The following is a 57,671-nucleotide window of genomic DNA, read 5'->3' on the forward strand; positions in this document are numbered from 1 at the left end:
AAACCCAGCGTTAAAGGGGGTCTTCACCTTTGTCATTCAAGAAGGTGATAAAGTAGTTTCTGAATGGATGATGTTCTCCTTTTTAGCGACAGATTTTGCAGGAGAAAACAAACTAGAGAGCGAAGAAGGCATCATTGGTTGGCATACATTTGATAAGATTGATGATTTAGCAATGGCGCCAGGAGATTATCACATTATTGATTATTTAATTAAAGGAAATGGCATAATCTACGGTACATTTGTATATACCCCAGATTTTGAGTTGCTTTCATATCGATTAGATCCGAGTTAAACCGTCAAGGAGTGGATACGATGACAGAAAAAAATGATATAAAAATGGTAATTATTACAGGGATGTCTGGAGCTGGAAAAACAGTAGCTTTGCAAAGTTTTGAAGATTTAGGGTATTTTTGTGTAGATAATTTACCGCCGATGTTATTGCCAAAGTTTATTGAGCTTATGGCAGATTCAAAAGGGAAAATGAATAAAGTAGCACTTGGCGTTGATTTACGTGGTCGAGAGTTTTTCGAACATTTATGGGGAGCACTTGATGATTTATCAGAACGTACATGGATTATTCCTCATATTTTATTTTTAGATGCGAAAGATAGCACGCTTGTAACTCGTTATAAAGAAACGAGACGTTCGCATCCACTTGCGCCAACTGGTTTGCCGTTAAAGGGAATCGAAGCGGAGCGTGGTTTATTAACAGATATGAAGGCGCGAGCGAATATTGTGCTTGATACATCGGATTTAAAACCGAAAGAATTACGTGAAAAAATTGTTCATCTGTTTTCAACTGAAACTGAGCAAGCATTTCGTGTAAATGTTATGTCATTTGGATTTAAGTACGGAATTCCAATTGATGCAGATTTAGTATTTGATGTTCGATTTTTACCGAATCCATATTACATTCCACATATGAAGCCATTAACAGGACTAGATGAAGAAGTTTCATCGTATGTACTGAAATTTAATGAGACACATAAGTTTTTAGAGAAATTGACAGATCTCATTACTTTCATGCTGCCTCATTATAAAAGAGAAGGCAAGAGTCAACTTGTAATTGCAATTGGATGTACAGGTGGACAACATCGTTCTGTTACGCTTACAGAATACCTTGGGAAACATTTGAAACCAGAGTATAGCGTTCATGTATCTCATCGTGATGTGGAGAAGAGAAAGGGCCATTAAGGGATGAAAAAAGAGAGAAAACCTAAAATTGTCATCATGGGAGGAGGAACTGGACTCTCTGTTTTATTAAGAGGATTAAAGCAATATCCTGTTGATATTACAGCAGTTGTTACAATCGCTGATGATGGTGGCAGTTCAGGTAGATTACGTGATGAGCTAGAAATTCCGCCCCCAGGTGACATTCGTAACGTACTTGTTGCGTTATCAGATGTAGAACCACTGGTGGAAGCTTTATTTCAGCATCGTTTCACAACAGGAGACGGACTGAAAGGTCATGCGTTAGGAAATTTACTATTGGCAGGCATGACTTCGATTACAGGAGACTTTTACCATGCGATTACGGAAACGAGTAAAGTATTAAATGTCAGAGGACGTGTATTGCCAGCAGCAAATCAAAGTGCGGTACTTCATGCGGAACTAGAAGATGGAGAAATTGTAACAGGTGAATCAAAGATTCCTTATTACGGAAAGAAGATTAACCGTGTCTTTTTAACTCCAGAAGATGTAGAGCCATTGCATGAAACGTTGGCTGAGATTAAACGAGCTGATTTACTTGTTTTCGGTCCGGGAAGTTTGTATACGAGTATATTGCCGAATTTAGTTGTTAACAAAATTGGGGACGCTGTTCTTGCTGCAAAAGCGAAGAAGGTATATGTATGTAATGTTATGACGCAAGCGGGTGAAACGATGGGATATACGGCGTTTGACCATGTGCAGGCGTTGCACGATCATTTAGGGCAACCATTTATCGATACCACAATTGTAAATAACCGTGAGATTCCTTGTGAATTACGTAAGTTATATGAGGAAGAAAAGTCGGCACCAGTTGTAGTGGATGAGGACCGTTTGGCTGAAAATAATATTAATGTAATTCAAGATCAATTAGCGAAGTACGATGATCGTGTAGTAAGGCATGATACATTGAAGTTAGCTTCTATTTTATATTCACTGTTATAAATGTGCGTTGCCTCGTTTGAGGTAACGCTCCTTCATTCATATAGGACAAGATTTTTGTTCCACAATAATAGTATAAGGAGGTGTTGACTGTGTCATTTGCATCAGAAACAAAGAAAGAGTTGACGAATCTTGAAATGAAGGAATGCTGTGAAAAAGCAGAATTATCAGCGTTGCTTCGAATGAACGGATCACTTTCTTTTTCAAACCGTCGCCTATCTATCGATATTCAAACAGAAAATGCAGCAATTGCAAGAAGGATTTATACGCTTTTGAAAAAAGGATATGACGTTACGGTAGAATTACTTGTTCGTAAAAAAATGCGATTGAAGAAAAATAATGTATATATTGTGCGGCTTGTTGAGAAGTCTCGTGAAATATTAGCGGATCTTCATATTGTTCGAGACGACTTTTCATTTATTCGAAATATATCACAAGAATTAATTGAGAAAAAATGTTGTAAACGATCGTATTTACGCGGTGCATTTTTAGCAGGTGGTTCAGTAAATAACCCAGAAACATCATCTTATCATTTAGAGATCTTTTCGTTATATAAGGAACATAATGATGCTATATGTGAACTGATGAACGGATTTGATTTAAATAGTAAGACGTTGGAAAGAAGAAAAGGGTACATTACGTATTTGAAAGAAGCAGAGAAAATTACGGAGTTTTTAAATATTATAGGTGCTCATAATGCACTTTTAAGATTTGAAGACATTCGAATTGTGCGCGATATGCGTAACTCAGTAAATCGTTTAGTGAACTGCGAAACAGCCAATTTAAATAAAACAATTGGTGCAGCACTAAGGCAGATTGAAAATATCCGCTATATTGATGAGACGATTGGTCTTGATATTTTGCCGGATAAACTACGAGAAATTGCACAACTAAGAAGAGATTATCAAGATGTAACATTGAAAGAGTTAGGCGAGATGGTATCCGGGGGGAAAATTAGTAAATCGGGTATTAATCATCGTTTGCGTAAAATCGATGAAATTGCAGAGAAATTACGCGCGGGGGAAACGGTAGCAAAAAAATAAGAGGTTAAAGGGGAAATGGAGCTGTGGTTCAAAAACAAGTTAAGGTTGCATTAAAAAACGGTTTACAAGCACGTCCGGCTGCGTTGTTTGTACAAGAGGCAAATCGCTTTCATGCGGATATTTTCATTGAGAAAGATGGAAAGACAGTGAATGCAAAGAGCATAATGGGGATTATGAGCTTAGCAATCGGAACTGGCAGCATGATAACAATTACAACAGAAGGTTCAGATGCAGAAGAGGCTTTAAAAGCATTAGCTGCATATGTACAATAAAACTGCTATCGCATATGTGCGATAGCTTTTTTGTTTAGTTATTTGTGGGCAACCTGGTTAGTGGGGGAACAATCGGTGGGGTATGTAGCTGATTTGTTCTCGTCGGAAATTGTCGACAAATCGATATGTTGTGTCGAACTGTTGATATATTAAAAAAAATCGTTGATATAATTTGAGTTGTGTTTGATATATTCGGAAAATCGTTGATATATTCGATTAGATACTGATTGGGGTATGTGAGCGGGGGTACATAATCATAAAAAAAGCGCCCTGTTACAGGGCGCTTCCGCTTTTAAGTATTAACGATTTGTAAAGATCTTATCGATTAAGCCGTATTCTAGAGCTCTTTCTGCTGTCATGAAGTTGTCGCGGTCTGTGTCGCGTTGTAGAACTTCAAGTGGTTGACCTGTACGATCAGCTAGAATTTGGTTTAATTTTTCACGTAAGAATAGAATACGTTTTGCAGCGATTTCAATTTCAGTCGCTTGTCCTTGTGCACCGCCAAGTGGTTGGTGAATCATTACTTCACTGTTTGGAAGTGCGAAACGTTTTCCTTTTTCACCTGCTGCTAGTAAGAATGCACCCATAGATGCAGCCATACCGATACAGATTGTTGATACTTGTGGTTTAATAAACTGCATTGTATCGTAAATTGCCATACCCGCTGTGATAGAACCACCAGGGCTGTTGATGTAGATATGAATATCTTTTTCTGGATCTTGAGATTCCAAGAATAAAAGCTGGGAAACGATTGAGTTTGCTACGTTGTCATCAATTGCACTACCAAGCATAATGATGCGGTCTTTTAATAGTCGAGAGTAAATATCGTAAGCGCGTTCTCCACGATTTGTTTGTTCAATTACTGTAGGAATTAAATTCATCTGTTATTTCCTCCTTCTAAAGCTTTCTTAGTCTTATAATACAATTATGGTCAATAAAGGTCAAACGAAACCACTTTAAATCAAAAAAATATGTAGTTGTACCATGAAATATTCGCTATGTTTTTGAAATTCCCTGCTTATGTATCTTCAACATCATAACCGAATTACATAAATTTAAACGTTATAAAAACTGTAGAAAAAAAGAAAAGAACGCCTTTTTACTGAAGCGTTCTTTCGATATTTATTCTTTTAAAAGATAGGTTACTTTATTTAAAATCTTTTCGATGTGTTTCGCGTTTTTACTATACATTTCGCTTGCTGATTTCGACTTTGTTTCTAAAGAAAATAGCTCAAGATCAGCATGACACTTTTTTAAAGATGCCAATAGTAAAGGTTTGTTTTGAGGAGAAGGCATTTGGAGTTTATCGTTGTAAATGTCGATAGTAAGTTGTCCGTATGAGTCAACTTGACCAAGAAAGACATTTTCGATGACAACGCCAAGCTTTTCTAATTCTGCATGTAACCAAGCACGGTTATGTCCACTAGAGGAAAGAGGTTCATCTAGTACATTTCCATCCATAATAACAGTTTGTGGTTCTTTTTCATTTGGTACTTTTAAACCGATGTCTTTTGCTGTGAGTGGTTGACGATCTTTCTTCAGTAATACATTTAACTCTCCGCTCGGTTCTAATACTGCAAATTCAACATCAGCTACGCTGAACGCATCTTTTCCTCGGAGTAGTTCAAGTAATTCGTCACTTGTATATTTTTCTTTCTTTAAGTTATCTTCGAGTATTTTTCCATCTTTTATTAATACGGTAGATTTCCCTTCAAAGAAGTCCCGAGCTGTTTTGTTCTTTAAGGAGAGGATTCCTGTGAAAAAAGGTACCACAGCGAAAATAAGTATCGCAAAGACGCCGTGGAAAAATTTTGAATCGAGCCCTGTAGATACTTGGGCAGCAATATCACCAATTGTCATTCCAGCTATGTATTCGAAAAAAGAGAGCTGGGAAATTTGTCTTTTCCCTAGCCATTTTGTAATAGCAAATAGCATGATTAGTATGAATACAGAGCGGAGAATGACGAGTGTCCATTCGGGTAGGTGAGACATAGTCAATTTCCTCCAGTTTACTTAAAACCCTTTATATTGAGGTTCTTCACGTTCTAATAGTGAAACTCTATCTTTTAGATCAGTGATGACACTGTCCATTTCTAACATGCATTCATGAAATACGCGTTTTGATTCTTCATCTGCTGAATTTAAAGAAAGGGAGCTTAAACTTGCTTGAGCGCCCCTTAAACTAGCAAGACAAGTTTTTACGCTAGCGATAACAGTCATATAAACACCTCTTATCCTTTCGGTTTAAATAGTAATGCTCCGATGAATCCGAAAATAATAGCTGCTGATACACCAGCGCTCGTTACTTTAAACATACCGGTAATAACGCCGACAATGCCATGCTTAGCAGCTTCTTCCATCGCGCCGTGAACGAGGGCGTTTCCGAAACTTGTAATCGGTACAGTTGCCCCAGCCCCAGCGAAATCAATTAATGGTTCATACAGATTGAATCCATCTAATATAGCCCCGGCAACAACGAGTGTTGCCATCGTATGGGCAGGAGTAAGTTTACCTACATCAAACATAAGTTGACCAATTACACATATAAGTCCACCGATGACAAAAGCCCAGAAAAAGATCATTGTGTTGCACCTCCAAATTCAATCGAAACGGCGTGAGCGATACATGGAATCGTTTCTTCTTGTTGGAATGTAAGAGGAGATAGTAAAGCACCTGTTGCAACGACAAGTATTTTATTAAATTCTCCTCTTTTCATTCGATTTAATAAATGTCCGTACACGACTGTTGCTGAACAGCCTGGGCCACTTCCGCCGGCTATTACAGGTTGACCTTCTCTGTAAATGAGTAGTCCGCAATCTTGAAATTGCTCATTTGTTACTTTTGTCCCATGTTTATGTAGTAAGTCATAAGCAATTTCGCGTCCAACATGTCCGAGGTCGCCTGTTACGATTAAATCGTAGTGAGATGCATCGAGATTTCTTTCTCTTAAATGAGCTTCAATTGTATCGACAGCAGCGGGAGCCATCGCACCTCCCATGTTAAATGGATCAGTTAATCCCATATCAACAACTCGCCCGATTGTTGCAGATGTTACCCTTGGGCCGTCTCCAGTATCGCTCAAAATTGCGGCTCCTGCTCCGGTAACTGTCCACTGGGCGGTAGGAGGTTTTTGGCCCCCATATTCAGTTGGATAGCGGAATTGTTTTTCTACGGCAGTATTATGGCTTGAAGCGCCAGTTAATAAATATTTCGCGCCTTTCGCATTTACGATACTTGCGCCAAGTGCTAAGCCTTCCATAGAAGTAGAGCAGGCACCGAATAAACCAAGATAAGGCGTGCCAAGTGTGCGGCATGCAAAGCTAGTAGGTGTAATTTGGTTAATTAAATCTCCAGCGAGAACGAATTGAATATTATCTTTCCGAAGTCTCGCTTTTTCTGTAGCACGGCTACAAGCTTCTTCAAATAAAATTTTATGTGCTTTTTCATAGGAATCTTGTCCGAGCCATAAATCTTCATGAAGGGTATCGAAGTCTTCAGGGATTTTTCCCTTTGCCTCAAATGGGCCACCGACTACACCTGTTGAGATGATAACTGGTTTGTTTTCGAATACCCATGTTCGGTGTCCTTGTAACATTTATAGCCCTCCCCATTGAAAGAGAATCGTTTTAATAAGAGCGATGACAAAAGCTGAAAATACGCCAAATAAGATAACCGATCCTGCTAGTTTAAACATGTTACCACCAACACCGAGAACGAATCCTTCTGTACGGTGTTCAATACATGCGGCAATAACAGAGTTACCAAATCCAGTAACGGGAACTGCGGTGCCAGCACCAGCAAATTGCCCAATGCGATCGTAGACGCCAAATCCCGTCAGTAGCATAGAGATAAAAATAAGAGTTGCAACTGTAGGATTCCCGGCAGAGCGTTCAGTGAAATCAAAATAAGTAATATAAAAGGTAGAAATTAGTTGCCCTATTAGACAAATTAATCCCCCGACGAAAAAAGCTTTTATACAATTTTTTAAGACGGGGCGCTTTGGTTCGCGTTCTTGCGCGAATTTTTTATATTCCTGTTGCACAGGTGTTAAATTTTTATCTTTACTAGACATTTGAATCCTTCCTTCTCTTTTAGAAAGCTTAAATATTAGATCCCATTTCTGATTGGATGAGTTTCAATTGATCTTTAATGCCATCCTTGCTTACTTCCTTTTTCTTAATCTTGTTTTCAAGATCTTTTATAAGCATAAAAATCTTTTTGTCTGTACTTACACGAATATCGAAAGTAGGGTTTTCATCACTTAGCTTCTTTTTTAATTTACTTCGTAGAGGCTTTAAACCAAATCTTTCGTGATGTTCAGGTTTGACGGCTATGTAAAGATCTAAATTCGTATTAACTGCGGTAGCTTCTATAATTCCCTCCATAGCGAGAGCCTTTTTCTTAGCTTCTTGCGATATAGATTGATTAAAGGATTCTGTACTCATTTTTGTTAACTTAGGACCCTTGTCTTCTTCCGTTCGTTTAGCTTCTTCTTTTTTTACCTTTTTATCTAATGGGCTATTATCACATCCGGTAAGTGAACCGAATAGGAGCATAAATAACGCGGTTATGATTCCGATTTTTCGCATTATAATCATTCCATTTCTATTGCAGTATGTAATGTGATAGAAAAAGGATGACTGCAGATCATCCTTTTTCTATTTCGCTATATAAGCGATTTGTTATTGCTGTGTGTATTGTGGTTCTTCTTGTTGGACTTCTTCAACGCGCGGGTTTAAAGAATCGATAATTGTTTGTGTTTGCTGCGCAGCTGTTTGGAAAAGTTGCTTTGCTTGTTGGTTATCCGTATCAAGAGCGAATCCCTCTAAGCTAGCTTGTGCACTTTTTAATCCAGAAACAGTTTGCTTTAGTTTTGTAATTACAGTCATTGAATGAAGCCCCCTTTGGAATATCAATTCAAAGATTATAATTTGTGAGTTGGGGTGAATTTATGATTGGAAAATTTAGGGGAGAGCGATTTGTTTATATACTCTTAGCTAAGGTGCATAAAGGATTAAGGGGATATTTTTATTGATTTAGATGGATTTTATTGCTATTATTATGAGAAGAAAATGAAGTGTTTTTATAATCATGCGCCCATAGCTCAGTCGGATAGAGCGGTGGTTTCCGGTACCACGTCTGCCGGGGGTTCGAATCCCTCTGGGCGCGTAAAAAGGTCTGAACTTACAAATGTAAGTTCAGACCTTTTTTTATTATGTCTTGTTATATCTAGTAATAAGATTTACTATTAGTATGTGGTAATAATTTTTGTTCGTTATTATTTTCTTTCAATATTATTCGTTTTTCGGTTGTAAGATGTAAATCTGATTAATACATATAAATTAATAATATTTTGGAATGGGTGTCTGTGATAGCATTCTCCTTTTACCAAACTTATTGTACAATAGAAACAAGGGGGAGATTAGTTTGAAGGCAAGTCTTTTACAAGAACAAAGCTTACGTTTGGCAATGACACAAGAGTTAAGGCAAGCGATTACAATGCTCCAGTATAATGTACAAGAGTTATCGGAGTTTTTGTATGAGCAATCGTTAGAGAATCCCCTTATTGAGTTAGGTGGTTTTGAGAGGGAGAAGAAAAAGAGCTCTAACACAAGTAAAAGTACCAGCAAACAAGTCGAGAATCAAATGGAAATCTACAGTGTGGATTCTACAACGATTCAGCAACATTTATTAAATCAAATACAGTATTATAAAATAGATGAGGAAGAGCGAAAAGCGGCTTCTTTCATTATTATGAACATGGATGGAAATGGCTATTTACAAGAAACGAATGAAGAGTTAGCAGAGCTTCTTTCCGCACCAATGGATGTAGTAGACCGTTCTGTGGAGCTTGTCCAATCACTCGAGCCAGCAGGGGTAGGGGCACGTGATATTCAGGAATGTCTAACTTTGCAATTGAAGCGCTTACAAAGACGGAATGGTTTAGCTGAGGAAGTTATAGAGGAGCAATTTGCTTATTTCGTGAAGAAAGATTGGCGAAAGCTCGTTCAAGTGTTGAAGTGTAGTAATGAGGAATTACAGGGTGCGGTAAATTGTATAACGTCATTACAACCAAAACCAGGTCTTGCATTTTCTTCCGATAAACCACTTTATATCGTGCCTGATATGGCTGTGAAAAAAGATGGGGATCATCTCGTTTTACAGATGAATGAGAGAAATATGCCGAGAATTGAAATTCACTCTGAGTATAGTGCGCTTCTAAATAATAGTGAAAGTGAAGTTGCTTCTTACGTATCCGAGAAGTATCAGCATGTACAATGGATTATGCGCAGTTTGAAACAAAGAAAACAAACACTCTTACAAGTAATGGGCATTATAATGGAAAAACAACGTGATTTCTTCTGGAAAGGTCCAGAATATTTAAAACCACTTGCTTTAAAAGAGGTAGCAGAAGAGCTAAGTGTGCATGAGTCTACAATTAGTCGTGCAACGCGTAATAAATATGTGCAAACGCCGCACGGTTTATTTGAAATGAAAGCATTCTTTAGTACAGCTGTTTCGACGACGGAGGATGAAGCTATTTCGACGAAGCGGGTGAAACAATTTATTCAAACACTTGTGGAAGCGGAGAATAAGAAAAAGCCACTTTCGGATCAAAAGATTTCAAAATTATTAGAAGAAGAGCATGAAATCGTTATTTCTCGAAGAACAGTTGCGAAATATAGAGAACAAATGCATATTCCAGCTTCGTCTCTAAGAAAAACAATTGGATAGGTGAAAAAGATGAAAGTTGTACTATATACAAAAAAAGATTGTGGTCTTTGTGAAAAGGCGAAACAAGTTTTAAAAGAAGTACAATGTGAATATTCTTTTCAAATTGAGGAAATAGATATATATGAAGATAATGACCTTTTAGAAAAATATCACTTAATGATTCCGGTTGTAGAAATAGGCGGAAAACAGGTGGAATATGGGAACATTCACAAAGGTTTCATAATAAACTATATAAACAATGCAGTTAAGAGTTGAATAAGTTTCTATCTCCTGTTACAATAATACACGTAGCAGGGATTATTTTTTTAACCTATGTGGGACACAAAATGTCACTACGGGACATAAAATGACCACAAAGAAAATTGAACCAATGTAGTGAGGAGAAAAGATATGCGCTCATGGATTCAGAACACAAAAAAATTATTACCTGATCTGCTACCTGTTATGCAAACGAGAATGCAAGTACTTCAGTACATTAGGCTTATGCAGCCGATTGGAAGAAGAAACTTATCAGCAAGTCTCGGTATGACAGAACGAGTATTGCGAAGTGAAGTTCAAGTTTTGAAAGAACAAAACTTAGTTCACGTCGCTTCTTCTGGAATGACTTTGACAGAAGAAGGAACAACTTTAGTTCTTGCTTTGGAAGACTTTATGAAAGAAATTTCCGGGTTAAAGGTTTTAGAGAAACAACTTAAGGAAACATTAGACTTGGATGAAGTTTTCGTTGTCCCTGGTGATAGTGATGAATCACCTTGGGTCAAACTGGAGATGGGCCGTGCTTGTGTGACTTGTATAAAAGACCGTTTGACAGCGAATAATATCGTTGCTGTGGCTGGAGGAACTACGCTAGCTGCTGTTGCGGACATGATGCAGCTTGATTGCAAAGATTTACATATGCTATTTGTCCCAGCTCGTGGTGGAATTGGAGAAGGTGTTGAATTAGAAGCCAATACCATTTGTGCCAAGATGGCGCAAAATACGATGAGTAATTATCGCTTATTGTATGTTCCGGACCATGTTAGTAGCGAAGCATATGCGTCTATTGTGACAGAGCCTTCCGTGAAAGAAGTTCTTGAGTTGATTCGATCTTCCAATATCGTCATTCATGGAATAGGTGATGCGTTAACAATGGCACGTCGCAGAAATACTTCAGAAGCAGATTGGTTAAAGATTCAGGCAGGCGAAGCAGTTGGCGAAGCTTTCGGTTACTACTTTAATGAACAAGGCAATGTTGTTCATAAAGTAAGAACAGTTGGTATGCAACTAGAAGATTTACAAAATGTATCTCACGTTGTTGCAGTCGCTGGAGGTTCTTCAAAGGCAAAGGCAATACAGGCTGTAATTAAGCAAGGGCACACTTCAATTCTAATTACAGATGAAGGTGCAGCAAAACAATTAACAAAGGGTATTACCCTTTAATATAATCCCCCAAGGAGGAAATTCAAATGACTAAAATTGGTATTAATGGATTTGGACGTATCGGACGTAACGTATTCCGCGCAGCTCTTAACAACTCTGAGGTAGAAGTAGTAGCAATCAACGACTTAACAGATGCTAAAACATTAGCTCACCTTTTAAAATATGACACAGTTCACGGAACTTTAAATGCAGAAGTATCTGCTAACGAAAACAGCATCGTTGTTAACGGTAAAGAAATTAAAGTTATCGCTGAGCGTGACCCAGCTCAATTACCATGGAGCGACTACGGAGTAGAAGTAGTAGTAGAATCTACTGGCCGTTTCACTAAAAAATCAGACGCTGAAAAACATTTAGGTGGATCAGTTAAGAAAGTTATCATCTCAGCTCCAGCTTCTGACGAAGATATCACTGTAGTTATGGGTGTTAACCACGAACAATACGATGCAGCTAACCACAACGTAGTATCTAACGCTTCTTGTACTACAAACTGTCTAGCTCCATTCGCTAAAGTATTAAACGAAAAATTCGGCGTAAAACGCGGAATGATGACAACAATTCACTCTTACACTAACGACCAACAAATCTTAGACTTACCACACAAAGATTTACGTCGTGCTCGTGCAGCAGCTGAAAACATGATTCCAACATCTACTGGTGCTGCTAAAGCTGTAGCATTAGTATTACCAGAACTTAAAGGAAAATTAAACGGTGGCGCTGTACGTGTTCCAACTGCTAACGTTTCTCTTGTTGACTTAGTTGTTGAACTTGACAAAGAAGTAACAGTTGAAGATGTAAACGCAGCATTCAAAGCAGCAGCTGAAGGCGAATTAAAAGGTATCCTTGGATACAGTGAAGAGCCATTAGTATCTATCGACTATAACGGATGCACAGCTTCTTCTACAATCGATGCATTATCTACAATGGTAATGGAAGGTAACATGGTTAAAGTACTTTCTTGGTACGATAACGAAACTGGTTACTCTAACCGCGTAGTAGACTTAGCAGCATACATGACTTCTAAAGGTCTTTAATTCTTAATAATATAAGTAATCAATGACAAAACGAGGGAGAGGGTTTGTTCCCTCTCTCTCTTCTTTAATTTTAGAAGCAAATGTGTTAAGCTTTTGAATGGGTTTTGTCAATCCTAACTAGTAGTCGGAGGGAAATCCAATGAACAAAAAATCAATTCGTGATGTAGATTTAAAAGGTAAGCGTGTATTTTGCCGCGTTGATTTCAACGTACCTATGAAAGAAGGCAAAATTACAGATGAAACTCGTATCCGTGCAGCTCTTCCTACAATTCAATATTTAGTAGAGCAAGGTGCGAAAGTTATTTTAGCAAGCCACTTAGGTCGTCCAAAAGGTCAAGCAGTAGAAGAATTACGTCTTACTCCAGTAGCAGCACGTTTAGGCGAGCTTCTTGGTAAAGATGTTAAGAAAGCGGACGAAGCATTCGGACCAGTTGCACAAGAAATGGTTGCAGCAATGAACGAAGGCGACGTATTAGTTCTTGAAAACGTACGTTTCTATGCGGGCGAAGAAAAGAACGATGCAGAACTTGCGAAAGAATTTGCAGCTCTTGCTGACATCTTCGTAAACGATGCATTCGGTACAGCTCACCGTGCTCACGCTTCTACAGCAGGAATCGCAGACTACCTACCAGCAGTATCTGGTTTACTAATGGAAAAAGAGTTAGATGTATTAGGTAAAGCACTTTCTAACCCAGAACGTCCATTCACAGCTATCATCGGTGGTGCGAAAGTAAAAGATAAAATCGGTGTAATTCGTCATCTATTGGACAAAGTAGATAACTTAATCATCGGTGGCGGACTTGCTTACACATTCGTTAAAGCTTTAGGTCATGAAATTGGTCAATCTCTATGTGAAGACGACAAGATTGAACTAGCTAAAGAATTTATGCAACTTGCAAAAGAAAAAGGCGTAAACTTCTATATGCCAGTTGATGTTGTAATCACTGAGGAATTCTCTGAAACTGCAACGACTCAAATCGTTGGTATCGACTCTATTCCTTCTACATGGGAAGGCGTGGACATCGGTCCTAAAACACGTGAAATTTATGCAGATGTAATTAAAAACTCTAAGCTTGTTGTATGGAATGGACCAATGGGTGTATTCGAAATGACTCCATTCGCAGAAGGTACAAAAGCAGTAGGACAAGCATTAGCAGATGCAGAAGATACATACTCTGTTATCGGCGGTGGTGACTCTGCAGCAGCTGTTGAAAAATTCGGTATGGCTGATAAAATGAGCCACATTTCTACTGGCGGCGGTGCGTCATTAGAATTCATGGAAGGTAAAGAACTTCCAGGTGTAGTTTGTCTTAACGACAAATAAGTAGCAGCCAAAGAAAAAGGACGGTGCAAAGCATGCGTAAACCAATTATCGCAGGTAACTGGAAAATGAATAAAACTCTATCTGAAGCAGTTAGCTTCGTAGAGGAAGTTAAAGGTCAAATCCCAGCAGCTTCAGCTGTTGATGCAGTAGTTTGCTCTCCAGCTCTATTCTTAGAGCGTCTTGTAGCAGCAACTGAAGGAACTGACTTACAAGTAGGTGCACAAAACATGCACTTCGAAAAAAATGGTGCATTCACTGGCGAAATTAGCCCAGTAGCACTTAGCGACTTAAAAGTAGGCTACGTAGTACTTGGCCACTCTGAGCGTCGTGAAATGTTTGCTGAAACAGATGAGTCAGTAAACAAAAAGACTCTTGCAGCATTTGAACATGGTTTAACACCAATCGTATGTTGTGGTGAGACTTTAGAAGAGCGCGAAAGCGGAAAAACATTTGATCTAGTAGCAGGTCAAGTGACAAAAGCACTTGCAGGTTTAACAGAAGAGCAAGTTAAAGCAACTGTTATCGCTTATGAGCCAATCTGGGCTATCGGTACAGGTAAATCTTCTTCTTCTGCAGATGCAAACGAAGTATGTGCGCATATCCGTAAAGTTGTTGCAGAAGCTGTTTCTCCAGAAGCTGCAGAAGCTGTTCGTATTCAATACGGCGGTAGCGTAAAACCAGAAAACATTAAAGAGTATATGGCACAATCTGACATCGACGGCGCTTTAGTTGGCGGTGCTAGCTTAGAGCCTGCTTCGTTCTTAGGTCTTCTGGGGGCGGTAAAATGAGAAAGCCGACAGCTTTAATCATTCTTGATGGTTTCGGACTACGCGAAGAAACTTACGGGAATGCTGTAGCACAAGCTAAGAAACCTAATTTTGATGGTTACTGGAACAAATTCCCTCACACAACGCTTACAGCTTGTGGTGAGGCAGTAGGTCTTCCAGAAGGTCAAATGGGTAACTCTGAGGTTGGTCACTTAAACATCGGTGCTGGCCGCGTAGTATATCAAAGCTTAACACGCGTAAACGTTGCAATTCGTGAAGGTGAGTTCGACAAGAACGAAACGTTCCAAAATGCAATTAAAAGCGTAAAAGAAAAAGGTACTGCTCTTCATTTATTCGGTTTACTTTCTGACGGTGGTGTGCACAGTCACATGAACCATATGTTTGCTCTTCTTCGCTTAGCAGCAAAAGCAGGCGTGGAGAAAGTTTATATCCATGCATTCTTAGATGGCCGCGATGTTGGACCACAAACAGCAAAAGGTTATATCGATGCAACAAATGAAGTAATTAAAGAAACAGGAGTAGGACAATTCGCGACTATCTCTGGTCGTTATTACTCCATGGACCGTGACAAGCGTTGGGATCGCGTAGAAAAATGTTACCGTGCTATGGTGAATGGTGAAGGCCCTACTTATAAATCAGCAGAAGAGTGTGTAGAAGACTCTTATGCAAATGGTATCTACGATGAATTCGTATTGCCGTCTGTAATTGTTAACGAAGATGACACGCCAGTTGCAACAATCAATAATGATGATGCAGTTATCTTCTATAACTTCCGCCCAGACCGTGCAATTCAAATTGCTCGTGTATTTACAAACGAAGACTTCCGTGAGTTCGATCGTGGTGAAAAAGTACCTCACATTCCTGAATTCGTTTGTATGACACATTTCAGTGAAACTGTAGATGGTTATGTGGCATTCAAGCCAATGAACCTTGATAACACTTTAGGTGAAGTTGTTGCGCAAGCGGGATTAAAGCAACTTCGCATCGCGGAAACTGAAAAGTATCCGCACGTTACATTCTTCTTTAGCGGTGGTCGTGAGGCTGAATTCCCAGGAGAAGAGCGCATTTTAATTAACTCACCGAAGGTTGCAACGTATGATTTGAAACCTGAAATGAGCATTTACGAAGTAACGGACGCTTTAGTAAATGAAATCGAAAATGATAAACATGATGTTATCATTCTTAACTTTGCGAACTGTGATATGGTTGGCCATTCTGGGATGATGGAACCAACAATTAAAGCAGTAGAAGCAACTGACGAATGTTTAGGAAAAGTTGTAGAAGCGATTCTTGCAAAAGATGGTGTAGCACTTATTACTGCTGACCATGGTAATGCTGATCAGGAGTTAACTGCTGATGGTGGACCAATGACAGCTCATACAACTAACCCGGTTCCTTTCATCGTTACAAAAAATGATATAGAGCTTCGTGAAGGTGGTATTTTGGGAGATATCGCTCCAACAATGCTTACACTTTTAAATGTGGAACAACCGAAAGAAATGACAGGTAAAACAATTATTAAATAATTTGCTTATATAAAAAGGAGAGAATTTATTATGTCAACAATTATTGATGTTTATGCTCGCGAAGTCCTTGACTCTCGTGGTAATCCAACTGTAGAAGTAGAAGTTTACACAGAAAGCGGCGCTTTCGGACGCGCTATCGTACCAAGTGGTGCATCTACTGGTGAGCACGAAGCAGTAGAATTACGTGACGGTGACAAATCTCGTTACCTTGGTAAAGGTGTTATGAACGCAGTAAACAACGTTAACGAAGCAATCGCTCCAGAAATCGTTGGTTTCGACGTAACTGACCAAGCTGGTATCGACCGTGCTATGATCGAATTAGATGGCACTCCAAACAAAGGTAAACTAGGCGCTAACGCTATCCTTGGTGTATCTATGGCAGTAGCTCACGCAGCAGCTGACTTCGTAGGTCTTCCATTATACCGTTACCTTGGTGGATTCAACGCAAAACAATTACCAACTCCAATGATGAACATCATCAACGGTGGTTCTCACGCTGATAACAACGTAGACTTCCAAGAGTTCATGATCTTACCAGTTGGTGCTCCAACATTCAAAGAATCAATCCGTATGGGTGCTGAAGTATTCCATGCACTTAAAGCTGTATTACATGACAAAGGTCTTAACACTGCAGTAGGTGATGAAGGTGGATTCGCTCCAAACCTTGGTTCTAACCGTGAAGCTCTAGAAGTAATCATCGAAGCTATCGAAAAAGCTGGTTACAAAGCTGGCGAGAACGTATTCTTAGGAATGGACGTTGCTTCTTCTGAGTTCTACAACAAAGAAACTGGTAAATATGACCTTGCAGGCGAAGGCCGTACTGGCTTAACTTCTGCAGAAATGGTTGATTTCTATGAAGAGCTTTGCAAAGACTTCCCAATCATCTCTATCGAAGATGGTTTAGACGAAAACGACTGGGATGGTCACAAATTATTAACTGAGCGTATCGGTGATAAAGTACAATTAGTTGGTGACGACTTATTCGTAACTAACACTCAAAAACTTGCTGAAGGTATCGAAAAAGGTATCTCTAACTCAATCTTAATTAAAGTTAACCAAATCGGTACTTTAACTGAGACTTTCGAAGCTATCGAAATGGCTAAACGTGCTGGTTACACAGCAGTTGTATCTCACCGTTCTGGTGAAACTGAAGATGCTACAATCGCTGACATCGCAGTTGCAACTAACGCTGGCCAAATCAAAACTGGTTCTATGAGCCGTACTGACCGTATTGCTAAGTACAACCAATTATTACGCATCGAAGACGAACTAGGCGAAATCGCTGTTTACGATGGTTTAAAATCTTTCTACAACATCAAACGATAATTGTAGAAAATAACGACAGACCGTGAGAAATCACGGTCTGTTTTTTTTGCTAAAATCTTTCACCTGTCATAAGCGACATAAAATGTTTAAAGAAACGGTTATAATCAAAATCAATTGCGATTTGATGACTCGGCAAATCAATAAATGGCTTTGGCTGCACTAAAGAGCGAAATTCTCCTATACTTGCTCCCTGTGCATAAGATTCTGTCATGACAACAATCGGTGACTGGTGATAAGTGAACATAGAGTTATCAAATAAAGCGAGTATTGGTATTGTGTCATGAAATGGGCTTCCCTTTAAATGCGGCAAGGTACCTTTATAATATCCGTAGTAATAGTGATCGAAACGGGGTTTGACGAGGGGGGCTTTGCCTTTTGCTTCAATGTATTCAGCCATGTCAGGTGTAACGATGGAATACTGCGTTACATTTAACGGGTATATGTACATGTTAGATGCGGATTGTAATACAATGTTAGCCGCGATTGGATCGCCATAAAAATTTGCTTCCGATATTGGAGTGACATTACCTGGATGTAAAAAGGAACCGCCCATTACGTAATAAGACTGGATTTGCTGCATTAAGTTTTTACATAAAATAAATAAAATAGCTAGGGAAGTGAGGCGCCCTAAACTAACAATGACTAGTTCGTCTTTATATTGTTCAATAAGAGGAATAACTTCAAAGAAATTCTCCATTTCTCCGTGTTGTAACTTTTCATTTGGGATGATTGGTCCTAATCCTTCTTTACCGTGAACATCGGTAAAAAAAGCGGGCGGACTTCCATTGAGAGGACATTCTGAACCACCAAATATTTTCATATCTCCATTTCTTGATTTTTGTTTAAGAAAATGAGCATTTTGTACGGCCATTTCTTTTGGAACATTGCCGTAATCAGCGACAATCCCAACGATTTCAATTTCATCGATAAAGAATGCGAGTAGGAGGGCTATCGTATCGTCGATTCCAGGATCACAAAAAATGAGAACTTTTTTAGACATATGTTCACCACCTATTCTTATATGTATGTGTGCTAGAGGGAAGGCAGAATATAAACTGAGTAAAGGGATTTATTTTATTAAAATAGTAACATTTAAAATTCAGAAAATATAAACTTTACATAATAGGTCAATGTTTTTGACATAAAATTCATTCGGAAACGCAGTCATATCAAGGGTGTAAGCGCATAATGTGATGCATTTTTGCTGTCAAGTTGATAAATTGCAGCTTTTTACAATTTATACTATGATAAAGATATTAATAGAAGATCGTATAAATATGAGGGATGATGAACATGAAATTTACAAAGATTCTTGTCCAAATTGCAGCTCTTTATGTGCTTTATATGGTTGGAAATTGGGTGCAAGAGATGGTGAATCTTCCGATTCCAGGAAGTTTGATTGGGATGTTTCTCTTACTTGTTTTACTTAGCCTAAAAGTACTTCCAGTGAAATGGTTTGATTTAGGAGCAGAAACGCTCGTTGCTATTATGCCGTTTTTATTAATTCCGCCAACGCTCGGCCTAATGAATTACGGTGCTTTTTTGATGAGTAAAGGAATTTCCCTATTCATTACAATTATAGCGAGTACATTTTTAATTATTGTTGCCGCAGGACATACAGGACAATATCTTGCGAATAGAAAGGAAAAAGAGACACAATGAGCCAAATATTAATCGGAATTGGTTGGGTTCTTTTTACGGTGCTATTATATCAATTATCTAAAAAAATCTATAAATTATTTCCAACACCATTTACTATTCCAATGCTTGTAGCGACAGGATTAATGGCTTTCTTATTTATAGTACTTGATATACCTTATCAAAATTATATGGAAAGCGGTGGTGGTTGGATTGCGGAATTACTTGGACCAGGTGTTGTAGCATTCGCAATCCCGCTCTATAAACAACGCCACGTTCTGCAAAAATACGTTGTACCAATTGCTGGCGGTGTAATTGTTGGAACGACAGTTGCGATTGCAAGTGATATGGCTATCGCAACACTTATGGGAACCGATAAAAGCTTAATTTTATCTTCTTTACCAAAGTCAGTGACAATGCCAGTTGCGATGAGTGTATCAGAACAAGTGGGTGGTGTCCCGTCCTTAACAGCGGCTTTCGTCGTTATCGCAGGGATCACTGGAACGATTACAGGACCAATTTTGTTAAAATGGAGCCGCGTTACAAACTCGGTTGGTAAAGGGATTGGATTTGGATGCGCTTCTCACATTATGGGCGTTATGAGAGCGATGAAAAATAATGAGCATGAAGGTGTTATTGGATCGGTAACAATGACATTAACAGCAATTTTGACATGTGTGCTCGGACCATTATTTGCAATGATGTTTATGTAATAGAAGAAAAGCGAGAGCGCCCCTATAGCTCTCGCTTTTCTATAGGATTTGTGCTACAGTTAAAATAACTGAATCTTTGTAGGAGGTACGCCAAGTGCATACGTTATTATCCGTTTTACTTATTATTGTATCGATTTTAATAATTGTTATGGTACTTATGCAGTCTAGTAATAGCTCAGGCCTTTCAGGTGCAATTTCAGGCGGTGCAGAGCAATTATTTGGTAAGCAAAAAGCACGTGGAATTGAAGCGGTATTAAACCGTATTACAGTTGTTTTAGCTGTATTGTTCTTTACACTAACAATCGCTGTTACGTACTTAAATTTATAAAATTAAAAGAAGGAGCGTTAGCGGATTATGCTAATGGTTCTTCTTTTTTTAATTTGTTATTCGAAAAAAGTTTCTAATTAGATTATAGAATTATAAATATGGTACACTAAGAATAGAAAGAATACGACTAGATTACAGAAGAGAAAGAGGAGAAGTACATGATGAAATTAGCATCTCCAAAACCATTTACATTTGAAGGTGGAGACCGCGCTGTTTTATTATTACATGGATTCACAGGGAACTCAGCTGACGTACGCATGCTTGGACGTTTTTTAGAGAAGAAAGGCTATACTTGTCATGCGCCAATTTATAAAGGACACGGTGTACCACCAGAGCAGCTTGTTCATACAGGTCCTGAAGACTGGTGGAAAGATGTAATGAATGCCTACCAGCATTTAAAAGATCAAGGTTACGAGAAAATAGCTGCAGTTGGATTATCATTAGGTGGAGTATTTTCATTAAAACTTGCTTATACATTACCGATTTTAGGTGTTGTACCAATGTGTGCACCAATGTACATTAAAAGTGAAGAAATTATGTACCAAGGTATATTGGCATATGCCCGCGAATATAAAAAGCGTGAACAAAAATCACCAGAGCGAATTGAGCAGGAAATGTTCGAATTTAAACAGACACCGATGAATACATTAAAAGCATTACAAGAGTTGATTCGTGACGTACGCAATAATGTTGATATGATTTATGCTCCAACATTCGTTGTACAAGCACGCCATGATGAGATGATCAATACAGATAGTGCTAACATTATTTATAACGGTGTAGAATCTACGTTAAAAGACATTAAATGGTATGAAGACTCTACGCATGTCATTACACTTGATAAAGAACGTGATGTGCTACATGAGGATGTATATAACTTCTTGGAGCAACTAGATTGGTAAGGTCTAGTTGCCTCTTTTTTTCATAAGGGAATTTTTTGCCCGGATTGGTGCGGGCTAATAATTGGTGGGAATAAAAAAACACTGATTAAAATTTCATTTTATGAAAACTGTAAAAAAATCATTGGGAGATGATTGAAGTTTCACTTTATACATCCCCCATCTTTCGGATACACTAAATAATATAAGGGTTTAAAGGAGGTATTTTTGCTTGGAAGAAATCATACAAGAACATATTGATAAGTTGTTATTATTTATGAGAGAAGAAGCGTATAAACCGTTAACGATACAAGAATTAGAAGCTGCATTTGGAATCAAGGGCTCTGAGGGCTTTAAAGATTTCGTAAAGGCACTTGTAATGATGGAGGAAAAGGGGCTTGTTATTCGCACACGTAGTAACCGCTACGGTCTTCCAGAAAAAATGAACTTAGTGCGCGGGAAACTAATTGGGCACGCACGTGGTTTTGCGTTCGTTGTTCCAGAAGAGAAGAAAACCGGAGATGATGATCTTTTCATCCCGCCCACAGAATTAAATGGCGCACTTCATGGTGATACAGTATTAGCGCGTGTTAGCTCACAATCAAGTGGATCACGCCAAGAAGGCGCGATTGTTCGTATTTTAGAGCGTGGAACGAAGGAACTAGTTGGTACATATACAGAGTCGAAGAACTTTGGGTTTGTTATCCCTGATAATAAACGCTGGACAAGTGATATTTTCATCTTGAAAAGTGCATCTATGGGCGCCGTAGAAGGCCATAAAGTAGTTGTGAAAATTACGAGCTATCCAGAGAACCGTTTAAGTGCGGAAGGTGAAGTTATTCAAATTCTTGGTCATAAAAATGATCCGGGAGTAGATATTTTATCTGTTATTCATAAACATCATTTACCTTTAGCGTTCCCTGAAGAAGTGATGGAGCATGCAAACAGTGTACCAGAAACGATTTCAGAAGAAGATTTAAAAGATCGCCGTGATTTACGTGACCAAATGATTGTTACAATTGACGGCGCAGACGCGAAAGATTTAGATGACGCTGTTACAGTGACGAAGCTTGAGAACGGTAATTACAAGCTGGGTGTTCATATTGCGGATGTAAGTCATTACGTTCAAGAAGGTTCTCCGATTGATGTTGAAGCAGCGGAAAGAGCGACGAGTGTATATCTTGTTGACCGTGTAATTCCGATGATTCCGCATCGTCTATCTAACGGTATTTGCTCATTAAATCCGAAAGTAGACCGTCTGACACTATCTTGTGAAATGGAAATCAACAATTTAGGTGATGTTGTAAAGCACGAGATTTTCCAAAGTGTTATTAAAACGACAGAGCGTATGACGTATGCTGACGTAAGAAGCATTTTAGAAGATGAGGATGAAGAGTTAATTAAGCGCTATGAGCCGCTAGTACCGATGTTTAAAGAGATGGGACAATTGGCACAGATTTTACGTGAAAAGCGTATGCGCCGCGGTGCAATTGACTTTGACTTTAAAGAAGCAAAAGTATTAGTAGATGAAGAAGGAAAACCGACTGATGTTGTCATGCGTGATCGTTCTGTATCAGAGAAGTTAATTGAAGAGTTTATGCTTGTTGCGAACGAAACAGTAGCGGAGCACTTCCACTGGATGAACGTACCATTCATGTACCGTGTCCATGAAGATCCGAAAGAAGATAAGCTTGAGCGTTTCTTCGAGTTTGTAACAAACTTCGGATATGCAGTAAAAGGACGTGCGAATGAAATACATCCTCGTGCGTTGCAGCAAATTCTTGAAATGGTTCAAGGTCAGCCTGAAGAAGTAGTCATTTCAACAGTTATGCTTCGTTCTATGAAGCAAGCACGTTACGATTCGGATAGCCTAGGACATTTCGGTTTATCAACTGAGTTCTACACGCATTTCACATCGCCAATTCGTCGTTACCCAGATACGATCGTTCATAGATTAATTCGTGAATATATCATTAATGGTAAAGTCGACAACGAAACGCAAGCGAAATGGCGTGAAAACTTACCTGAGATTGCAGAGCACTCTTCTAATATGGAGCGCCGTGCTGTTGAAGCAGAGCGTGAAACAGACGAACTGAAAAAAGCAGAATATATGCTTGATAAGATCGGTGAAGAGTATGACGGCATGATTAGCTCTGTAACAAACTTCGGTTTATTCGTAGAGCTTCCAAATACAATTGAAGGTCTTGTACACGTTAGCTACTTAACAGATGATTACTACCGTTATGACGAGCAGCATTTCGCAATGATCGGAGAACGTACAGGTAACGTATTCCGCATCGGTGACGAAATTACAATTCGCGTTATTAACGTAAACAAAGACGAGCGCGCAATCGACTTTGAAATCGTTGGCATGAAAGGTACACCTCGTCGTAAATTCAAAGATCGTCCAGTCGTTATCGAACAGCCAAGAACAGGCAGAAAGAAACGCGGTGGACGTAGCGAGCGTAGTAATGAGCGCGGTGGCGAACGCGGCACAGGAAGAAAGTTTGATCGTGGCAGCAAAGGTAAAGGAAAAGGATCAGCCTCAGCCTCAGCTTCCGCCTCCGCAAGTCAGCCAGGGAAAAAAGATGGTAATGGCAAGAAGAAAAAAGGATTCTTCGAAAATGTACCAGGATTCAAGAAGAAAAAGAAAAAGCGTAAGTAAGAAAAGAGTGGCTTCGCTTTGATGAAAAGCGGGGCCGTTTTTCTTTTTGTTGGAATCCAGCTACAGTGGCTAGAATCTATTGGCCATCTCGCTCCCTCGGACGAGGCAAAAAGCGCTTCTCTGTCGGAAGCTAGGGTGTCCAAAGATTCTGAGCGAGCCACTTTCGCTTTTTATTAACATTTGTTACAATAGTAAAAATAGAGGAGGGACGTTATATGCCAAAAGGTTCAGGTAAGGTTATTGCACAAAATAAAAAAGCATTTCATGATTATTTCATCGAAGAAACATACGAAGCAGGGCTGGTCCTTCAAGGAACGGAAATTAAGTCGATTCGCGCTGGACGCGTGAACTTGAAAGATGCGTTTGCACGTGTACATAATGGTGAAGTATGGGTTCATAATATGCATATTAGTACGTATGAACAGGGGAATCGTTTCAATCATGATCCACTTCGTACGAGAAAATTACTTCTTCATAAAAAAGAAATTGATAAGCTGGCGGGAGCTGCAAAAGAAACAGGATATTCATTAGTTCCACTTAGAATCTATTTAAAAAATGGATTTGCAAAAATGGCACTCGGTTTAGCTAAAGGTAAGAAACAATATGACAAGCGTCACGATTTAAAAGAGAAAGAAGCAAACCGTGAAATTGCACGCGCGTTCCGTGATCGTCAAAAGATGTAATACAAATATTTACATTTGTAAAACGGCGCGCGTATGATATAATAACTTATGTAAGGTTGTTGCACATTGAAAAACAGCTCTTAGTAGCTATCACGATATTTCTTCGTATGCTCCATTTCTATCATGGGGACGTTACGGATTCGACAGGGATAGTTCGAGCTTAGGTTGCGAGTCGAGGGGATCGGCCTCGTTAAAACGTCAAAGCCTATAATTGGCAAACAAAACAATCTTTCTTTAGCTGCTTAATTGCACTAAAGGTTCCTCCCTCCATCGTCCATGTGGTAGGGTAAGGGACTCAAACTAAGTGGACTACGCCGGAGTTCGCCGTCTGAGGGCGAAGGAAGAGAACAATCAGACTAGCAACTTGGAAGCCTGTCGATAGGCCGAAGAGTTCGCGAAATGCTAATATATCGACTACACTCGTAGAAGCTTAAGTGCCGATATTTTTGGACGTGGGTTCGACTCCCACCGTCTCCACCAATACATATTTGGTGGTTTTTTTATTTTTTGTGATTTGAACCATAACTTTGCCATTTTGGCAAGATTATGGTTCTTTTTGTTTGCGGCAAATTTATGGTTCTAAATTTAAACAATTTTTCACTTCAGTATACAGATACTATAAAATTAAGGATTTCTTAAGAAAAACAACAAAAAATAATAAGAAGATTATTTTATTATGAAAAAAAAACGAAATGAGGATTATTCATTGTGCAAAAAGAAAGAATTAGAATAATAGATGCTTTAAGAGGTTTTAGTTTATTGGGGATTTTATTAGCCAATGTTGTAATTTACAGTTATGGTCTCTTAGATACACCTAATGATCAAGTAAAAAAAATTATTAAGATTCTAACGGAAGGCAGTTTTATGCCGATCTTTACATTTCTATTTGGATATTCCCTTATAAAACTAGTGGAATCTTTAAAAAGAAGGAACAAGCACGTAAGATGGCATCTAACCAGAAGATTTGCAATGCTTATATTATTAGGTACTCTTCATGCTACTCTATGGCAAGGAGATGTTCTTCTCACGTATGGTATCATTGGCTTTTTACTGTTGTTTATAATTGAAAAGAAACCAAGAACTTTAATAATTATCGGAATATTTTTATTTTCACTATCAATACTTACTAATTCACAAACAATGCCACTATTCTTATTTGGCATGGCTGCTGCAAAAAAGAATGTATTTGTGTCTTTAGAACAAGAATATGTATGGTATAAAAGAGGACTTATTTTAATTCCAATCGCTTTGAGTATGAAATATATTAGTATTATGATTTTTGAAAATAAGTGGTCATTATTCGTATTAAATATTGGATCATTACTTTTAGCAATAGGTTATATTGCAGCTTTTTCTTTGATATTTATCCATTTCTCTAAAATGAAAATTTTTAAATGGTTTGAAAATGTCGGAAAAACTTCATTAACAAATTATATTATGCAAACTGTTATTTTTGTATGCGGATATCATATTGGGCTATTCAAAAATTTAGATTCAATCAGTTTGATTTTTGTTGCGTTAATAATCTATTCTATCCAATGTTTTATTAGTTCATTATATTTAAAGAAATATAAATATGGACCGTTGGAGAACTTACTCCGAAAATGGACTTATTTGTCGTGGAAAACAACATCTAAAGCTTCTTAATTAATAGAAGAAACCTTTAAATTGATGCTACGTTAAAAACAAAACATACATCTAAAACAAAAAGGTGAAATTCGGATAAAGAATTTCACCTTTTTATTTTGTAACCCTAAGGTGAGGTACTAATATTTTTGCACCAAAGGCGGACTTATGGCTAATAAATGTTTTCTGACAATGTTATCTTCAAATGATACAAGTTTGTTCTTATAAAGTGGAGTTTTATATTCTTTTAAGAAAAACTTAAGAATCCTCCTCGATATTTGTTAAGAAATAAAATTTATACTGAAATCTACTTCACACCATATCAAATGAACGAGGAGATAGAGATGCAATTTATTACATTTTTAAGTGAATTTATAAAACACCCAAAAAACACAGGGGCAATTGCACCAAGCTCTAATATATTAGCAAAAGCAATGGTAGATGCAATCGATTTTGAAGTGGCAAAATGTATTGTAGAATTAGGGCCAGGAACAGGATCTTTTACGAAAGAGATTATGAAGAGGAAAAAGAAAAAAACTACATTTATTCTAATTGAAATTAATGAAGTTTTTTTCAAAAAGTTACAGAAGCAATATCAAGATGATGCAAGTGTCGTAGTCATACATGGATCAGCTGAAAATATTCAAAGGTATGTGGAAGAGTTACAAATAAACGGTGTGGATTATGTATTATCAGGATTACCTTTCACTTCCTTGCCAAAAGGAGAATCATCAAGTATTTTAAGTAACGTGATGGAGTCGTTACGTGAGAATGGAAAGTTTATAACCTTTCAATATTCACTTATCAAAAAAGGATTTATTGAAGACTTTTTTCCAGATATCCAATTTAAAAAAGTTTGGTTTAACTTCCCACCAGCTTATGTCTTTAGCTGTAAAAAATCGGTGAGGGGGACATATGCATAATGGAATTACATGAATTATTATCTTATATTGAGCAGTATGGTTACACCGCTTTATTCTTCTGTTTATGGCTCGGAATTGTCGGTATGCCAATTCCAGATGAAATGATTGTTATGAGCGGTGGTTTTGTATCATCAGTGGGTATATTAAGTGTAATTCCAGCCTTTTTGTTAACCTATTTAGGAGTTGTCTCTGGACTTTCTTTAGGTTATATATTGGGCAAAGTATTTGGTACCAAGGTACTTGATAAATTAATAAAAAAGAAAAAGGCAAAGTACTTGTTACAATCAAAAAAGATGATTGGTAAATACGGACATTATGCACTAGTAACAAGTTACTTTATACCTGTCGTTAGACACATCATTCCTTACTTAGTAGGAATGAATAACATGTCATTTAGAATTTATGCTCTGTATTCATATACAACCGGTTTTGTTTGGACACTTGCTTATTTTCTACTGGGTTCCTTATTTGGAAAGCATATAGAAACAATTGTAGCAATTACGACAGAATATGGTATATATTTTGGTGGCATTGTCTTTATCATTGCTTTTATTTCGTACTTATATATACAGAAACGAAGCGCTGTGGTAAGTAAATAGAGAGAATCATAAGTTTTGGAAATTACATCGGAGGAGATTTTATGAGTAAAGAAACAATTATGATAGTGGATGATGAGAAGGAAATTCGAGAACTCATCGCTATCTATTTAAAAAATGAGGGCTATAGGGTCTTGCAAGCTGAAGATGGAGAAGAAGGATTAGAACTACTAAAGAAAAACGAGGTGCACTTAATTGTACTTGATATTATGATGCCCAAAATTGATGGTATCCACATGTGTATGAAGGTAAGAGAAATAGCAGAAATGCCTATTATTATGTTATCTGCAAAAACGCAAGATATGGATAAGATTTTAGGGCTAACAACGGGTGCAGATGACTATGTTACAAAGCCTTTTAATCCGTTAGAACTCATTGCTCGAATTAAGTCACAACTTAGAAGGTACATGAAAATGAACAGTGGAATAAGCGTACAAAATGAAAACGAAGTTGAAATTGGAGATATGAAAATAAATGTAGCGACACATAAAGTAACTGTTGCCGATGAAGAAGTAAAACTAACACCGAGGGAGTTTGCAATTTTAGAATTACTTGCTCGCAATCAAGGGATGGTAATGAGTGCAGAACAAATTTATGAAAGAGTGTGGAAAGAGGAGTCTTTTCAATCTGATAATACCGTGATGGTACATATTCGGAAAATACGTGAAAAAATTGAAGAAAATCCGAGAAAGCCTCGTTACGTTAAAACTGTTTGGGGAGTAGGATATAAAATTGAAAAAGATATTTAAATTATTTCATCCTTTGAATAATAAAATTAAAAGGATGTTTAAAAAATTACAATGTTATATTTTTAAAAGCATTAGAATACAACTCATTACAACCTTTTTTCTCTGTGCATTATTCGGCTTCGTTGTATCAAGGGCCGTAGCTCCACTTGCTGAAGGAGCAAATTCAACAGCTTACGTTGACTATAGTACTGGTATGGAGAATATTAACATTCAAGCAAAGCAGATTGCAGAAAAAGCAATAAGTGAAAATAAAATAAACAGCCTGCAAGAAATAATTAATAGTGAGGCTGCAGAGGAAACAAATGATTTAAAAGTATTGGTTACAGATGAAACTGGAAAGGTTTTATATAAAACGAAACAGGCACAAGAAGTAGAAATTAATTTGCATAATACAATTAGTAATGTAATGAATTTTGCAGTAAATCAAGTTGAATTTAATAAGGATGCTTCAAGTACAGATGAAATACGTAAAGAGTTCATCACCTTTTATCCAATTACGGTTGAGGGTAAAAATTTATATATGTTTGTAAGTGCGATTCCTAAAGGATCTATTACTTATGATATAAAAGAGGGAGTTTTCCCATCACTTATGGGGATTATTGTATTTATTTTTTCTTTCTTTTATATTACAAAGAAAAAAATGAAAGAGATTGAAGTGATGGTACAAGGCGTAAATGAAATTGCAAAAGGAAACTTAGCATATCGAATTGAAGAGAAGGGACAAGACGAGATGGCTTTGTTAACGAAAAATATTAATCAAATGGCTGAAGAACTTATGGTGAATATAGAAAAAGAGAGGGAAATTGAACGACAAAAAAATGAATTGATTACAAATGTCTCGCATGATTTACGCACACCGCTTACTTCTATCATGGGATATTTGCGTTTATTACAAGATGCAAAGTATGAAAACAGGGAACAATATGATGAGTATATAAAAATTGCTTTTTCAAAATCTGAACAACTCAAAAATTTAATAGAAGATTTATTTGAGTATACAAAATTAACGAATGAGAATATTGTGCTAGAAAAACAAGAGATATGTATCAATGAAATGCTAGATCAATTAATTGAAGAGTTGGTACCACAAGCTGAAGAACATGGTCTTTCAATTACGAAAGAGTTTCCAGAGGAACGAATATATGCTGTAGTTGATTCGGAGAAAATTGTTCGTGTATTTGATAACTTACTAATGAATGCAATTAAATATAGTAAAGATGAAGGAGAAATTAAAGTTTCTCTGCAGCGAGAAAAAGAAACCATTCAAATTTCTGTAAAAAATCCAAGTGAAGAATTTACAAAAAAAGAGCTAGAACACTTATTTGAACGCTTTTATAAAAAGGATCAGTCAAGAAGTAGAGTCTCGGAGGGATCTGGTCTTGGACTGGCGATTGCTAAAAGCATTGTTGATATGCAAGGTGGAGATATTCGAGCTGAATATGAAGATGGACTGGTACAATTTATTATTTCGCTACCTATTGCTGCAGAATAGTATCGTATTTCTGTTATTTTTTAAGATGGCCAAAACAAATTAAATATGTACTTGTATTGTAAAAAAGAACTCTTATAAAAAGGGTTCTTTTTTTGCAATGTGAAATTTTTTGTTAAGAAAAACTTAAGAAGCTACCTCACTTTTTGTTAAGAAACGCTCTTTATACTAAAAAATGTGTTAGAGAGCATATCCATTCTAAAAGAATAGATGATATCAAAATAAATCACATAAGAAAAGAAAGGTGGAAAAGAAATGAAAAAAGCATTGATTGCAGTTTCAGGATTAATTGTTGTAGGAGGTGGATTATTAACTTATGTAGGGGGAGATACAATAGATAGATTTAATCCACTAGTGAAAGAAAAGGATGTATACGTTTATACAGAAGGTGAAGCGAAACCTGATCCTGAACATGATGGTAAAAGGTATTATTATGCGTTAGACGGAGTTGATGAACTAGGAAATGCGAATACCATCAAAGTAGGGATGGCTGGTAAGGATGAGTATGTAAATTCTTATTTAAAAGTACATGTAAAAGGAAAATATGTTTACGAATTTGAGAAAGTACAGGAAGAAAAAGTTCCTGAAAAAGTAAAAGAAAAACTAAAAAAATAAAATAATAGCTGTTTCAAATGAAAAGAAAAGGTAGGAGAATACGATGAGCAACACAGTTGTAAACGTAAAAAATGTTCAAAAAGTGTACGGTAAAAAAGGTGAAAATCAGGCGCATGCTTTACGAGATGTATCGTTCTCGATTCAAGAGGGTGAATTTGTTGGAATCATGGGACCATCTGGTTCGGGAAAAACAACATTATTAAATGTAATTTCAACATTAGATGCGGCAACTGGAGGTATTGTTGAAATTGCTGGTATCGATATCACAAAAATGAAACAAGGGGAACTTTCAGATTTCCGTTCTCAAAAATTAGGTTTTATCTTTCAAGATTTTAACTTGCTTGAAAATCTATCAATTTATGAGAATATTGCGTTACCACTATCATTGCAAGGTGTTTCTTCTAAAAGGATTAGACCAAAGGTAGAAAAGGTAGCGGGAATGTTAGGGATCTCAGAAATTCTTCGAAAATATCCATCTGAGGTATCTGGTGGACAAAAACAACGTTCAGCAGCGGCTCGTGCACTTGTGCATGAACCAGCAATTATTTTAGGAGATGAGCCAACAGGAGCGCTTGATTCTAAAAACGCAAAAAGTTTATTAGATGCAATGAAAAACTTAAATGAAAAACAAGGTGTATCCATTATGATGGTCACGCACGATCCATATAGCGCAAGTTACTGTCAGCGTATTTTATTCATTCAAGACGGTGAGCTATATAAGGAAATTCAGCGTAGTGGTACGCGCGAATCGTTTTATAAAGAAATTTTAGATGTACTTGCAGACTTAGGTACACAAAAAGGATAAGAAAGGAGGTTTAGCATGTTATTTAAGCTTTCTATGTCAGGACTAAAGAGTAAAATGAAAGATTATATCGTTTTACTTATTGGTCTTGTTATGTCAATTTCAATTTTTTACATGTTTCAAACACTGGCTTTAAATGAAGCATTTGTTGAAGCGAATACTACTATTCGGTCAATTGGCCCTGTTTTCCAAGCTGGCTCAGTGCTATTAGCAATCATTACATTTTTCTATGTTCTATATGCAAATTCTTTTTTGATGTCTCTACGCCAAAAAGAATTTGGGATGTATATGATGTTAGGAGCAAAAAAGCATAAGGTCACAACGCTTATGTTTCTGGAAACAATCGTAATTGGAGCAGTATCCTTAGTAATTGGACTTACAGTAGGAATAGGGTTATCGCAAGGAGTAGGTAAACTCCTTATGAAGCAATTGGAGTTCACCGCAGATGGTTATCAAGCGTTTTATATACCATCGATGTTAGTTACTTGTATGTTTTTCTTGGTGATATTTATACTATCTGCCATTATGAATAGTATGAAATTATCACGAATTTCTGTTCTGCAACTTGTACATGCAGACGCTTCAGCAGAACGTACAATAAGCAATGGAAAGCGGACTTGGGTAATTTCATTTTTGGCTATTCTTTTATTAGTAATTGGCTATGCTTCCATGATTTATATGAATAAATTAAAAGAGCAGGGTCCTATGATTGCAATGTTAACAACTACAGCAGGAACATATATGTTATTTGCTTCTGTTCTTCCACTTATTATTAAAAAGTTAAAAAGCAATAAGAATTATAGTGAAAAAGGCCTTAATGCCTTTACGTTTGCCCAATTAAACTTCCGTATTAATAGTTTAACAAGGGTACTTGCTACAGTAGCAATGTTAGTAGCACTTGGTGCCGGAGCAATTTCAGGTGGAATGGCGTTCAAAAATAATGTAATGAAATCAACTGATAATCTTGAGATATACGATGCAGTCATTCATAATCCAACAACAGAAGAAAAGAACATTTTAGATGGTATTACATTTAAAGAAAAGAATGAATATCGCTATAAAGTAGATGAGAAATATATATATAATTTAAAAGAAGATTTAGAGAAAAACCGTCCACTTGTTCAGGTTGGAACAGAAAAAAAGGGTAAATATAAAGAAAAACGTGTTTCTGAAAATCTTCCTGTAGGAGCAATTTCAGGATACGATATAGAAAATAAGGAGAAGACAAGTATCATTCCAGATGAGTGGAATCAAGCCTTAAATCGCCTTCATCCAAGTTATTTAGGTTATAATGACAAAATACAAAAAATAGTAGATCAAAAAATGTACGATAAAATACAAGAAAAAGAAAACATAGTGTTAATTGGAAAAACGGGTGATTTTTTATCATATTTAGACAAGTGGAAAAAAATTGACGAATTACAGCTAGTTAAGTATAAAAATGTCAAAGTTGAGGACATCTTCAGTAAATACCAAATATATAATGGGATATACGCTAGTGCTAGCGGAACAGTATTTATGGGATTCTTCTTAGGTATTGCTTTCCTTGCGATGATGGCAAGTTTTTTAATGTTTAAGATACTTTCCGGTGCTTCAAAAGACATTGTACGCTATGAAATGCTACGTAAAATTGGTGTCCGTCATGAATTATTAACAAAGTCTATCTATAAAGAGCTATTCTTTGTATTCTTATTCCCAGCTATAGTAGGAATTGTACATGTTCTACTAGGTATGAATATATTTGGATTTATATTAATCGATCCATACTTCCGTATTTGGTTACCAATTATGATTTTTGTAGTTATTTATTCGATTTACTATTTCATAACAGTTCAATTATATAAAGGAATTGTTCTTCCGAAAGAACGATAGCAAAAAATACCGAGTATATCCTACTCGGTATTTTTGTGGTTGGAAGGTGGAATGATAACAGCTTTGTTTTTTATAACAAGAATTAAAGTCATGAACTTATTGAGGAATATATAGATATAAAATTTAAATTGTAGATTTCGTTCTGGAGGGGAGTTGTATTTTTTTACGAGGATGTATATCGTTTTAAGAGAGTTTATTTTCACAGGGAATAGGTTAAGATGGTAATAATATTCAGAATTTTTGTTTGAGGAGTAAATAGGGGATATGAAGTTTTTTAAGATTAATACTAATACTAGCATGTTATATCCTGTTTCACCGAAAGAAATTGGAACAGGAATGTGTGAAAGTTTAAGTAGCTATGTTATTCGTTTATCTGCAGAACATAATATTATAACAGGGGCATTAATTAATAAAATAATTGCTCCTATTTTAGATAATAGATACATATTAAATAGTAGCATTAATGGTGGAAATAGATTTTATGATGGAGCAAAAAGCTTAAATAGTTTTGATAAAAGCGCATCAGAATTTACTCGTATTTTAGGATTGTTGACAGGTAGAAATGATATAAAAGAGACAACACTGAGAGAAATTAAAGATTTGATTGCATCAAGGGACTTATTAAAAAATAACTTAGCTTGGTGTCCAATATGTTTACACCAATGGCAAGAAGATTCTTATTATCCATTGATTTGGTTCTTTAAAGATGTAAGAGTTTGTGTACAGCATAATTGTGAGTTGGAAAATATCTGTTCCTCTTGTAATAAAAACTTGCCAATACTACATAGGAAAATGTTGATTGGCTATTGTCCTTATTGTAGTAACTGGCTAGGAAAACGTGAGATAAAGAAAATAGAGAATGATAAGGAGTTATTTAAGACAAAAGAAATAAGTAATTTAGTAGCAAATCGGACATTTTTAATTCAAGAAAATGATAAGGAATCCATTTCTAATGCTCTTTTGCAGTTAATTAATGGTTACACGAATGGAAATTTAGCAGAATTTGCGAGGTTGATTAATATTCCAAAAGTAACACTATGGGATTGGGTTTATGGTGGGAGATTACCTTCACTAGGAAAAGTTTTGGATATCTGTTTTAATAGCAATGTTTCATTAACTCAGCTTTTAAATGGTGATTCTAAATTTAATCTTAAGTTTAACGGAAAGGTTGAACCAAAACGAGAGAAAAACTTAATAAGAAGAAAGATTAATAAAGAGGAGCTACAAAGGAAATTAGAGATATTTCTTTCGCAAAAGCCATCGATATCCCTATCAAAAGCTTCTAAAATACTAGGATATGACAGGAAGGTCTTAATGTCTAAATTTCCAGAGATATGCCATCTGATTGTAAACCGGCATAAAGAATATTGTATTCAACAACAACATAATAGAAATGTTGAATTGTTGCGAGATATTGATAAGGCGATTAACTATCTTCAAGAAAATGAAGTCTATCCTAGTCGAAGAGAAGTTGAAAAGTTTTTAAATAAACCGGGCCTTCTACATGAAAGGCGAATACGTGAAGAGTGGTTAAAGAAGATATTAGAATGAGAAGATGAGAGGAGCCTATTTATGTTAAGTGATTTTGAATTTGAACAGCTATGTTTAAAATTACATATACCTAAGAAAACCCAAGAATTCATAAATCATATACGTGTTTCTGAACCTGTACGTCGTGTAGGAGGCGGTCATCATAATGTTTGTGGAACATATCCTAGTAAAAAAATGGGTTACACAATTCAATATGAATCTTCTAAGGTTGAGTTACCAGCTATTTTTATGATGGAGAATGACCCGAATGTTTTAGAGTATTATGATCAACCAACTAAAATTAAACTTCAATATCAAAAGTCTAATGGTAGAAAAGTGGCTCCTATCTATACTCCTGACTTTTTAGTCATTACAAAAGATGCTATTTACTTTGAAGAATGGAAAACTGAAAGAGAACTTATAAAATTATTTGAAAAAGAGCCAGTAAGATATAAAAAAAATGAAACAGGGCAATGGTGTTCGTCGCCGGCGGAACAATGGGCAATGGAACATGCTTTAAAATTTAGAGTTAGATCAGATAGTGAAATTAATTGGGTATTGTCTCGTAATTTTCAGTTTTTAGATGATTATTTAAGAACTGGTCAACAAAATATATCAAGTGATATTAAAAATGTTATCTTCAATATAATTAAAACTTCTCCAGGAATATCCCTTCAAGACTTAATTCAATCTTCTAATTTATATTCAGCTGATTATGTATACGATTTAATAATATGTAATGAAATTTATGTTGATTTAAACACTTATTTACTTAGTGAACCCGATAGAACTCCTGTATATATAAGCGTTGAACAATATCATTCTTTTATAAATAGTGCTATTAGTGAGCAACAACAAGAAAATTGTAAACCTGAAATAGTGAGAACTGATATAGGTACTAATGTAATATGGGATGGTAATCAGTATCTAATTATTAATAATGGTAATGAACAGATAACTCTATTGTCTTCAGAAGAAAAGGTTGTTAAAGTTCCGGAAAATATATTTATGGATTTATTTGTGGAAGGAAATATTAGAGGAATTAATACAATTAGTCGTGACAAAGAAAAAATAAGAAGGGAGATACTTATACAAGCCAAACAAGCTGATTATGAAATTGCAAATCGAAGATATGAGTTAGTAAAGAGAAAGCTAAATGGAGAATTAAATGAGGATAATGATGTTCCTTCAAGAACGATTAGGGAATGGACTAAAAAATTTAAAGAAGCACAACTTTTATATGGAAATGGTTATTTAGGCTTAATTCCTAAAAGTAAAGATAGGGGTAATAGAAGTGATAAATTGCCAACGGAATCCATCGAATTAATGAATGAATACATTGAACGAGATTATGAAACCAATAAACAAAAGTCAATGAGAGTTGTTTATGGTTCATTAATTAATGCTTGTGAGGAAAAAGGAATTATCGCACCAAGTTATAAAACATTTACGAATTATATTAAATTACGTCCCAAAGCTTTGGGAATAGAAAAGAGAAAAGGGAAGAGAGCGGCATATAATTACAATCAATTTTATTGGGAATTAGAATTAAAAACACCTAGACATGGGGAACGAGCTTTTCATGTTTGTCATATTGATCATACAGAATTAGATATTGAGCTCGTTGATTCAAAAACAAAAAAATCTTTGGGAAGACCATGGCTTACCCTTATGACAGATGCTTACTCAAGAAGAGTTTTATCCTTTTTCTTAACATTTGATCCACCTAGTTATCGCTCAGTCATGATGGTGATGAGGGATTGTGTTAGAAGACATTCGAGAGTGCCTCAAACAGTTGTTGTAGATAATGGAAAAGAATTTAGTAGTGTGTATTTTGAAACATTATTAGCATACTTTGAAATCACAAAAAAATCTAGACCGCCCGCTAAGTCTAGGTTTGGTTCTGTAATTGAAAGGATGTTTGGGACGACTAATACAATGTTTATTCATAATTTAAAAGGCAATACATTGATTATGAAAGATGTTCGTCAAGTTACGAAAAGCGTAAATCCCAAAACTCATGCGGTATGGACGATTAAAGAATTATATGGATATTTGAATGAATGGTTTGAAGATGTATATCATAAGCTTTCTCATCCTGCATTGGGACAAACCCCTTTAGAATGTTTCGAACAGAGTTTTGCGATTAGTGGCTCTAGAGAATTTAAGTTAATTCGTTATGATGATGAATTTAAGGTTTTAACCCTGCCTTCAACTTCTAAAGGTACAGCAAAGGTACATGTAGGGCGTGGTGTGAAAATTGATTATAAATATTACTGGTGTAGTGAATTTAGTAATCCAAAAGTGGAAAATACAAATGTAGCTGTTAGGTACGATCCTTATGATATCAGTATCGCTTATGCATATGTAAATAATAAATGGGTTAGATGTATATCGGAGTACTATTCAATTTTTAGAAATCGAACAGAGAGAGAGTTAAAATATATTACGGCTGAGCTCAAAAAAAGGTTTAAGAATCATAATAAGTCGTTTAATATTTCTGCAAAAATGATAGCCGACTTTATTAACAAGAGCGAAAAAAGTGAAAGAGCATTTGAACAGGCAATTAAAGATCGAGAAATGCAATCAATTGCTAGTAAAGAGAAAGGTGATAGATTAACTATTGAAAATCAACAAGAAGCTGAGGAAGTATTTACTAGCCAGGAAAAGATCAATGTATTGAATTTTGAGTTTAGGCCATTAAAGCGATTTAGTGAAGGAGGGTAATGATGTCTTCGCAAAGAAATTTTCCTCAAGAACTTTTATTAGAGTCTAGTGAAAAAAGAGGGACATGGTTTGAACAATATGTAAAAGTTGAACATCCTATTATGGAGAATATTGTAGAGGATTTAGTTGAACGTATTAAAAACCCGGCTGGAAGTAATTTAATTATGGTAGTTGGTCCAACTGGGGTGGGAAAGACTACTGTACAAGAATTGGTAGTACGTAAAATTTATCAATGGTGTGCCGAAAAACAAGACATAGATAACAGGATACCCATTACAGGTTTAGAGTTACCCTCTCCAGAATTAGGAAGATTTAATTGGAAAGCTTATTATAAAAGGGCATTAGAAGCTTTAAATGAACCATTAATTGATTTTAAGGTAGATTACGATACTTTAAAAAAGGATGGAAATAGAACAAAAATAAGTCCTTATGACAAAAGAACATCTCCTGAATTAAGGCGTTCTTTAGAAAAAGCATTTTATTATAGAAAGCCTTTGGCTTTTTTAGTTGATGAAGCTCAACATTTTTCAAATATTGCAAGTGGAAAAACGTTGCACTTGCAATTAGATGTTATTAAATCCTTAGCAAACATATCTGGTGTATTACATATTCTTGTTGGTCATTATGATTTAGCTGATTTTATTAATTTAAGTGGACAATTAAGTAGAAGGGTTACAGACATTCACTTTGCAAGATATAATGCCAATAATATTGATGAACTAAAACATTTTGTCAATGTTTTAGCAAATTTACAGCAACAACTCCCCTTAGAGAAAGAACCAGATTTAATAAATCATTATGATTTCATATATGAGCGTACACTGGGATGTGTAGGAGTTTTGAAAGATTGGCTTAGTCGGTGCTTAGTTGGTACCTTAAACAATGGTGAGGCTACAATCAGTTTACGGTCTTTGAAAAAGTACGCTTTACCAATTAGTAAAATAGAAGTAATGATGGAAGAAATTAAAGTAGGCGAAGATAAATTTAATGAAGATAAAGATAAAGTTATTGAATTGCGAGTAAGAATGGGACTAGATAAATTTAATGTAGATTCAGTTAATCAAGAATCTTCAAATCTGCATGGTAAAACAAAGAAAAATGTAGGCGTTAGAAAAGCGAAACGTGATGTAATAGGGAAGTGAAATAATGGGGATTCAAAGTATAGATCCAGTGATACGCAATAAATATAAAGTAGATGTTAGTACACTTTATTCAATAGAGCCTATAGGATTAGGGACTCCCTATGTAGAAAGCTTGACTAGCTATATCTCAAGGTTAGCTTATATCCATAATGTTAAGGTTGGAGTATTAATTAAAAGAATTATTGTTAAAGAATTAAAGAATGAATCAGTAAGAAATAAGCTATATAATCAAGGAGTATCATCAGTTACGCAAGGAATAAATGGCTTTGGGGATATCTGTTTAGATTATGTACAAGCATTAGAGAAATTAACGGTAAGGAACGATATTACTTATTTAACTATGCTATCATGGACATCAATTATAAATGTGAGAAAAATAGTAGATAATCATAGAAAATGGTGTTCAGCTTGTTTAGATGAATGGAAAAAGCAAGAAAGCCCCATTTATGAACCGTTAATCTGGTATTTGCGTGGAAGTAAATATTGTACAGTGCATAAGAAGAGGTTATCCGAAATATGTTGGAATTGTTCAAAGAAATTGATGCATCTACACGGGGAGATTCGTATGGGGTATTGTCAGTATTGTCAAGAATGGTTAGGAGAAACTAAAAATTATAAAATTAAAGAAGCTCAATATCACGTAACTAGCAAAGAGAAAGCATTAGTCAATGATTACGGTCTATTATTAGAAATGGCTCCGAAGATGTTGGAGGTACCATTAAAATATAAAAGTAGAATTATTCTAAAAGAAATCAAGGAAGAATTAGGTCTTTATGCAAGGGAATTAGCAGAGCTTTTTTCTGTAGGTCCACCTTCTATATTTAATTGGTTAAATGGAAGGAAATATCTATCTATTGACTCCCTTTTTGAATTTTCCTACCATTCTAATGTTAAGGTGTATAATCTTCTTACAAAGGAAATTTCTCAATATAAAGAGGAAATGAATAACCTTATGTTAATAATTAAAGCAAAAGATGGTAAGGAGAAAATGAATATAAAGGGTAGGCAATTTGAGAAATTGCGTTTAAAAGATGTATTAGAAAAAGAATTAGAATCAACTGAATCGAAAAGCCTAGCTGATATACATATAAAGTATGGGTATGCACCAGTTACAATAAAAAAGCATTTCCCTAATTTATATCGGAAAATTAAATTGAAACATAAGATACATAAAGATAGCATTATAAAAAAACGAAACGATGAAAGAAAAGAAGCGCTAGAGAGGGTTTTAAATGATAATTTATATCAAGATTTGAGTTTATATTTAATTTTGCAGAAATTGGGTATTTCGCGTTCAGCGGGAAGAATTAATTTCTCAGAAGTATGTAATAAAATCAGTAAGAGATATAAAAACTATCAATTAAAGATGAAAGAAGAACGTAAAATAAGAATTATCAAGGAAATTGAACATTATATTTACTATCTACATAATCAAGGGATTTATCCTAGTGGACACCAGCTTGCCAAATATCTTTCTGAACCTGCTTGTGTCCTTAAACCAGTTTTTCGAGAAGCCCACCTAGATTTATTAAAAAAATTAGGATATCGCTAGTAATGTAGCGTTGGTTGTCTTTGTAGAATAATTTCTTTCTTTATGAAAAATGTAACTCTAATGGAAATTAGTAAAACTTTAGTTATAACGATTAAGAGAAGTGTGAGGTTCAATATAAAATTACAAAGAGCACCTAAAAAGGTGCTCTTTGTAATGAGCCTGACGGGAATCGAACCCGCACGCCACAAAAGGAAAATTGATTGCAAGTCGAGCGCGTTTGCCAGTTCCGCCACAAGAATTTTAGGAACATTCATGTGATACTAATTGAATTAAGAATACTTAATTGTAGGTAAAGCTGAAAATAGCGGCAAGGTTATGGGTTAATCAAAAACTTTGGGCAATATTATGCTTCACATTTTATAAGCTTATCCTAAAAAAAGAGTGGTTTATGGCAATAATATGGTTCAAATTGTGGCTGATTTATAGTTCAAATCACATTTTTGTATGATATGAACCATAACTCTGCCGGATTGGCGAGGTTATGGTTCTTTTTGTTATGTGGAAATGAGATTTTGAGATTTTGTCGGTGGTGGATTTATGGGGTATGCTGTGGGTGATTGGTATGAGTCTTCGTCGAATGTTGTCGACTAATCGATATATTGGAAAAATCGTTGATATATTTGCAGAGGAGTGTTTGACGTGATTGTAAAAGGAAGAAAAATACCGATTTATATACGACAGTTAGAAGCACTACTTAGAAGGTTACCTGTACATCACCCAAAACGAAATTTAATTGTAGAAAATTTGGCAAAACACATGGCGGGTTATAAAGGGGAGCAAGCAATTGATTATCCGCTTAGTTTTATTTCTGAGAAAGAGTATAGTGTTTTACATGATGTTCGCTTATCTAATTACGATCAATACTTTCAAATTGATACTATTATCCTTTCCACGAAATTTCTTCTTTTTCTTGAAATAAAAAATATAGCAGGTACATTACTTTTTGATGCAAAGTTCAATCAACTTATCCGAATAGCGGAAGGGCATTCAGAGGGATTCCCAGATCCGGTTTTACAAATAAAAAGGCAAGAAATACAACTTAAGGAATGGTTAAGCTTACACGGATTTTCTTCTATTCTTCCAATTGAATCCCTCGTTGTTATTAGCTCACCTCGTACCATTATAAAATCTTCAGATGACAACCTTCTTCATACAATTATCCATAGTGCAAATTTACCTCATAAAATAAAGTGGTTTGAAAGTAAATATAAGAAAAACGCTATAGATAATGTAGATAGGCTCGTTCATCAAATAATGATGGAGCATTCGCCACTGCAACACAATATACTTGGGCAATATAAAATAGAGAAAGAGGAGTTGTTAAATGGAGTACAATGTGAGGAATGCTTAGTTATTCCAATGCTTAAAATGAAGAAAGGATGGCGTTGTCTAAGTTGTAAAGCTTTTTCTAAAGTGGCGCATGAGGGTGCTTTACGAGATTATGCATTGCTCATTAGTACGACATGTACGAACGGTAAATTGAAAGAGTTTCTTCACGTGTCATCGGGTATGGTTGTAAACAGACTCCTCCACGCAATGAACCTCCCGCACACCGGAAAAAACAAAGGCAGAAAATATGATTTAACACGCCTACAATTATAATTTTGCTATAATGAACAAGTACTTATGCGAAGGGGAGTTTTAAAAGAAAATGAAATCATTTAATATCGATCATTATATAGCTAGCGTTTTACAATGGATATTAAACATAGCGTTAATCATATTATCCATTGTTTTGTCTATCTTTTTAATTAACGAGACAATCACGTTTATTCAATACATATTTTCGGCGAAGAAGTATACATCTTATAAATTAGTTGAAAGTATCATTGTTTACTTCTTATACTTCGAGTTCATCGCATTAATTATTAAGTATTTTAAATCGAATTATCATTTTCCGTTACGCTATTTTATTTATATCGGGATTACGGCTTTAATTCGATTAATTATTGTATCTCATGAGGAACCGATGGAGACGTTATTATATGCGGGATCCATTCTTGTATTAGTCATTGCTTTATACATATCAAATATGAGAGATTTGAGAAAAGAGTAGTAGTGTAAACTTTCGTTTGCACTATTTTTTTACGTCTTGACCTTCAAGCAACTTGAAAGTTTAAAATGTAAGTAGGGCGTTTGAAATCGAAAAAATTTGAGAAATTAAGTGAAGAGGTTTCTTTTACTTGGAGGTTATAGAAATGAGTCAGGAATTGAAGTTACGTCCTTTAGAACGGGAAGATTTAAAGTTTGTACATGAACTTAATAATAATGCACATATTATGTCGTATTGGTTTGAAGAGCCGTATGAGGCATTTGTGGAGCTACAAGATTTATACGATAAACATATACATGATCAAAGTGAACGCCGATTTATCGTTGAGAAAGATAATGAGATGGTTGGATTGGTTGAGTTAGTAGAAATCGATTATATTCACCGTAGAACTGAATTCCAAATTATTATTGATCCTAATTATCAAGGTTACGGTTATGCAGCTGATGCAACGCGTTTAGCAATGGATTACGCTTTTTCTGTATTAAATATGCATAAAATATATTTAGTTGTCGATAAAGAGAATGAAAAAGCTGTGCACGTTTATAAAAAGGTTGGATTTATAGTAGAAGGTGAGCTACAAGATGAATTCTTCGTTGATGGTACGTATCATAATGCGATAAGAATGTGCATGTTTCAGAAACAATATTTAGAAAAAAAGCGTTTATAAAGTATTAACTTTATAAACGCTTTTTTATTTTTAAGGATATAAATTTATTGTAAAACGATAAATTTATATTGACTTGTGATGTTCCTTTCGTTATTATGATGGTAGTTAGCGAAGAAGAATTTTACGTATAGAGGAGAATATATTATGAAAAAATATGTATTATCCATGATGTTAATCGTGCTAGGATTTATTTTCTTATCGATACATGGTGCAAATAGTAATGTAGCGGAGAATGGTATGCTAATGGAGCCTTACTTTTTCTTAGTACTGGTAAGTTATTTGCTATTCTTTATGGCTATAGTGACAGGTTCATTTACATTTATTCGATTAAACTTAAAAGGGAATAAGTAAATATATATAAGCGGCGAGTGATCATATTTGCCGTTTTTTTGTACGTTTATTTGGATTACAGGGGTTCCATATTTTATCCTTTTCGGCAAGAAGACTCCATCTGATTTGTGTTACAGGTGAAACCCAACAATTCAGGTGGAGATGAATTGCCGTCAGAAGGTAGACCAAACACTTTTGTGTCGTTCATAACAATTTTTTGAGGGCGAATATTTGTTTCTTTTTGTCTTACGATATAACCTATCGTAGATAAGGAGGGAATATATCGTAAGACAACGAAATTGGATAATAATAATCATTCGGTTACTTGAGCCAAAGGGAATTACGATGAAAACCATGTTCTCATTTCGTGAAACGAGATTTCCCTAAGATAAAACATTATCTTAGGAAAGAAATAAATTTAATGAACTCTCTAAGAAAGGTGGTGAAAACAATGGCTAGAAAGAAAGCTGTGAAAGTATTACGAAAACAAAAGAAAAGAGAAACCATGCAACGATTCACTCAGAAACAGAATATCGGACGAGCTTGCCTTACTGCAAAAGAATTTCGCTTACTGCAACGCATGTCGCATAGTTCAAAAGCGTTGCGAAATGTTGGCTTGTACACGATTAAACAAAGTTATTTGAATCATAATAAAATGGCTACTGTAAAAGAAGTGGACACTGCTATGCAAGCCGATATAAACTACTGGGGCATGCAATCAAACTCTGTTCAAGCGATTCGTAGAGCCCTATTTACAGAAGTGAAGAGCTTTTTCAAAGCGTTGGAACAGTGGAAGAAAAAACCTGAAACCTTCACAGGTCGTCCTAAGTTTCCGAATTATTCTCGTTCAACTGACAAACGAATTATTGAAATCTATCAAGTGCCAAAAGTGGATGATAACGGGTATTGGATGATTCCGATGAATGTTGCATTCAGAAAAAAATTCGGTTCCATTAAAATACGTATGCCTAAAAATATAAGAAATAAAAAAATCTCCTACATTGAGATTGTACCGAAGCAAAAAGGTCGGTTCTTTGAGGTGCATTATACATATGAGATGCACGTTTCTCAAATGAAAAAACCATCCACGACTACTAGTAACGCTTTGAGTTGCGATTTAGGTGTAGATAGATTAGTAAGTTGCGTAACAAATACAGGTGATACATTCTTAATTGATGGAAAAAAACTAAAATCCATTAATCAATACTTCAACAAAACGATACGTAATCTACAACGGAAAAATATAGGAAATGGACTTTCGAAACGTGTTGTAACGAATCAAATGGCTGCAGTTTGGCATAAACGGGAACGACAAATAAATGGTTACATTTCACAAACGGTAGGCTTGTTGTTCAAAAAAGTGAAAGCATTTAGCATAGATACGGTTGTCGTAGGGTATAACGCTGGTTGGAAACAAAAATCTGATATGGGAAAAAAGAATAATCAAACATTTGTTCAAATCCCATTTCATAAACTGATTGCAGCAATTGAGAATAAATGTGTAAAAGAAGGCATCCGTTTTTTAAAACAAGAAGAAAGCTATACTTCAAAAGCTAGTTTTCTAGACAAAGATCCGATTCCTGTTTGGTCTAAGGATGATAGGACGCATTATCGCTTTAGTGGCAAACGAATCACTCGTGGTCTGTACCAAAGTAAAGCAGGAACATGTATCCATGCTGATATTAATGGTGCATTGAATACATTGGAAAAATCAAAAGTTGTAGAATTAGATGACAATCTCAAAGTGAAAATGCCGATTTTATTAGAAGTGCAAAAACGTAAGGCTGTTGCTTCGCGCATAGCTTAGTGGGTGCGTCAACCATCCATGTGTACTCGACTTGTCGGGGCTTGTAGCACACGCCGGATTCATCTGAGTGGTGGCTTCTTCCACAAGGAAGAATTGCTCTTTTTCGAAAGGGTGGTGCAAGTGGGAAAACAATCGTTCGTTGCCAGTACCAACCAAAAACTTACTTGGGGTGTTACCGTAAGGTGACATGAATGCTAGAGCGTCAAACTGTCTAGCGATAGACGAAAAGACCTAGCGTTCTAACTCAAGCCCCCACTGAAACGCTTCATCTCAGAGGGGGTAGTTGACAGTAGGGGATTATCATACAAGTATTTTAGTGATCCTATTACTTATTTTATTTTTCTCAGTTGTTATATCCATTTTCACTTCTTTACTTTCTCATTTAGTTAGGAAAGCGAGTGACATACAAGAAGATAACGACTTAACGATTTGAGGTGCTCTGTTATGGCGATTATAGTAAATCTTGATGTAATGTTAGCGAAGCGGAAAATGAGTGTGACAGAGCTATCTGGCAAGTTAGGAATTACGATGGCAAATGTTTCGATTTTGAAAAACGGAAAAGCGAAAGCAATTAAGTTTTCGACTTTAGAGAAGATATGTGAAGTTTTAGATTGTCAGCCTGGTGATATTTTAGAGTATCAAAAGGAAGAATTGTTGTGAAGTTACGTATGAGAACAAAAAACATATGATATAGGTGAAGTGTAATTATATGTAAAAAGTGAGTTGAATAATGATGAACCATTATTTTCACACTGGAAGACAAGTAGGGCCGGCTATTACACTGGCCGGGGCACAGGAGACAATTCAGGCAGTGCATCAGGCTATTCAGATGCAACAACAAGCACAGGTAGAGCAAATGATGCAGAGTCAGTATATGCCGTATACACAGCCTCCGATGCAAATCGTACATTATAATGTATATCCAGCTGGTTTATTTTCAATTCCTTATGGCGCAACATACTTTTTATGAAAGAAAGCGACTGATAAGAGTCGCTTTCTTTTTTATATTCCGCCTAATTTCATCCCAAGGAATGCGAATGTGATACCAATTATATAAGTAGTGCTTAAATATAGAAGTAGTACGCGATAGTTTTTACGTTTGAAAAGCTGAATGGATTCTAATTTAAACGTTGAGAATGTAGTAAAGGCACCCATGAATCCGGTACCTAATAATAGCTGCCAACTTGTAGTTATCCCTTTGCCAATTATATATCCGAGTAAAAAAGCCCCCGTTATATTCACAAGAAATGTAGCGATTGGAAATGCAGTTGGATAACTATTTTTAAACCAATTGCTAATTGCAAATCGTGTAATGGCACCGAAGAAACCTCCAGTTGCTACTAATAAAGCTTCCATCATGAGTAATCACCTTCCGTAAGACGTTTCTTAATTAAGAAATCACCTATTGTATAGCCAAGGCCAGACATAATGAGGCCACCAAGTATACTACATGATACATATAAGAAAGCAGTGCGCCATTCAGAATGATGGAGTAATTGCACGGTTTCTACACTGAACGTCGAAAACGTCGTAAAGGAACCAATGAATCCAGTCCCGATGCCTGTAATAACCTCTGAAGGTAAGATGTTTAGCCGGGCGATATAAGTAGTTAGCCATGCTAATAAGAAGCAGCCGGCTAAGTTAATAAGTAATGTAGCTAATGGAAATGAATGATGCCAAAATGTATGAATAGTAAGTCCTAAATAATAACGGGACAGAGCTCCTAATATACCGGCTATGCCAACGATAATATAAATCAATTTCCTCACCTCTTTCATAGTTTGTTCAAAAAAATAGACTCCTACCAGCAAGTATACTGGTAGGAGTCATTAGCTAAATAGCAGTTATGGCGAACTCCATCGCCTATGATTATTACATATAGTGTACTAAATCTTGCCGTTAAATTCCAATGAAAATTTCGAGGTGATTACAACTTATATAAATTGCTTAAAACCTAAATATAATGATGTGATTTTTTTAGTGTGGTAAAATATTTCTTGCGTTTGTCATTTTGTTATAATTAACTGAAAATAAAGAAGAATGAGTTGTGTTTCTAGAAAAGGGGTCGTTTGTTTGAAGAAGTTTTTAAAAGTAATACTTATATTTATTTTAGTAGTAGCAGTCATTTTGGGTGGGTTTTTAGGATATATGACACTTACAAAAAAACAACCAGCCGATGTAATAAGTTTAAAAGTGGAAAATAATAAGGAGCGCGTATTAGAGCAAGGAAATGAATTTAAAGTTACGACATTCAATATTGGATATGCTGGATTAGATAAGGATCAAGACTTCTTTATGGACGGCGGAAAAGGTTCTGGTTCGAGTAGTAAGGAGCAAACCGAGACTAATTTAAAAAATATGCTTTCGTTTTTACAAAGTGAGAATAGCGATTTTACATTGTTACAAGAAGTTGATAAAAAATCTCTTCGCTCATTTGACATAAATGAGCATGAATTTTTGAAACAAGGATTATCAGAGTATGCTACAACATTTGGGAAGAATTATGATACAAAGTGGGTTCCTGTTCCGATCACAAAACCAATGGGATATGCTGAGGGAGGACTAAGTACATTTTCTAAATACGCAGTTCAAAAAGCAACGCGATTCCAATTACCAGGAATGGAGCCTTGGCCGAAGCGTTTATTCGATTTAGATCGAGCAATTGTCGAACATAAAATCCCAGTTAATAATGGGAAGTATGTTAGACTCATAAACGTACATTTATCTGCTTATGATGAAGGCGGAAAAATTAGAAAGCAACAAGTAGAATATTTAAAAGAATATATGAACAAGTGTTATCAAAGTGGTGATTACGTAATAATGGGCGGGGATTGGAATCAATTACTTTCTGACGTTCAATTAAGCGATCCGAAGTTTGTGAAAGAGCGCCCGGAATGGTTAGTAGAGTTGCCGAAAGATTTTACTGACGGAGGATTCCAGTGGGCTGTAGACCCTTCTGTTATGACAGTGAGGGATGATGTGAAGAAATATGTAGAAGGCGAAAATTTTGTCACGATTATTGATGGTTTTGTCGTTTCACCGAATGTTGAGATTGTAAATGTACAAGGGAAAGATTTGAAGTTTGAAAATAGTGATCATAACCCAGTGAGTGCGGTATTTAAACTGAAGTAATCGAAACATAAAAGTGTAGGGACAGAGTAGCATAAAGGATGTTACATATAGTTAATCAGCAAGTGGGCTGTTGGAAAGTATTTTAGAAAAACAATTTCACTTCAAAAGAGCACAAATGATGTGCTCTTTTGCATTTAAGCGACTACTTGATAGGAATTTAATTGCTTTTCTCCGCATTTTCTGCCAAGCTTAAGGAGATAAAATACTTCAAAGAAAGAATTAGATAGGTGACTCATATGATTGAAGTTAAGACTTCTGAACTTAGTGATGGAGAATTTAATAGAGGTGTATTTGCAACTCGTGATATTAAAAAGGGTGAGTTGATACACTCAGCACCAGTTATCTCTTATCCGAATGAACAGCATGAACACATTGAGAAAACGTTACTTGCTGACTATGCATTTGAGTATGGAATAAATCATACGGCAATCCTTTTAGGGTATGGTATGTTATTTAATCATTCATATACACCGAATGCAACGTATGATATTGTCTTCGAGAACCATACGTTTAACTTCTTTGCTTATAAGGATATAAAAGCGGGAGAAGAGATCTTAATCAATTATAATGGTGAAGTTGATGATGACGAGCTGTTATGGTTTGATAAAGAAAAAGAAGAGAACGAAAAGTAAATTAAAGCGTATAGAAGGGCACAGTCTGTTGGATGTGCTCTTTTTTTATTGGGATAAATAAAGTGAACATTGCGAAAATACCACTTTATTTTTATATGGTATAGTAAGATACGGAGGGATAGTATTTTGTAGAAGTTATATATTTTACAAATTGTTGTCTTTCTGGTTACATGTCAAGTTTAGTAGCCTATTTGGGTTGCTTTATTATGCGATATATATTTTAATATGAGTGGCACCTCTTATTATTTAAGAGGTTTATAGGTGTCTCGAATTGATTTTAGGTACACTGTATCCACCACTTTCAGTTTCATATATGTGGGGATATTATGGGCCCGTATAACGGGATAAAAAGATTATAGAAATAGAGGAATCGTAAAATGAATATGCAAGAGGTTTATAAATATTTAAGTACGGTATTGCCTGAAGGTCATGTGAAGAAAGATGAAATGTTAAAGAATCATACGCACATTAAAGTTGGCGGAAAAGCCGATGTATTTGTTGCGCCTACAAATTATGATGAAATTCAAGAAGTTATTAAGTATGCAAATCAACACAATATTCCAGTTACGTTTTTAGGAAACGGATCGAATGTTATTATTAAAGACGGTGGTCTTCGCGGGATTACAGTAAGTTTAATTCATATTACAGGTGTTACTGTATCAGGAACAACGATTGTAGCACAATGTGGTGCAGCAATTATTGATGTATCACGTATTGCATTAGATCATAATTTAACAGGTCTTGAGTTTGCTTGCGGTATTCCAGGTTCAGTTGGCGGAGCATTATATATGAATGCTGGTGCATACGGTGGTGAAGTATCGTTTGTATTAACAGAAGCTGTCGTAATGACAGGTGACGGAGACTTACGTACTTTAACGAAAGATGAATTTGAATTTGGATATCGTAAGAGTGTGTTTGCGAACAATCAGTACATTATTCTTGAAGCGAAGTTTGAACTTGAAGAAGGTGTGCGTGAAGAAATTAAAGAAAAAATGGATGATTTAACGTTTAAGCGTGAATCAAAACAACCGTTAGAGTATCCTTCATGTGGTAGTGTATTTAAGCGTCCACCAAATAATTTTGCGGGTAAGCTTATTCAAGAATCAGGACTGCAAGGTAAGCGAATTGGCGGAGTGGAAGTTTCTTTAAAACACGCTGGATTTATGGTGAATGTTGATAATGGAACGGCACAAGATTATATTGATTTAATTCATTTCGTACAAAAAACTGTTGAAGAAAAATTCAGTGTGAAACTAGAGCGAGAAGTAAGGATTATTGGAGAAGATCTACAATAATCTTTGAATAAAAAGCGTATAAAAGTATGAATTATTTTGAAATAATATTTGGGTATTGTTGACAATTTGTCTTTTATTCAATATAATGGCTAATAATTTAACAAATAATATACGTTGAAAGAGCCCAGTAGCAGTTTGTCACTGTTATCAAAGAGAGCTAGGGGTTGCTGGAACCTAGCACAAACAAACTTGCGAATTACACTCTGGAGTATCTTAGGTAACGCTAAGCGGACTAGCAATCGATATTATTGCTAAGAGTGGTATGAGTAGCTATGCTATTTATACAAACTGGGTGGTAACACGGTGAATAATCGTCCCTATGTCTATCGTAGACATAGGGGCTTTTTTGTTTTTTTAAAATAAAGGGGATGAAAAAAGATGAATATTATTGATGAATTAGAATGGCGCGGTGCTGTGAATCAACAGACAGATGAAGAAGGTTTACGTAAGCTAGTAGAAGAGAAAAAGATTTCACTATACTGCGGAGTGGATCCGACTGGTGATAGTATGCATATCGGACATTTGATTCCGTTTATGATGATGAAGAGATTCCAATTAGCTGGCCATCATCCTGTTATTTTAATTGGCGGAGCAACAGGAACAATTGGTGATCCAAGTGGACGTCAGTCAGAGCGTCAACTGCAAACGTTAGAAGTAGTTCAGCATAATGTAGATGCGTTAACAGCGCAAATGAAAAAGCTATTTGATTTCGGCGGAAATAGCGAAGTGAAGATGGTAAACAACTACGACTGGACACATGAAATAAACATTATCGAGTTTTTACGTGATTACGGGAAAAACTTTAGTATTAATAGCATGTTAGCGAAGGATATTGTAGCGAGCCGTTTAGATACAGGCATTTCCTTCACAGAATTTACGTACCAAATTTTGCAAGCGATGGATTTCCATCATTTATACACAAAAGAAGATGTTCAACTGCAAATTGGTGGTAGTGACCAATGGGGAAATATTACGAGCGGATTAGATTTAATTCGTAAGTTAGAAGGTCATGAAGCGAAAGTATTTGGGTTAACAATTCCGTTATTATTAAAATCAGATGGTACGAAGTTTGGTAAATCAGCAGGCGGTGCGGTTTGGCTTGATCCTGAAAAAACAACACCGTTTGAATTCTACCAGTTTTGGGTGAATACGGATGATCGTGATGTAGTTAAATACTTGAAATACTTTACATTCTTAACGAAAGAGCGCATTGATGAATTAGCAGCGAAGGTAGAAACAGAGCCTCATAAACGTGAAGCGCAAAAAGTATTAGCAGAAGAAATGACGAAGTTCGTTCATGGCGAAGAGGCATTCCTGCAAGCTGTGAAAATTACAGCAGCGTTATTTAGTGGAGATATTAAATCGCTAACAGCTGATGAAATTGAACAAGGCTTTAAAGAAATGCCGACATTCCAGTCTTCAAAAGAGACGAAAAATATTGTAGAGTGGCTAGTTGATTTAGGGATCGAACCATCTAGACGTCAAGCACGTGAAGATATTAATAACGGTGCGATTTCTATGAATGGTGAAAAAGTAACGGATGTAGCTACGGATGTGACTGTAGAAAATTCATTTGATGGAAGATTTATTATTATCCGCAAAGGGAAAAAGAACTACAGTTTAGTGAAGTTAGGAGAATAGTTTTTGTGAAAGAGACTATCTAAAAGATTTAATCTTTTGGATAGGATAGCGATAGTAAGTGGAATTATATCGACGCAACTTGAAATATATCGAACATAATTCACATTATATCGACGTTTCGACAAGGAATATCGACTTAACGACAAAATATGACGAAACCTATTAGGAAAAGAAAGCCGTCTCAAAATACTTTTGGGACGGATCTTTTTATATATACGATTTTAATATCAAAAGTCAGTATATTTCGATAATTATAGAGGATTATATTATTCTTCTGCCGAATAAATAAGTTAGAGAAAATTACGGATAAAAATAGCCCGAATCATGCAGGGCATGATTCGGGCTTATATTCAGATTAGTAAGCTAAGCTGAATAGACCTTTAATGTGTGATAAGTAACGAACGTTACTTGCTTCTTTCATTAATGATGCTGGTAAGCCTTTAAGTGGAGTATTGCTTGCTCCGATTGTAGCAACAGCATCTTTACGTCCTAGACTAGCAAGTGTTCCAGAGTTAACAGGTGCGAACTCTTCGAATGCTTTGCCTTCTAGTGCTGCGTATAAGTTGTATCCAATTAACTCACCCATTTGCCAAGCGATCTGTGCAGTTGGTGGGTATGGACGTCCGTCTGGAGCGAAGACAACAGCGCTGTCTCCAGCAACGAATACGTCTTTGTGAGAAGTAGATTGTAGGTGTGCATCAACTGTTGCACGGCCACGGTTTACTTCAAGACCTGATTCACCGATTAATGGGTTACCTTGTACGCCGCCTGTCCAAACGAATGTGTTAGCAACAAGTTTTTGACCGTCTTTTAAGTCAATTTCATTGCCAGCAACGTTTGTTACAGGAAGACCAGTTAAGAATGTAACACCGCGCGCTTCTAAGCTAGTAGTTGCACGTTCGATTAAGTGATCTGGTAATACTGGAAGGATTTTTGGACCTGCTTCAACAAGAAGAAGTTTAACTTCTTTTGGATTTACGCCGTGGCTTTTTGCAAGTTTAGGCATAATGTCAGCAAGCTCACCAACTAGCTCAACGCCAGTTAATCCGCCACCACCGATTACGATTGTAGCATCAGCTTCATTTTTCGTTTTCGCGTATTCACGAATACGGTCTTCAACGTGTTTGTAGATTTTGTTTGCATCAGCAGCAGATTTTAATACCATGCTGTTTTCTTCTAGTCCTGGAATACCGAAGTAAGCAGTTTTACTTCCTAAAGCAACTACAAGTGCATCGTAAGATAAAGTAGTGCCACCAGCTAGTTTGATTTCTTTGCTATCAACAGAGAATGACTCAACTGTTGCAATTTTAAGATCGATGTCTTTACCTTTGAAAAGCTTTGTAAGTGGCATTGCAATTGCTTGCTCAGCAACGTTACCAGCTGCAAGGCGGTGTAGTTCAGTGATGATTTGGTGTGTTGGGTATTGGTTAATCACTGTAACTTGTGCTTCTGATTTGCTGTAATATTTACGTACGTTTAAAGCGGCAAGAAGACCGCCATAACCAGCACCTAAGATGACAATTTGTTTTGACATAGTATGATATCCCCCGTCTTTACTAATTGTTGTTATAAATTAAATTATTTATTGTTACGTTCTGCACTAATTTGAAGGTATGCGTTCACAAAGCGGAACATTTTTTGTGCTTGTGGGTCTTTTAGTAATTTTAACAGACCGAATAGGCCGATAACTTCAGTGCTTTCGTCAGCACGATCTTTCGCTTCGATTGCAGTTGCAGCCATGCTTTTCACTGTATCTTTTACAGGTTCTACAAGCTCTGTGATTGCACCAACAGTGTCGCTTTTTAATACTTCATCAGTAGCAACAGTTTGGGCGAAGTCATAAGACTTAGTTAAAATGTTAACAAGCTCAGTTAATTTTGGAAGCTGTTCCACTAGTGTTGTTAATGATTCTTGTACCTCAGGTTTTAACAACTGATCAAGTACATCAAGTTGTCCTTGGCTAGCAGAAATTTGTACAGTTTCTTGTTCTGGCTTTGTTTGAGTCATAGTTTCTGGCATCTCCAATTCTCCTTTACGATAGCAATACTCTTATTTTTGATAAGTAAGATAGTAATCGTTTACGAAACTTTATACAAAGTTTCACAAAGCACAATAAAATGCCTTTAAATTTATGACAGCAAGTAAGCTGCAAACATAAATCTAAAACCATAACGTCTTACCTATTATTTATGAACTGTCCAATACATGGCTTGTCCGCATAATGGAAAAGCTCCCTTATCGGAAAGTGTATATAATATATATCCTATATTATATACTATATACACCTATGTTAACATAAAAATGATTCCTAATTATTTGATATTAAGCGTATAACCTAGTGCTGACAAGGCATGAAAGCGCATAAAATATTTTGTTTGAATTAGAAATGTACATATATATAAAGAAAAAAAGGAAAAAATGAACAAATTACTGTTCTTTTTTTCCTTTTTCTTATTGTTCAGCCTCTGTAATGAGCATCGATGAATTACCGCTTTTTTCAAGATGGCATTCGCCCCAGGTGCAAAGAGAATCAAGAATCGATTCTAATGACGACCCGTAGTCAGTAAGGGAATATTCTACTTTCGGTGGTACTTGGTTGTATATTTTTCTTTGGATAACCCCGTCTACTTCTAACTCGCGTAATTGCTGAGTTAACATTTTTTGCGTAATACCTGGCATTAAACGTTTTAGTTCACTCGTTCTTTTTGTCCCTTTCTGTAAGTGGCAAAGAATAACGACTTTCCATTTTCCGCCGATAACCTCTAAAGTGGCCTCTACCGGAATATTGTATTTTTTCATATAAAATCTCCTCTGATGAATATGGATTTCAATTTTTCAACGAAAGAAGCTAAATAGTGTAAATGTTACTTTTTAGTACCTATAGCACTTTAAAGTACGTACTTTTTATCATGTTGAATATGTTTCATAATAGCATACGTAAGAAGCAAATGAGTAGTACGGCACTAAAAAGTACCTATGTTACTTTTTAGTGCCTATCGTACTTGAAAGTGCGTTCTTTCAAAAAGGAATGAAACCATTCATAATAGCATTTGTAGAGATTAAATATATTTTTTAGAAGATAAAAAGGCCTTTTTATCGCACTATTATGATTGGATTTCTTGTAATAAGGAGGAATTCAATTGAGTTCATATACAGTAGCTTCTTCAGCAACAGAGACGAATAGAAGGAGTATGTTCGCTTTGTTAGCACTAGCGATTAGTGCATTCGGAATAGGAACGACTGAATTTATAAGCGTTGGTTTATTACCATCTATTTCGGAAGATTTACATGTTTCTGTTACAACAGCGGGTTTAACCGTTTCTTTATATGCGTTAGGGGTAGCGTTTGGTGCCCCAGTGTTAACGTCGTTAACAGCTAGTATGTCGCGAAAGACGTTATTAATGTGGATTATGATTATTTTCATTATCGGTAATGGAATTGCAGCTGTGGCAACAAGTTTCACTGTTTTACTTATCGCGAGGGTTGTATCTGCTTTCGCACACGGCGTTTTTATGTCAATCGGATCCACAATTGCAGCCGCACTTGTACCAGAGAATAAACGAGCTAGCGCAATTGCTTTTATGTTTACTGGTTTAACGGTTGCGACGATTACAGGTGTACCGATTGGAACTTTTATTGGTCAACAATTTGGCTGGAGAGCATCGTTTATGGTAATTGTTGCAATTGGAATTGTTGCTCTAATTGCAAATAGTATATTAGTCCCGTCTAATTTGAAAAAAGGTACATCCGTATCATTTTGTGATCAATTCAAACTGATTACGAACGGGAGGCTATTACTTGTTTTCGTTATTACTGCATTAGGATACGGGGGGACATTCGTAACATTTACGTATTTATCCCCGCTATTACAAGAAGTAACCGGATTTAAAGCAAGTACAGTTACAATCATTTTGTTAGTGTACGGAATTGCAATTGCAATTGGGAATATGATTGGCGGTAAGCTATCAAATCATAATCCAATTCGAGCATTATTTTATATGTTTTTCATTCAAGCAATTGTATTGTTCGTGCTAACATTTACAGCACCATTTAAAGTAGCAGGGCTGATTACGATTATTTTTATGGGACTATTCGCATTTATGAATGTTCCTGGATTACAAATATATGTCGTTATATTAGCTGAACGATTTGTACCGAGTGCTGTCGATGTAGCATCAGCAATGAATATTGCCGCATTTAACGCAGGAATCGCTCTCGGTGCCTATTTGGGCGGTATTGTAACGAACTCGTTAGGGTTACTTCATACAGCTTGGGTAGGCGGCATTATGGTAGCAGGTGCTGTTATTTTAACAGCTTGGAGTATGGCATTAGAAAAAAGAGATCAAGTGAAATAAAAGGAGAGAAAATAAAATGAAAAATTTACAAAGTACAACAACATTGCATAACGGTGTAGAAATGCCTTGGTTCGGTTTAGGTGTATTTAAAGTAGAAGATGGGCCGGAACTTGTAGAGGCTGTAAAATCGGCGATTAAAGCAGGATACCGCAGCATCGATACAGCTGCAATTTACGGAAATGAAAAAGCAGTTGGAGAAGGGATTCGCGCTGGTATAAAAGAAGCGGGAATTTCTCGCGAAGATTTATTTATTACTTCAAAAGTATGGAATGCGGATCAAGGATATGAAACGACACTTGCTGCATATGAAGAGAGCTTAAAAAAATTAGAGCTAGATTATTTAGATTTATATCTTGTTCATTGGCCTGTAGAAGGAAAATATAAAGATACATGGAGAGCGTTAGAAACACTTTATAAAAAAGGGCGCGTGCGTGCGATTGGCGTAAGTAATTTCCAAATTCATCACCTGCAAGATGTATTGGAAGATGCGGAAATGAAACCGATGATTAACCAAGTGGAATATCACCCGCGTTTAACACAAAAAGAACTACAAGCTTTCTGTAAAGAACAAGGTATTCAAATGGAAGCATGGTCACCGCTTATGCAAGGTCAGTTATTAGATAATGAAACATTACAAGAAATTGCAGACAAACACGAAAAAACAACAGCGCAAGTTATCTTACGCTGGGATCTACAAAATGGAGTTGTGACGATTCCAAAATCAACGAAAGAACAACGTATTGTTGCGAATGCTAATATATTTGACTTCGAATTAACAAAAGAAGATATGGAAAAAATTGATGCTTTAAATGAAAACCACCGCGTCGGTCCAGATCCGGATAACTTTGATTTTTAATAGAGGAAAGTAGAAAGAGTGCAAAAAAGTTTGCACTCTTTTTTATTTTGTCTATGCATAAAAAAATGTTCTAACTAAATAATAAACAGTATTAAATTTGTTATTTTATAAGGGGTTGTAGACATGAATATAAAACGATCGTTCAAGCTAATGGCCGCTTTTTTGAGTGTTTTATTTGTATTTGCGAACTTATTATTTCCACTTCAAAAAGCATCCGCAGAAGTTATGGATCATACAAAGTATCAAATGGATTGGAGTTATAGTAAGTCAAAGAAGAAACCAATTCGAACAGAGCTTATTAAAACCGCCGATGGAAAAATTGCTTTTTGCTTAAATGTAGATTTAAAATCTCCAGGTGGTCAAGATTTACCTGAAATGGGTAAAGTGGACATTAACGTGTATCGCGTACTATTAAACGGATACCCACAAAAGAGTCCGCAAGAATTAGGTGTTTCTGATTGGAGAGATGCACATTACGCAACGCAGCTTGCGGTGTGGAATGCGTTAAAACAAATTGATATTAATGATTTGGATTTCCGTAATAAAAATGTAGAAAAAGTAACGAAAGATATTGTCGCAAAAGCAAGCGCTAGTGAAGAATTACAAGAAATTACGATGAGCGTAACTCCTACAGAAGAACAAGAAGCAGTATTAAAAGATGAGTTTTTTGAAACTGGTTTATATACAGTAGAAACAAACGCGAAAAGTGGAACGTATAAAGTACAAGCAACTGGTGCACCACAAGGCGCGAAGTTCGTAAATG

60 protein-coding genes, 1 tRNA gene, 1 other RNA gene, 1 riboswitch and 1 other annotated feature (2 of these 64 cut by a window edge) are annotated in these 57,671 nt (G+C 36.0%); of the genes, 48 read left to right on the forward strand and 14 right to left on the reverse strand.

What is annotated here, in order from left to right:
• From MR065_RS12200 to MR065_RS12220, 5 genes are all read left to right on the forward strand, one after another.
• Positions 1-292, forward strand: the 3' portion of a protein-coding gene (locus tag MR065_RS12200; protein ID WP_001190080.1) for an NUDIX hydrolase. Its footprint begins 167 nt before the window's first position; 292 of the gene's 459 nt are visible here — the last part of the coding sequence; its start codon lies off the left edge, out of view; it ends in the stop codon at positions 290-292.
• Positions 293-312: 20 nt separating this feature from the next.
• Positions 313-1,194 (forward strand): RNase adapter RapZ, encoded by an 882-nt coding sequence (gene rapZ / locus MR065_RS12205; RefSeq protein ID WP_097904159.1) that lies wholly within the window; start codon positions 313-315, stop codon positions 1,192-1,194.
• A gap of 3 nt (positions 1,195-1,197) precedes the next feature.
• Positions 1,198-2,151: a gluconeogenesis factor YvcK family protein gene (locus MR065_RS12210; protein ID WP_242213829.1), complete on the forward strand. Its 954-nt coding sequence runs from the start codon at positions 1,198-1,200 to the stop codon at positions 2,149-2,151.
• Between the two features lie 89 nt (positions 2,152-2,240).
• Positions 2,241-3,191 (forward strand): DNA-binding protein WhiA, encoded by a 951-nt coding sequence (gene whiA, locus MR065_RS12215; RefSeq protein WP_128856313.1) that lies wholly within the window; start codon positions 2,241-2,243, stop codon positions 3,189-3,191.
• Positions 3,192-3,214: 23 nt separating this feature from the next.
• On the forward strand, positions 3,215-3,463 hold the full coding sequence (locus tag MR065_RS12220; protein ID WP_242213830.1) for an HPr family phosphocarrier protein: 249 nt from the start codon (positions 3,215-3,217) through the stop codon (positions 3,461-3,463).
• A 299-nt stretch (positions 3,464-3,762) separates the two neighbouring features.
• Here MR065_RS12220 and clpP read toward each other — a convergent pair whose 3' ends face one another.
• The 8 genes from clpP to MR065_RS12260 form a co-directional block, all read right to left on the reverse strand.
• Positions 3,763-4,344 (reverse strand): ATP-dependent Clp endopeptidase proteolytic subunit ClpP, encoded by a 582-nt coding sequence (gene clpP / locus MR065_RS12225; RefSeq protein ID WP_001049156.1) that lies wholly within the window; start codon positions 4,342-4,344, stop codon positions 3,763-3,765.
• Positions 4,345-4,585: 241 nt separating this feature from the next.
• Positions 4,586-5,455 carry a DUF421 domain-containing protein gene (locus tag MR065_RS12230; RefSeq protein ID WP_242213831.1) on the reverse strand — a complete coding sequence of 290 codons (870 nt, stop codon included), beginning with the start codon at positions 5,453-5,455 and terminating at the stop codon, positions 4,586-4,588.
• Between the two features lie 21 nt (positions 5,456-5,476).
• Positions 5,477-5,683, reverse strand: a complete 207-nt coding sequence (locus tag MR065_RS12235; RefSeq protein WP_097904164.1) for a DUF1657 domain-containing protein — start codon at positions 5,681-5,683, stop codon at positions 5,477-5,479.
• 11 nt (positions 5,684-5,694) lie between these two features.
• On the reverse strand, positions 5,695-6,045 hold the full coding sequence (spoVAE, locus tag MR065_RS12240; protein ID WP_000575919.1) for a stage V sporulation protein AE: 351 nt from the start codon (positions 6,043-6,045) through the stop codon (positions 5,695-5,697).
• On the reverse strand, positions 6,042-7,058 hold the full coding sequence (spoVAD, locus tag MR065_RS12245) for a stage V sporulation protein AD (protein WP_242213832.1): 1,017 nt from the start codon (positions 7,056-7,058) through the stop codon (positions 6,042-6,044). Before spoVAD ends, spoVAE begins: the two co-directional genes overlap by 4 nt.
• The gene (gene spoVAC / locus MR065_RS12250; RefSeq protein ID WP_242213833.1) at positions 7,059-7,535 is read right to left on the reverse strand and encodes a stage V sporulation protein AC; all 477 of its coding nucleotides are present in this window, start codon (positions 7,533-7,535) and stop codon (positions 7,059-7,061) included.
• 28 nt (positions 7,536-7,563) lie between these two features.
• Positions 7,564-8,052 (reverse strand): YhcN/YlaJ family sporulation lipoprotein, encoded by a 489-nt coding sequence (locus MR065_RS12255; RefSeq protein WP_242213834.1) that lies wholly within the window; start codon positions 8,050-8,052, stop codon positions 7,564-7,566.
• A 93-nt stretch (positions 8,053-8,145) separates the two neighbouring features.
• Positions 8,146-8,352, reverse strand: coding sequence for a DUF1657 domain-containing protein (locus tag MR065_RS12260; RefSeq protein WP_000216167.1), 207 nt, complete (start codon positions 8,350-8,352; stop codon positions 8,146-8,148).
• 204 nt (positions 8,353-8,556) lie between these two features.
• On the opposite strand from MR065_RS12260, the gene MR065_RS12265 reads away from it, so the two are divergent.
• From MR065_RS12265 to eno, 9 genes are all read left to right on the forward strand, one after another.
• Positions 8,557-8,632, forward strand: a tRNA-Arg gene (locus MR065_RS12265).
• Positions 8,633-8,890: 258 nt separating this feature from the next.
• Positions 8,891-10,198: an RNA polymerase factor sigma-54 gene (gene rpoN / locus MR065_RS12270; RefSeq protein ID WP_242213835.1), complete on the forward strand. Its 1,308-nt coding sequence runs from the start codon at positions 8,891-8,893 to the stop codon at positions 10,196-10,198.
• Between the two features lie 9 nt (positions 10,199-10,207).
• A complete protein-coding gene (locus MR065_RS12275; protein WP_242213836.1) occupies positions 10,208-10,453 on the forward strand; it encodes a glutaredoxin family protein in 246 nt (81 codons plus the stop codon).
• A gap of 135 nt (positions 10,454-10,588) precedes the next feature.
• A complete protein-coding gene (cggR, locus tag MR065_RS12280; protein WP_098268285.1) occupies positions 10,589-11,617 on the forward strand; it encodes a gapA transcriptional regulator CggR in 1,029 nt (342 codons plus the stop codon).
• 26 nt (positions 11,618-11,643) lie between these two features.
• Positions 11,644-12,648: a type I glyceraldehyde-3-phosphate dehydrogenase gene (gene gap / locus MR065_RS12285; protein WP_000161234.1), complete on the forward strand. Its 1,005-nt coding sequence runs from the start codon at positions 11,644-11,646 to the stop codon at positions 12,646-12,648.
• A gap of 139 nt (positions 12,649-12,787) precedes the next feature.
• Positions 12,788-13,972, forward strand: a complete 1,185-nt coding sequence (locus tag MR065_RS12290; protein ID WP_242213837.1) for a phosphoglycerate kinase — start codon at positions 12,788-12,790, stop codon at positions 13,970-13,972.
• Between the two features lie 32 nt (positions 13,973-14,004).
• On the forward strand, positions 14,005-14,760 hold the full coding sequence (tpiA, locus tag MR065_RS12295) for a triose-phosphate isomerase (protein ID WP_001231042.1): 756 nt from the start codon (positions 14,005-14,007) through the stop codon (positions 14,758-14,760).
• A complete protein-coding gene (gene gpmI, locus MR065_RS12300; RefSeq protein WP_242213838.1) occupies positions 14,757-16,286 on the forward strand; it encodes a 2,3-bisphosphoglycerate-independent phosphoglycerate mutase in 1,530 nt (509 codons plus the stop codon). The genes tpiA and gpmI overlap by 4 nt, the downstream gene beginning before the upstream one ends.
• 30 nt (positions 16,287-16,316) lie before the next feature.
• Positions 16,317-17,612, forward strand: a complete 1,296-nt coding sequence (eno, locus tag MR065_RS12305; protein WP_002124088.1) for a phosphopyruvate hydratase — start codon at positions 16,317-16,319, stop codon at positions 17,610-17,612.
• 49 nt (positions 17,613-17,661) lie between these two features.
• Here the strand turns inward: eno and MR065_RS12310 are convergent, their stop codons facing one another.
• The gene (locus MR065_RS12310; protein WP_242213839.1) at positions 17,662-18,612 is read right to left on the reverse strand and encodes a nucleoside hydrolase; all 951 of its coding nucleotides are present in this window, start codon (positions 18,610-18,612) and stop codon (positions 17,662-17,664) included.
• Between the two features lie 284 nt (positions 18,613-18,896).
• On the opposite strand from MR065_RS12310, the gene MR065_RS12315 reads away from it, so the two are divergent.
• From MR065_RS12315 to MR065_RS12445, 27 genes are all read left to right on the forward strand, one after another.
• Positions 18,897-19,274, forward strand: a complete 378-nt coding sequence (locus MR065_RS12315; protein WP_242213840.1) for a CidA/LrgA family holin-like protein — start codon at positions 18,897-18,899, stop codon at positions 19,272-19,274.
• Positions 19,271-19,963, forward strand: a complete 693-nt coding sequence (locus MR065_RS12320) for an LrgB family protein (RefSeq protein WP_097904174.1) — start codon at positions 19,271-19,273, stop codon at positions 19,961-19,963. Before MR065_RS12315 ends, MR065_RS12320 begins: the two co-directional genes overlap by 4 nt.
• 94 nt (positions 19,964-20,057) lie before the next feature.
• On the forward strand, positions 20,058-20,291 hold the full coding sequence (secG, locus tag MR065_RS12325) for a preprotein translocase subunit SecG (RefSeq protein ID WP_088232038.1): 234 nt from the start codon (positions 20,058-20,060) through the stop codon (positions 20,289-20,291).
• 161 nt (positions 20,292-20,452) lie between these two features.
• Positions 20,453-21,193 carry an alpha/beta hydrolase gene (locus MR065_RS12330; RefSeq protein WP_170933777.1) on the forward strand — a complete coding sequence of 247 codons (741 nt, stop codon included), beginning with the start codon at positions 20,453-20,455 and terminating at the stop codon, positions 21,191-21,193.
• Positions 21,194-21,401: 208 nt separating this feature from the next.
• Positions 21,402-23,834: a ribonuclease R gene (rnr, locus tag MR065_RS12335; RefSeq protein ID WP_242213841.1), complete on the forward strand. Its 2,433-nt coding sequence runs from the start codon at positions 21,402-21,404 to the stop codon at positions 23,832-23,834.
• Between the two features lie 215 nt (positions 23,835-24,049).
• Positions 24,050-24,517, forward strand: coding sequence for an SsrA-binding protein (gene smpB / locus MR065_RS12340; RefSeq protein WP_097904176.1), 468 nt, complete (start codon positions 24,050-24,052; stop codon positions 24,515-24,517).
• A 125-nt stretch (positions 24,518-24,642) separates the two neighbouring features.
• Positions 24,643-24,997: a transfer-messenger RNA gene (gene ssrA, locus MR065_RS12345) on the forward strand.
• A 228-nt stretch (positions 24,998-25,225) separates the two neighbouring features.
• Positions 25,226-26,164: a DUF418 domain-containing protein gene (locus tag MR065_RS12350; protein ID WP_242213842.1), complete on the forward strand. Its 939-nt coding sequence runs from the start codon at positions 25,226-25,228 to the stop codon at positions 26,162-26,164.
• Between the two features lie 323 nt (positions 26,165-26,487).
• Positions 26,488-27,066, forward strand: a complete 579-nt coding sequence (locus tag MR065_RS12355; RefSeq protein ID WP_242213843.1) for a class I SAM-dependent methyltransferase — start codon at positions 26,488-26,490, stop codon at positions 27,064-27,066.
• A complete protein-coding gene (locus MR065_RS12360) occupies positions 27,066-27,665 on the forward strand; it encodes a DedA family protein (RefSeq protein WP_242213844.1) in 600 nt (199 codons plus the stop codon). Before MR065_RS12355 ends, MR065_RS12360 begins: the two co-directional genes overlap by 1 nt.
• Before the next feature lie 41 nt (positions 27,666-27,706).
• Entirely contained in the window at positions 27,707-28,411 is a 705-nt protein-coding gene (locus MR065_RS12365; protein ID WP_242213845.1) for a response regulator transcription factor, read from the forward strand.
• Entirely contained in the window at positions 28,395-29,903 is a 1,509-nt protein-coding gene (locus tag MR065_RS12370) for a sensor histidine kinase (protein WP_242213846.1), read from the forward strand. Before MR065_RS12365 ends, MR065_RS12370 begins: the two co-directional genes overlap by 17 nt.
• 252 nt (positions 29,904-30,155) lie before the next feature.
• Positions 30,156-30,515, forward strand: coding sequence for a YxeA family protein (locus MR065_RS12375; RefSeq protein ID WP_242213847.1), 360 nt, complete (start codon positions 30,156-30,158; stop codon positions 30,513-30,515).
• Positions 30,516-30,558: 43 nt separating this feature from the next.
• Positions 30,559-31,320 (forward strand): ABC transporter ATP-binding protein, encoded by a 762-nt coding sequence (locus tag MR065_RS12380; RefSeq protein WP_242213848.1) that lies wholly within the window; start codon positions 30,559-30,561, stop codon positions 31,318-31,320.
• Between the two features lie 15 nt (positions 31,321-31,335).
• Positions 31,336-33,189, forward strand: coding sequence for an FtsX-like permease family protein (locus tag MR065_RS12385; protein WP_242213849.1), 1,854 nt, complete (start codon positions 31,336-31,338; stop codon positions 33,187-33,189).
• Between the two features lie 264 nt (positions 33,190-33,453).
• Positions 33,454-34,740 (forward strand): TniQ family protein, encoded by a 1,287-nt coding sequence (locus tag MR065_RS12390; protein ID WP_242213850.1) that lies wholly within the window; start codon positions 33,454-33,456, stop codon positions 34,738-34,740.
• Between the two features lie 21 nt (positions 34,741-34,761).
• Positions 34,762-37,446, forward strand: a complete 2,685-nt coding sequence (locus MR065_RS12395) for a TnsA endonuclease N-terminal domain-containing protein (RefSeq protein ID WP_242213851.1) — start codon at positions 34,762-34,764, stop codon at positions 37,444-37,446.
• Positions 37,447-37,448: 2 nt separating this feature from the next.
• Entirely contained in the window at positions 37,449-38,588 is a 1,140-nt protein-coding gene (locus tag MR065_RS12400) for an ATP-binding protein (protein ID WP_242213852.1), read from the forward strand.
• A 4-nt stretch (positions 38,589-38,592) separates the two neighbouring features.
• Entirely contained in the window at positions 38,593-40,140 is a 1,548-nt protein-coding gene (locus MR065_RS12405; RefSeq protein ID WP_242213853.1) for a helix-turn-helix domain-containing protein, read from the forward strand.
• Positions 40,141-40,779: 639 nt separating this feature from the next.
• On the forward strand, positions 40,780-41,742 hold the full coding sequence (locus MR065_RS12410; protein ID WP_242213854.1) for a nuclease-related domain-containing protein: 963 nt from the start codon (positions 40,780-40,782) through the stop codon (positions 41,740-41,742).
• 49 nt (positions 41,743-41,791) lie between these two features.
• Positions 41,792-42,196 carry a phosphate-starvation-inducible protein PsiE gene (gene psiE, locus MR065_RS12415; protein WP_002129862.1) on the forward strand — a complete coding sequence of 135 codons (405 nt, stop codon included), beginning with the start codon at positions 41,792-41,794 and terminating at the stop codon, positions 42,194-42,196.
• 142 nt (positions 42,197-42,338) lie between these two features.
• Entirely contained in the window at positions 42,339-42,860 is a 522-nt protein-coding gene (speG, locus tag MR065_RS12420; RefSeq protein WP_097904177.1) for a spermidine N1-acetyltransferase, read from the forward strand.
• Positions 42,861-43,004: 144 nt separating this feature from the next.
• Positions 43,005-43,211: a DUF3955 domain-containing protein gene (locus MR065_RS12425; protein WP_242213855.1), complete on the forward strand. Its 207-nt coding sequence runs from the start codon at positions 43,005-43,007 to the stop codon at positions 43,209-43,211.
• Between the two features lie 430 nt (positions 43,212-43,641).
• The gene (locus MR065_RS12430) at positions 43,642-44,997 is read left to right on the forward strand and encodes an RNA-guided endonuclease TnpB family protein (RefSeq protein ID WP_242213856.1); all 1,356 of its coding nucleotides are present in this window, start codon (positions 43,642-43,644) and stop codon (positions 44,995-44,997) included.
• A 283-nt stretch (positions 44,998-45,280) separates the two neighbouring features.
• Positions 45,281-45,430, forward strand: coding sequence for a DUF2975 domain-containing protein (locus MR065_RS12435; protein ID WP_242213857.1), 150 nt, complete (start codon positions 45,281-45,283; stop codon positions 45,428-45,430).
• Positions 45,431-45,441: 11 nt separating this feature from the next.
• Positions 45,442-45,657, forward strand: a complete 216-nt coding sequence (locus tag MR065_RS12440) for a helix-turn-helix domain-containing protein (RefSeq protein ID WP_242213858.1) — start codon at positions 45,442-45,444, stop codon at positions 45,655-45,657.
• Positions 45,658-45,727: 70 nt separating this feature from the next.
• Complete coding sequence (locus MR065_RS12445; protein ID WP_098268299.1) at positions 45,728-45,967, forward strand: DUF3947 family protein; 240 nt, start codon at positions 45,728-45,730, stop codon at positions 45,965-45,967.
• Between the two features lie 32 nt (positions 45,968-45,999).
• Here MR065_RS12445 and crcB (MR065_RS12450) read toward each other — a convergent pair whose 3' ends face one another.
• Both crcB (MR065_RS12450) and crcB (MR065_RS12455) read right to left on the reverse strand, forming a co-directional pair.
• Positions 46,000-46,356: a fluoride efflux transporter CrcB gene (gene crcB, locus MR065_RS12450; protein ID WP_242213859.1), complete on the reverse strand. Its 357-nt coding sequence runs from the start codon at positions 46,354-46,356 to the stop codon at positions 46,000-46,002.
• Complete coding sequence (gene crcB, locus MR065_RS12455) at positions 46,353-46,757, reverse strand: fluoride efflux transporter CrcB (protein WP_242213860.1); 405 nt, start codon at positions 46,755-46,757, stop codon at positions 46,353-46,355. Before crcB (MR065_RS12455) ends, crcB (MR065_RS12450) begins: the two co-directional genes overlap by 4 nt.
• A 53-nt stretch (positions 46,758-46,810) precedes the next feature.
• Positions 46,811-46,870: riboswitch (Fluoride riboswitch) on the reverse strand.
• A gap of 200 nt (positions 46,871-47,070) precedes the next feature.
• Between crcB (MR065_RS12455) and MR065_RS12460 the strand changes: the two genes are divergently transcribed.
• The 4 genes from MR065_RS12460 to tyrS all read left to right on the forward strand — a co-directional run bounded on the left by MR065_RS12460 (position 47,071) and on the right by tyrS (position 51,697).
• On the forward strand, positions 47,071-48,129 hold the full coding sequence (locus tag MR065_RS12460; RefSeq protein ID WP_097904182.1) for an endonuclease/exonuclease/phosphatase family protein: 1,059 nt from the start codon (positions 47,071-47,073) through the stop codon (positions 48,127-48,129).
• Positions 48,130-48,365: 236 nt separating this feature from the next.
• A complete protein-coding gene (locus tag MR065_RS12465) occupies positions 48,366-48,761 on the forward strand; it encodes an SET domain-containing protein (RefSeq protein ID WP_141436386.1) in 396 nt (131 codons plus the stop codon).
• A gap of 377 nt (positions 48,762-49,138) precedes the next feature.
• On the forward strand, positions 49,139-50,056 hold the full coding sequence (gene murB / locus MR065_RS12470) for a UDP-N-acetylmuramate dehydrogenase (protein WP_242213861.1): 918 nt from the start codon (positions 49,139-49,141) through the stop codon (positions 50,054-50,056).
• 105 nt (positions 50,057-50,161) lie between these two features.
• Positions 50,162-50,378 (forward strand) — a binding site (T-box leader).
• Between the two features lie 56 nt (positions 50,379-50,434).
• The gene (gene tyrS, locus MR065_RS12475) at positions 50,435-51,697 is read left to right on the forward strand and encodes a tyrosine--tRNA ligase (RefSeq protein ID WP_242213862.1); all 1,263 of its coding nucleotides are present in this window, start codon (positions 50,435-50,437) and stop codon (positions 51,695-51,697) included.
• A 355-nt stretch (positions 51,698-52,052) separates the two neighbouring features.
• Here the strand turns inward: tyrS and MR065_RS12480 are convergent, their stop codons facing one another.
• The 3 genes from MR065_RS12480 to MR065_RS12490 form a co-directional block, all read right to left on the reverse strand.
• Positions 52,053-53,231, reverse strand: coding sequence for an NAD(P)/FAD-dependent oxidoreductase (locus MR065_RS12480; protein ID WP_097904186.1), 1,179 nt, complete (start codon positions 53,229-53,231; stop codon positions 52,053-52,055).
• Between the two features lie 44 nt (positions 53,232-53,275).
• Positions 53,276-53,716, reverse strand: coding sequence for a DUF1641 domain-containing protein (locus MR065_RS12485; RefSeq protein WP_001115310.1), 441 nt, complete (start codon positions 53,714-53,716; stop codon positions 53,276-53,278).
• 432 nt (positions 53,717-54,148) lie between these two features.
• A complete protein-coding gene (locus MR065_RS12490) occupies positions 54,149-54,496 on the reverse strand; it encodes a winged helix-turn-helix transcriptional regulator (RefSeq protein ID WP_242213863.1) in 348 nt (115 codons plus the stop codon).
• A 392-nt stretch (positions 54,497-54,888) separates the two neighbouring features.
• Here MR065_RS12490 and MR065_RS12495 point away from each other — a divergent pair, with 392 nt between their 5' ends.
• The 3 genes from MR065_RS12495 to MR065_RS12505 all read left to right on the forward strand — a co-directional run.
• Positions 54,889-56,052, forward strand: coding sequence for an MFS transporter (locus MR065_RS12495; protein ID WP_242213893.1), 1,164 nt, complete (start codon positions 54,889-54,891; stop codon positions 56,050-56,052).
• A gap of 16 nt (positions 56,053-56,068) precedes the next feature.
• Positions 56,069-56,908: an aldo/keto reductase gene (locus MR065_RS12500; RefSeq protein WP_242213864.1), complete on the forward strand. Its 840-nt coding sequence runs from the start codon at positions 56,069-56,071 to the stop codon at positions 56,906-56,908.
• Between the two features lie 123 nt (positions 56,909-57,031).
• Positions 57,032-57,671 carry the 5' portion of a thioester domain-containing protein gene (locus tag MR065_RS12505; protein WP_242213865.1) on the forward strand. Its footprint extends 299 nt past the window's final position, so 640 of the gene's 939 nt are visible here — the first part of the coding sequence; it begins with the start codon at positions 57,032-57,034; its stop codon lies off the right edge, out of view.

It is taken from the genome of Bacillus cereus group sp. BfR-BA-01383 (assembly GCF_022663495.1).
Taxonomy (GTDB): Bacteria; Bacillota; Bacilli; order Bacillales; family Bacillaceae_G; genus Bacillus_A; species Bacillus_A cereus_AU.

Bases quoted from the DNA above. Each gene is read 5' to 3' on its own strand.
- MR065_RS12275 (WP_242213836.1), top strand. From the start codon at position 10,208: ATGAAAGTTGTACTATATACAAAAAAAGATTGTGGTCTTTGTGAAAAG.
- MR065_RS12260 (WP_000216167.1), bottom strand. From the start codon at position 8,352: ATGACTGTAATTACAAAACTAAAGCAAACTGTTTCTGGATTAAAAAGT.
- spoVAD (WP_242213832.1), bottom strand. From the start codon at position 7,058: ATGTTACAAGGACACCGAACATGGGTATTCGAAAACAAACCAGTTATC.
- MR065_RS12310 (WP_242213839.1), bottom strand. From the start codon at position 18,612: ATGTCTAAAAAAGTTCTCATTTTTTGTGATCCTGGAATCGACGATACG.
- psiE (WP_002129862.1), top strand. From the start codon at position 41,792: ATGAAATCATTTAATATCGATCATTATATAGCTAGCGTTTTACAATGG.
- tpiA (WP_001231042.1), top strand. From the start codon at position 14,005: ATGCGTAAACCAATTATCGCAGGTAACTGGAAAATGAATAAAACTCTA.
- spoVAE (WP_000575919.1), bottom strand. From the start codon at position 6,045: ATGATCTTTTTCTGGGCTTTTGTCATCGGTGGACTTATATGTGTAATT.
- MR065_RS12490 (WP_242213863.1), bottom strand. From the start codon at position 54,496: ATGAAAAAATACAATATTCCGGTAGAGGCCACTTTAGAGGTTATCGGC.
- cggR (WP_098268285.1), top strand. From the start codon at position 10,589: ATGCGCTCATGGATTCAGAACACAAAAAAATTATTACCTGATCTGCTA.
- eno (WP_002124088.1), top strand. From the start codon at position 16,317: ATGTCAACAATTATTGATGTTTATGCTCGCGAAGTCCTTGACTCTCGT.
- MR065_RS12385 (WP_242213849.1), top strand. From the start codon at position 31,336: ATGTTATTTAAGCTTTCTATGTCAGGACTAAAGAGTAAAATGAAAGAT.
- MR065_RS12235 (WP_097904164.1), bottom strand. From the start codon at position 5,683: ATGACTGTTATCGCTAGCGTAAAAACTTGTCTTGCTAGTTTAAGGGGC.
- spoVAC (WP_242213833.1), bottom strand. From the start codon at position 7,535: ATGTCTAGTAAAGATAAAAATTTAACACCTGTGCAACAGGAATATAAA.
- MR065_RS12380 (WP_242213848.1), top strand. From the start codon at position 30,559: ATGAGCAACACAGTTGTAAACGTAAAAAATGTTCAAAAAGTGTACGGT.
- speG (WP_097904177.1), top strand. From the start codon at position 42,339: ATGAGTCAGGAATTGAAGTTACGTCCTTTAGAACGGGAAGATTTAAAG.
- MR065_RS12480 (WP_097904186.1), bottom strand. From the start codon at position 53,231: ATGTCAAAACAAATTGTCATCTTAGGTGCTGGTTATGGCGGTCTTCTT.
- MR065_RS12395 (WP_242213851.1), top strand. From the start codon at position 34,762: ATGTTAAGTGATTTTGAATTTGAACAGCTATGTTTAAAATTACATATA.
- gpmI (WP_242213838.1), top strand. From the start codon at position 14,757: ATGAGAAAGCCGACAGCTTTAATCATTCTTGATGGTTTCGGACTACGC.
- MR065_RS12390 (WP_242213850.1), top strand. From the start codon at position 33,454: ATGAAGTTTTTTAAGATTAATACTAATACTAGCATGTTATATCCTGTT.
- MR065_RS12485 (WP_001115310.1), bottom strand. From the start codon at position 53,716: ATGCCAGAAACTATGACTCAAACAAAGCCAGAACAAGAAACTGTACAA.
- MR065_RS12405 (WP_242213853.1), top strand. From the start codon at position 38,593: ATGGGGATTCAAAGTATAGATCCAGTGATACGCAATAAATATAAAGTA.
- gap (WP_000161234.1), top strand. From the start codon at position 11,644: ATGACTAAAATTGGTATTAATGGATTTGGACGTATCGGACGTAACGTA.
- MR065_RS12230 (WP_242213831.1), bottom strand. From the start codon at position 5,455: ATGTCTCACCTACCCGAATGGACACTCGTCATTCTCCGCTCTGTATTC.
- MR065_RS12495 (WP_242213893.1), top strand. From the start codon at position 54,889: ATGTTCGCTTTGTTAGCACTAGCGATTAGTGCATTCGGAATAGGAACG.
- MR065_RS12255 (WP_242213834.1), bottom strand. From the start codon at position 8,052: ATGCGAAAAATCGGAATCATAACCGCGTTATTTATGCTCCTATTCGGT.
- MR065_RS12465 (WP_141436386.1), top strand. From the start codon at position 48,366: ATGATTGAAGTTAAGACTTCTGAACTTAGTGATGGAGAATTTAATAGA.
- MR065_RS12400 (WP_242213852.1), top strand. From the start codon at position 37,449: ATGTCTTCGCAAAGAAATTTTCCTCAAGAACTTTTATTAGAGTCTAGT.
- MR065_RS12290 (WP_242213837.1), top strand. From the start codon at position 12,788: ATGAACAAAAAATCAATTCGTGATGTAGATTTAAAAGGTAAGCGTGTA.
- clpP (WP_001049156.1), bottom strand. From the start codon at position 4,344: ATGAATTTAATTCCTACAGTAATTGAACAAACAAATCGTGGAGAACGC.
- MR065_RS12440 (WP_242213858.1), top strand. From the start codon at position 45,442: ATGGCGATTATAGTAAATCTTGATGTAATGTTAGCGAAGCGGAAAATG.
- MR065_RS12430 (WP_242213856.1), top strand. From the start codon at position 43,642: ATGGCTAGAAAGAAAGCTGTGAAAGTATTACGAAAACAAAAGAAAAGA.
- MR065_RS12210 (WP_242213829.1), top strand. From the start codon at position 1,198: ATGAAAAAAGAGAGAAAACCTAAAATTGTCATCATGGGAGGAGGAACT.
- MR065_RS12360 (WP_242213844.1), top strand. From the start codon at position 27,066: ATGGAATTACATGAATTATTATCTTATATTGAGCAGTATGGTTACACC.
- MR065_RS12355 (WP_242213843.1), top strand. From the start codon at position 26,488: ATGCAATTTATTACATTTTTAAGTGAATTTATAAAACACCCAAAAAAC.
- crcB (WP_242213859.1), bottom strand. From the start codon at position 46,356: ATGATGGAAGCTTTATTAGTAGCAACTGGAGGTTTCTTCGGTGCCATT.
- tyrS (WP_242213862.1), top strand. From the start codon at position 50,435: ATGAATATTATTGATGAATTAGAATGGCGCGGTGCTGTGAATCAACAG.
- MR065_RS12330 (WP_170933777.1), top strand. From the start codon at position 20,453: ATGAAATTAGCATCTCCAAAACCATTTACATTTGAAGGTGGAGACCGC.
- MR065_RS12365 (WP_242213845.1), top strand. From the start codon at position 27,707: ATGAGTAAAGAAACAATTATGATAGTGGATGATGAGAAGGAAATTCGA.
- MR065_RS12500 (WP_242213864.1), top strand. From the start codon at position 56,069: ATGAAAAATTTACAAAGTACAACAACATTGCATAACGGTGTAGAAATG.
- MR065_RS12375 (WP_242213847.1), top strand. From the start codon at position 30,156: ATGAAAAAAGCATTGATTGCAGTTTCAGGATTAATTGTTGTAGGAGGT.
- murB (WP_242213861.1), top strand. From the start codon at position 49,139: ATGAATATGCAAGAGGTTTATAAATATTTAAGTACGGTATTGCCTGAA.
- smpB (WP_097904176.1), top strand. From the start codon at position 24,050: ATGCCAAAAGGTTCAGGTAAGGTTATTGCACAAAATAAAAAAGCATTT.
- MR065_RS12320 (WP_097904174.1), top strand. From the start codon at position 19,271: ATGAGCCAAATATTAATCGGAATTGGTTGGGTTCTTTTTACGGTGCTA.
- MR065_RS12425 (WP_242213855.1), top strand. From the start codon at position 43,005: ATGAAAAAATATGTATTATCCATGATGTTAATCGTGCTAGGATTTATT.
- MR065_RS12315 (WP_242213840.1), top strand. From the start codon at position 18,897: ATGATGAACATGAAATTTACAAAGATTCTTGTCCAAATTGCAGCTCTT.
- MR065_RS12445 (WP_098268299.1), top strand. From the start codon at position 45,728: ATGATGAACCATTATTTTCACACTGGAAGACAAGTAGGGCCGGCTATT.
- rapZ (WP_097904159.1), top strand. From the start codon at position 313: ATGACAGAAAAAAATGATATAAAAATGGTAATTATTACAGGGATGTCT.